A 56,746-nucleotide genomic window follows, 5' to 3' on the forward strand; every position below is an offset into this window, starting at 1 on the left:
ATACGAATGCGTTGAATTCGTAGCGTCGGAGAAAGCCGCCCATGTCATTTTAAGGCGCCAGGGACACACGGACACCTAACCCGGTCTTGTCCCGCATACTTCGATGAATCGCCCCCCGAAAGGATCGACATGGTTGCCAACCTTGTACGCTCCTGGTTGACCTGGAGCGCGCCTGCCGCCGCTGCGCAGGCCGCCGGCCGCCCGCTCGTGGCGCTGGAATCGACCATCATCGCCCACGGCATGCCCTACCCGGAGAACGTTCGCACCGCGCGCGAAGTGGAGGCCTTGATCCGTGACGCGGGCGCCGAACCGGCGACGATCGCGCTGATCGGCGGTCGAATCCGCATCGGTCTTTCAGACGACGAACTGGAAATGATCGGCCGTTCCGACCACGTGCATAAGGTCAGCCGCCGTGACCTTCCGGCCGTCCTCGCTGGCGGCGGCCTGGGCGCCACGACCGTGGCTGGCACGATGATCTGCGCGGCGTTGGCCGGCATCGAGGTCTTCGTCACCGGAGGCATCGGCGGCGTACACCGAGGTGCACAGGAGACCTTCGACATCTCGGCCGACCTGCAGGAACTCGCGAAGACCTCGGTCGCGGTGATCTGCGCCGGTGCGAAGTCCATCCTGGACATCGGGCTCACGCTGGAATATCTGGAAACCCACGGCGTGCCGGTGCTCAGTTGCGAACAGGACAATTTTGCGGCGTTCTACACGCGTGACAGCGGCTTTCGCGCGGACTTCAGGCTGGACGACGCGGCGGAGCAGGCACGTTTCATCCGCACCAAGTGGGACCTCGGCCTCGACGGCGGTGTGGTGTTGAGCACGCCAGTGCCGCAAGCGGCAGCGATGTCGTCCGAAGAGATCGACGCGCTGACCCAGCAGGCGCTCGACGAGGCCGCTGCGCAAGGAATCACCGGTAAGGCGGTGACCCCCTTCCTGCTGGCGCGCATCAAAGCGTTGACAGGCGGGCGCAGCCTGGCGACAAACATCGCGCTCGTAAAACACAATGCCGAGGTCGGCGCAAGGCTGGCGCTCGCGTTGGCACGCTCGAACCGCGGGCCGGGCGCGGTGTAACCGCGTGCTATCTTTGACGGATTCGAAACCTTCCTGTCAGGAGGGCTCGTGGACGTCGCCGTATGGCTGCACAGCCTCGGAATGGAGCGGTATGAACCGGTGTTTCGCGAGAACGCCATCGACGCCGACGTGCTCCGCAATCTCACCGCCGACGATCTGAAAGAACTGGGTATAGCGTCGGTAGGTCATCGCCGCAAACTGCTCGCCGCGTTGAGTGAATTGCGGGCGCAAACCGAACCCCGGCACAGCGCCGCGAGCCCAGCCGAGGCGAAGGGCGAACGACGGCAAGTCGCCGTCCTTTTCGCCGATCTCGCCGGCTTCACGCAGATGAGCCGTGAAGTCGACGCGGAGGAAGTACTCGCCGTGCTCGAACGCTACTTCGAGCAGGCTGACCGCACCATCGAGCAGCACGGCGGGCACGTCGACAAGCATGTCGGCGATTGCGTGATGGCCGTATTCGGCGCGCCGGTCTCGCATGGAAACGATGTCGAACGCGCCGTGCGGGCGGCACTCGCGATCAGGGACGGAATGCCCGGCCTATCGCGTTCTCTCGGCCGCTCCATCTCCGTGCATATCGGCATAGCCGGCGGCAAAGTCGTCGCAAGCGGCACCGGCAGCGTGACTCACCGCGAATACACCGTCACCGGCGACACGGTCAACCTCGCCTCGCGTCTCACGGATGCGGCCGAGGCCGGGCAGATCCTGATATCGGAATCCGTGCGGCGCCCGCTGGCCGACCGCCTCGACTGCGCCGAACGCGGCGCGTTGTCGGTCAAAGGCTTCGCGGAAGCGGTCACGGCGTGGTCTATTGCCGGCCTGCTGCGCTCACGCCCGGGCCGGCCGTTGGTCGGCCGGCATCATGAGATGCAACAGTTTCGAACCGTGCTCGATTCGTGCCGTGAGACCGGGGCCGGACGCACCGTTCTGCTGCGCGGTGAGGCCGGAATCGGCAAAACCCGGCTGGTCGAGGAATTCGAACGCGCGGCACGGGAGTCAGGATTCGTTTCTCATACGGGCCTCGTGCTCGACTTCGGTGCGTCGACCGGACGTGGCGCAATTCAGTCTCTCGTGCGCGGCCTGTTGGCACCCGACGGCTCAACTGATCGAGATGCGACTGCCACCGGCGTCGAACACGCGCTCGATGCCGGTTTGATCGACGCTGGCGACGCGCTGTTTCTCGAAGATCTGGTCGATGTGCCGATGGGGTTCGAGGACCGGGCGGTCTACGAAGCCATGGACAACGAAATGCGCGTTCGCGGCCGGCGCAACGCCCTTACCCGGCTCGTCCAGCGCACGAGCCGCGAGCGGCCTCGGGTACTGGTCGTCGAGGATATTCACTGGTCGGACGAATCGACGCTCCGCGACCTCGCCGGGCTGTCGGCAACGATGGCGCAATGTCCGGCCGTACTCGTGCTGACCGCGCGAACGCACGGCGATTCGAGCGAGGAGCCATGGCGCGCGGCGATCGGCGAGCCGTATTCGCTGATCGATCTGGGTCCGCTGAGCAGCGGCGACGCGCAAGCGATGGCCAGATCGTTCCCCGGGGCGCAGGCGGATCTGGCGGGACGCTGCATCGCACGGGCGGCCGGCAATCCGCTGTTTCTCGAGCAGTTGCTGAACGATGCGCAAGACGGTCAAGGGACAGGCGTGCCGGGGTCGGTGCGAAGCCTCGTACAGGCGCGACTGGATCGACTCGATCCGGCCAATAAGACCGTGCTGCAGGCTGCCTCGGTGCTCGGCCAGTTGTTTGAGAAGGATGCAGTCGATTTTCTCGTCGATGGCGACGGCGCTAGCGCCGATGCCGGTGTTGCGCTGGAACCGCTCGTGATCGGTCTGCTGTTACGACGTCAAGGCAGCGGATTCATCTTCCATCACGCACTCATTCGCGACGCCATTTATGACGGGCTGCTGAAAAGCCGCCGCCGCGATTTGCATCGACGCGCCGCACAGTGGTACGGCGAGCGCGACCTCGTGCTGCGGGCCGAACATCTCGATCGCGCGGGAGACCCCGGGGCAGCGCTCGCCTATTGCGACGCAGCGCGCGCGCAGGCGTCGGGCTATCACCATGAAACCGCGCTGCGGCTTGTCGAACGCGGGCTCGTTCTCGCGGATCAACGTAGCGAGCGCGCCGCACTCGAGTGTCTGCGTGGCAACGTCCTGCATGACCTGGGTGACATGAAGTCGGCGCTCCATGCGTTCGAAACCGCCCTCGAATTCGCGACGTCCGACGCGGAGCGTTGCCGCGCATGGATCGGGCGGGCGACTGTGAAGCGGATCATCGACGATCTCGACGGTGCATGGGCCGACCTCGATCATGCCGCCGAAGCCGCCCAAGGCCTTGCGCACGAACAGGCGCGCATTCACTTCCTGCGCGGCAATCTGTGTTTTCCGCGCGGCGATATCGACGGTTGCGTGCGTGAACACGGACGCAGCCTTGCCCTCGCGCGCGACGCGTGTGATCCGGAACAGGAGGCGGCCGCACTTGGCGGCCTTGGCGATGCAGAGTACATGCGCGGGCGGATGATCAGCGCCCACGAGGCCTTCAGCCGTTGCATCGAACTCTGTCAATGCCATGGCTTCGGACGCATCGAGGTTGCCAATTTGCCGATGCGGGCCATCACCACGTGGTTTACCGGCGAAGCCGCGAGCGCCCTCGACGCCGCCCTCGCCAGCGTCGCCGCGGCGCAGAAGGTGGGTCATCCCCGCGCGCTTGCCGTCGCACATCATGCGGCATGGCACTGCCTGCACGATCGCGCGGAGTGGGATCGCGCGTGGGAGCACGTGGCTCCTGCGCTACAGTGCGCGCGCGAGCTGAAATCGAGGCGCTTCGAAGGTGAAGCGCTCGCATTTAGCGCGGAAATGCATCGTGTCGCCGGCCGTCAGCGCGAAGCGCGCGCCAATATCGAAGCGGCGCTGTCGATCAGTCGCGAGACCGGCATGAACTACCTGGGCGCGGCTTATCTCGGCGTGCTCGCGCGCACGACGGACGACCCCGTAGTCTTCGCACAGGCGCTCGCGGAAGGCGAAGCTTTGCTCGCTGCCGGAGCGGTGAGCCACAACCACTTCCTCTTTCGACGCGATGCGATCGATGCATGCATCGACCGCGAACGCTGGGATGCGGCCGCGCATCATGCCGCGGCCCTTGAAGACTACGCGCGCCGCGAACCATCGCCCTTTTCTGCATTTTTCGTGGCGCGCGCACGGGCGCTCGTCTCGTATGGCACTGGCAATCGCGATCCCGCGTTGCTGAAGGAACTGCGGCGGCTACGGCAGGAGGGCGGCAGCCTGGGTTTCCTTTATGCGCTCCAGACGATCGACGCTGCGCTCGCGGACGAGGCGGATCGAGGACGATGAGTTCACCACTGGTGTGAAAGGCGTCCTTGTTCGTCCTGTGTCTCCTGCTGGCGCTATTCTTGTTCGCTCAACATTGAATCCGACAGGTGCCGTGATGGATAAGAACGACGCAGCCGGTTTGCTCCCTATCCACGGCGTTCAGCCGCGTGCCGAGGAAACCCTCGATCCCGACGATTGGACGGCGCTGCGCGCACTCTCGCACCGCATCGTCGACGATGCGATCGACTACCTGCGCGACGTCCGCAGCCGGCCAGTGTGGCAAAGCATGCCCGAAGACGCCACGGCCTTGTTCGAGCAGCCGCTACCACGCTCGGGAGCATCGGCGGAAAGCATCTATCACCAGCTTTGCGACAATTTGATGCCCTATCCACTGGGCAACGTGCATCCTCGCTTCTGGTCCTGGTACATGGGCGCAAGCAACTTCACCGGGGCACTAGGAGACTTCCTGGCGGCCATTCAGGGTTCTAACCTGGGCGGCGGCAATCATGCGGCGGCGTTGATGGATCAGCAGGTCGTCGACTGGTGCAAGGAGATGGTCGGCTTTCCCGCTTCGGCCAGCGGCACATTGGTCAGCGGCGGCTCAATGGCCAATATCATTGCGTTGACAGTGGCGCGCAACGCGAAGGCTGGAATCGACGTGCGGGAGCATGGTGTCGCCGCCATCGAGCGGCCGTTGCGGTTTTATGGCTCCGATCAGATGCATAGCTGCCATCGTAAGGCGATGGAGTCGCTCGGCCTGGGAAATACGGCGTTGCGGCGGATTCCGACCGATGGGGCGTTGCGAATCGACGTCGCCGCTCTGCGGAATGCGATCGCAGAGGACCGGGCCGCGGGGTTTCAGCCTGCGTGCGTGATCGCAACGGCAGGGACCGTCAATACCGGCGCGATCGACGATCTGATCGCGCTGGCCGATTTGGCCGCTGAAGAGGACGTCTGGCTACACGTCGACGGATGCATCGGCGCGCTGATAGCGATCGCGCCCGACAATGCAAATCGCGTTGCGGGCATCGCACGCGCTGATTCGATCGCGCTCGATCCTCACAAATGGCTGCACGCCCCGTTTGAGGTCGGCTGCGCGCTCGTTCGCGATGCCGCTGCGCATCGAGGCGCATTCGCGCTGACTCCGGAATATCTGCAACCGACACCGCGTGGCATTGCTTCGGCTCCGTGGCTATACGAGTATGGATTGCAGACGTCCAGAGGTTTCCGTGCGCTCAAAGTGTGGATGGCTCTGAAAGAGCATGGCGTCGAGAAGTTCGGCCGTCTGATCGATCAAAACATCGCGCAGGGTCGCTACCTCAGTGAGCTCATCGTCTCTGAGCAACGCCTCGAGTTGGTCGTGCCGACCAACATCAACATCGTATGCTTCAGATATCGGCCAGAGAAGGAAATGGAAGAGGAAGCGTTAAAGGCTCTCAACATCGAGATCATGTTGCAGCTTCAGGAGGCTGGTATTGCGGCCTTGTCCGATACGACGGTGCAAGGAGTACATTGCCTCAGGGTCGCGATATGCAATCACCGGACACGTCGGGACGACCTGGATCTGCTGGTCAAGGAAATCGTTCGACTCGGAGACCGGATTTTGCGTGGAAGTCGTAGCGATTGACTCCCGGTTCCTCGGGATCGTTCGGCCGTGAACCGCAGATGGCGGGCATTCTCTATTCGCGAAAGATATCCGTGCCACCACGCAGCAGGAGCGAGACCAACTGTGACTGGCGATGCGTTTGTGTTTTCCCCTCAATGTCCTTCAGATATTCTCGTGCGGTCTTAGATTTGATTCCCATGATCAACGCGGCTTCGTCAACATCATGCCCGCGCGCCAATAGTGCTGCGAACTCAGCCTCGCGCCGGGTGAGCCCGAATGTTTTCGCTACGTCCGACTGATTGACTGCAACGGGTCGCTCCGGATCGAAAATTAATAAAGCCGTGCAAACAAGTGGACTGATCCCACCCAAGGATTCAGGCCGCATCACCGGTATGGCGCGAACAATCAACGGTAATCGCGGAGATCGTCGAGAAACATAGCAGCGAGGCGCTGCACGCATCGTCAGGCGACTGATGGTCAGATGCGACCGGTCACCATTGATATCGATCGCGCAAGCAATCGTATCCCGCAAGCTTTTCGCATCCGACAGAACGAGGGCCGATACTTCCTGATGGTTAATTATCAAACCATCGTGAGGTTCGCAAAGCGCTTCTGCATAGCGATTGACAAAGACGGGTTGGGCTTTCGAGTCCAGAAGCACGACGCCTATATTGAGGCGCATCAAAAGGTCGAATGCACCATTGGCGCGCAGATCAGCCGACACCATATGACTGCGCGCGTTCAACGCCGCGGCTAGGTGCGGCGCAATCATTGCGGCAGCCGAAAGATCGGCCTCGCCAAAGTCTATGGCACCGAGCTGTCTACCAGCCGAGAAATAAACCTGCTGCATATCGGTGCGGGAAACCGGCAGAACGAGCCCATAGAACATATTCGCGGGCTTGACTACCTCGTTATAGATGTGAGTGCGTTTGAACTCGGAGTCTGAGATTTCTGATGACTGTCGTCGCGGTGTTCCGACTGGAATATTTTTGATCCACTGCGGAAGGCGGTTTTGAAATTCGCGCTGAAGCCCTCGGGCAAAAACCGGCTCGAGCCCCGCCGACACTGAAAGCGCCGTCGCGCCTCTCTGGGTCGCGATTAAAAATCCCCAGTCCGCACCGATGGCCGTGACAATACTTGCCGCAGCCTCTTCCCACGCTTGCGGCGCTAGAACCGCTTCGTAGATACGCTGAATCGCCAAATGAATATTGTCTGTGCCCACAATCGCCTGATCCTTGCCACGAGAGGGATCACCTAACCTCGACGATTTCCAGTTTAAGCACGTCTCGACGCTTTAAAACGCCTTTGGGCGGCATTACGCCGCCAGAATCGATGGAAAATGTGGTCGAATATTCATCGTGTAACTACAACAAAATATCGTCCATCTCGTTGACACAAATCATGATTCACTTTGGCGTCAATCATTCGTTACTCCCAAATGGGGGTATGCATGGGATACAAGCTGGTCAAAAATAGTTGGCGACATGGTTCGGAAAGCACGCGTTTCCCTGTTACGTTGAGTTGAAAGACGCCGACGCTCAAGATCAACCGGCGTGACAAACGTTTCTCCTGGTAGCCGCAAGGCCCGCTTTTGCCGCCTGACCGTGGCGCCGAGATCACCCTATTTGATCGCTCGGCCGGAGTATCGCGATGCCCGTCGTTAGGGTTGCCGATTCGAAGTGACTTTTTATCTTTCCTGAATCGTACAGCCCAATATTGATTGGAGTCGAACCATGTTGCCATTTCTCTCGCTGCATGCACTTGCAGCGCAAAGCGGTGATGGACTGCGTCCCGAACTTCTTGCTCTGTTCCTGCGCCACGCACAATCGGAAATCGGCCTCTGTGCCGACATTGAGCCGGACGAAACCGCGATTCCGTGCAAGCCGCCAGAGGCCCTGCAACGTGCCTCGGCAAATGAAGATATTCGTGAAGAGTGCCACGCGAAAAGCCCGGAAACCCCTCACTCTAGCGAGTGCGATGCGCGGGTAAATTAACCGTTGAGAACTGGCGGCGTCGCGATTCCATGGGATGCTTCAAGTCGCTTGAAACCGGGCGGCGCTTTAGGGTGCCTCCCGCTGTGTGCGGATGGCGACTGCGACGTTCGACAGTGTCACGATTCGCCCAAATGCCTGGCTGATTGCGACTCCCCGGTGGCAAAAAAAACCCAAATACACTGCTGCTGCCAGGCTCCTAAGAACACGTGCTCCTCCTGCTCAACCGCACGGCCGCCGGCGCCTTTACCACATGAGGCCCAGCTTCGCGCAAACCGGATATTCACGCCCCGCCTATCAACCTGGCGCGTTGCTATCTGTTCCCTGTTCTGATTTCCGCGTAAGGCGTACTCTCTTGAACGTATGCGTCGGAATTGACGGCAGTGGACTACGTGGGTTTGCGTCACCGCCCTATTCCTTTTGTTGCCGGGCAGGACGCGTTCACGGAAATGCCACAAAATCGCTCAACCGCGCTACGAACGGCGGAGCCGCGCCCCATCTTTCTGTCTTGAACCGCAAGGTCGACAGAACTCAACGGAGGCAGCATGAATAAAAGCAATGCGAGCAGAATAATCGGCGCAACCTTAGTCGCGGTCATCGCGAGTGCCTCGGCCTATGCGAACGCGCAACCAGGTCTGAGCACGACGACCGACGTGGTCGCACAAAAGGTGGCGGCCTCGAGCTCACCGCCTCGACCCAAGCCGGATACTTCGATAGTTCGCGACGTTCGCCGTGCCCTCAGGCGCGTACCGGATATGGATGATTCAAAGATTCACATCAGGGCGAGCCACGGCGTCGTTACGCTCACCGGGACGGTGCCGGAAAGCTGGCAGATCTCGCGCGCCGCCAATGCGGCGAGATCAGTGCTCGGTGTAAAGTCGGTGAGGAACAGATTGACAGTGCGAGAAAGCGACGCAGCAACCATTGAGCAGCGTCCCGCGGTATCGGCCGGATAGGTAGGCGATGCTCGACAGATCGACCGGATTGCGCTTTCCGTGCGGGCCGGTCGCCTACGTCTACTGTCTCCCCCTTACGGCGATCCCGTTTCCTGCGCCCGAGAAAAATAGAGCTCGGTTGGTTCGAAGAGATTCGCCGGCAGAGCGTCTTCCGCGAACCATGACCATGCTTCGCATTTGTCCGGCTCCATACATATTGGCGTTCCTGTTGAATCGCCCTCGACGAACAAAGTGATATGCCGAAGCTTGCCGGACTCGATCCATCCCGTCCTCCAGGTTGTTGCCACCGGTTCCGTTAGCACCAGACCCGTCTCCTCGAGCAACTCGCGCGAAGCAGCGGCAAGCGGATCTTCACCCATGTCGACTTTGCCGCCGGGGAAGCCCCATGTGCCGTAGCCATATTCGCTACGGCGCAGACCCAGAAGATAACGGCCTTCGCGCTGAATCACCACGCCGACACCGAGCAAGGTTTCAGCCGCGTATGACGCGTCACCGTGACGAAAAGAATTCATTCGGCAAGTCTCCCATGCTACGCATCCGTTCCGACGCGGCGATCGATCGGTTGTCATCAAATCCATGAATCGTTTCGTGGGCGCCGACACGCAGGCTCTATCGCGGGACCGTTCAAGGTTTGGATCGAAGGACGTTGCATCTAGCTCTTCACGCGTTCGGATCGCGGATCGTACGGCGCCTTCAGATGCACGGTTGCCCTCACCTGTTCGCCCGCCACGTCGATCGTATAGCGGCCTTGCGTGAGCCACGCGGCATCCGCGGGACCATCGGCACGGTTCACGAAACCCATTGCGACCGGACATCGCATGGTATGCCCGAACGCGGCTGAGGTGACCGCCCCTACCGGCTCGCCGTCGCGCAGGATAGCTTCGCCACCCCACAGCATCAGATGGTCGGCGCCGTCGGCCGTCAGGGTCACGAGACGCCGGCGCAGCGGCGCGTCGCGCAGACGCAGAAGCGCGTCGCGGCCGCGAAAATCGATGTCCTTGTCGAGCTTGCAGGCAAATGCGAGGCCCGCCTCGAACGGATTGCAATCCGGCGTCAGCTCGCGGCCCCAAGCCCGATAGCCTTTTTCGATCCGCAGCGATTCGATCGCGTAGTAACCGGCGTTGACGAGGCCGAACGGCTCGCCAGCCGCGTGCAAGGTCTCATAGACCCCGACCGCGAATTCGACCGGCACATACAACTCCCAGCCCAACTCGCCGACGTAGGTGAGGCGCGTCGCCCGCACCGTCGCGTAGCCGATGTCGACTTCGCGGCTCTGGCCAACCGGGAACGCCTCGTTGCTCCAGTCCGCCTTCGACACGCTTTGCAACAGCGCGCGAGCGTGCGGCCCCATCACCGCGAGCACCGCGTACTGACTCGTGACATCGACCACCACGCAGTGGCGCTCGGGCGCAATCGCCTTCTCCAGATAATCGAGGTCGCGCGTTGCCTGCGCCGAGCCCGTCACGATCAGGTATTGGTCGTCGGCGACGCGGGTCAGCGTCACGTCCGATTCGTAGTTGCCGCGCTCGTTCAGCACGCCGGAATAGACGGTGGTGCCGGGCGGCACGGCGACGTCGTTCGCTACGATGCCTTGCAGCACCGCTTCGGCGTCGCGCCCCTTGACGAGCAGTTTCGCGAACGAACTCATGTCGAACAGGGCGACCCGTTCGCGGCACGCACGGTGCTCGGCGCCGCTCCACGGTAGCCAGTTCTGCTGGCCGAACGCGTAGTCGATGCGCACTTCTTCGGGGCTCGGTGCGAAAAAATTGGCGCGCTCCCAGCCCATCTTGCTGCCGAAGCACGCGCCGTCGTCGCGCAGCAGCGCATACAGGGGCGAACGCCGGAACGGCCGCGCCGAATCGAGCTCGCGGTTGGGCCACGGCATCGCGTAATGCAGGCCGAGCGTTTCCTTCACGCGATCGTGCAGCCACGTGTCGTTGCCATTGAAGCGCGCAAAGCGGCGGATGTCGACCGGCCACAAGTCCATGGTCGGCTCACCAGCGACGATCCATTCGGCGAGCGCCATGCCCGCGCCGCCCGCCGACGCGATGCCCATCGAATTGAAGCCGGCCGCCACGAAAAAGCGGCGCAGCTCCGGCGCCTCGCCAAGGATGAAGTTGTTGTCCGGCGTGAACGATTCGGGGCCGTTATAGAACTGCCTGACTTGCGCGGTTTCGAGCGCCGGCACGCGCACGAGCGCGTTTTGCATCAGGATCTCGAACTGATCCCAATCATCCGGCAGAAGCTGGAACTCGAAGTTCTCGGGGATGCCCGCCATGCCCCACGGCTTCGCGTTCGGCTCGAAGCCGCCCATCACAAGGCCGCCCACTTCCTCCTTGAAGTAGATGTAGCCGTCCGGATCGCGCATCACGGGCAGATCGCGGTGCACGCCGGCGATCGGCTCGGTGACGATGTAGTAGTGCTCGGCCGAATGCAGCGGCACCGTGACGCCGCACATCCGCCCGACCGCCTTGGCCCACTGGCCTGCGCAATTGACCACGATATCGGCGTGCAGCGTCCCTTCGGCGCCGTCCTTGCGGCGCCAGGTGATGCCGCAGGCCTCGCGGCCCTGGCGCGCCGGTCGAGTCTGCACTGCGGTGATGCGAACGTTTTCGACGATACGTGCGCCGCGCATGCGTGCGCCGCGCGCGAGCGACTGCGTCAGATCGGTGGGATTCGCCTTGCCGTCGCCCGGCAGCCAGACCGCGCCGAGCAGATCGTCGGTGCGCATCACCGGCCACAGTTCGCCGGCTTCGCGCGGCCCGATGACTTCGCAGGCCACGCCATAGGCGCGGGCGACTGCCGCCGTGCGTTTCAGCTGGGTCATGCGCTCTGCGGTGCGCGCGACCGACAGCGAACCGCACTGCTTCCAGCCCGTGGCGAGACCCGTCTCGGCCTCGAGCTGCGCGTAAAGCTTCGTCGAGTAGCGGATCAGCTTCGTCATGCTTTCCTGCGCCCGCAGCTGCCCGACGAGACCGGCCGCATGCCAGGTGGTGCCGCACGATAGCTGCCCCTGTTCGAGCAGCACGATGTCGGTCCAGCCGAGCTTGGTCAGGTGCCACGCAACCGAGCAACCGACGATGCCGCCGCCGATGATGACGACACGAGCGTGGCTTGGGATTTCCGTGGACATCGGGCGACCTCGCTTTTTGGAAGTGTGTGGCAATGTGTGGAAAACGCTGTGGCCATAGACTGCAACAAAAAACTGCAAAAAACAACAAAAAGTGGAAATCGCCGAGAGCAGCGGAGAGCGCAAACACGGTGAAAATTCGCCGAAAAGCCTTGATTTACGGGCATTGTATGCAGGCCCGGAATCCGCGAGACACCTTCCCACCTCGCCTTTTTCGAGCTGGGGCCACGGGTATCCAACCGCAATAAAAATCCCGATCGACGAGGAAAGTTGTGTTATTTTGTGGCATCGTGACGGTCGAAACCCGTCACGCCGTTACGCGTCGCGCCCCTTTCTGTTTTTGTCACGCTGGCCGCTTATGTATCCGTTGCTACGTCGTGCCGAGATTTTGCGGATCGCCCAGTCACGGGGCACCACCTCGATCACCCAGCTCGCCGAGGCGCTCGCCGTATCGGACGAAACGATCCGCCGCACCGTCAAGCCGCTAATCGAGGAGGGCCTGCTCATCAAGGTGCACGGTGGTGTGATGCTGCCCAGCCATCTAGAGGAGTCGCCGTTCCGGCGGCGTATGCACGAGCACCGGGCGGAAAAGGAAATCGTCGCGCAGCAGATTTGCGAATTCGTGCAAGACGGCGACTCGCTGATCCTCGACAGCGGTACTACTTGCACGCACATCGCCCAGGCACTGCGCAGCCGCTCCCGGCTCACGGTGATCACCAACTCCGCCGCCATCGCCAGCCTGCTCGCGCAGCACAACGGCAATCGCGTGTTCATGGCGGGCGGCGAACTCTGCGCAGACGACGCCGCCGCGCTCGGCGAGCCCGTGCTCGCCTACATCCGGCAATTTCACGTCAAGTATGCAATCGTCTCGGTGACGGCCGTCGATCGCGCGGGACGCTTCATGGACGCACAGCCGTGGGATGTCGAGTTCGCGCGTGCCGCGTTCGGGCAGGCGCGGCAGCGGGTGGTCGTCGCCGTGCACGCCAAGTTCGAGCACAGCGCGCTGGTGCGCGCGATGAACGCCGACGAGATCGACGTGCTGGTCACCGATGCGCCGCTCGACGCGCACTATGCGCAGCTCTTCGCCGCGGCACGCGTCGAAGTGCGCTATCCGGGCAGCGCGGCCGCGCCGGTGATCGCCGCCCTCGCACGGGAGACGGAAGGCCCGGGCGAGGCAGCGCATCGATCGCATCCGCGCGGTCTGCCCGACGCAACTTGCCATTCATCCAGCGACGTCCTCGCCGACGATGCGCACGGAGAGCCACACCATGCTCGATAACCGCTCAGCCGGGCCCGTGCCCGCTTCATTGAACCCGAACCGCCGCCTCGCGATCGAGCGCATCGACTACATCGTGCAAAGCCTCGAGGCGAGCGGCTCGGTCAGCGTCGCCAACCTGTCGGCGACGCTCGGCGTGTCGCGCGAAACGATCCGCCGCGACCTGAAGATCCTCGCGGAGCAGGGCCGCGCGAATCTCGTGCACGGCGGCGCGGCGAAGCGCCCGGTCGCCGAACCGTCGTTGGCGAGCCGCGAAGCGGTCAACGCGCTGGGCAAGGCGGCGATTGGCGCCGCGGCCGCACGACTCGTCGCGGACGGCATGGTCGTGCTGATCGATTCGGGCTCGACCACGCTCGGTCTGGCCGAGGCGCTGCAGCATCATCGCGACCTGACCGTCATCACCAACAGCCTGCCGATCGCACTGATGCTGTGCCGCGCGCCTGGCGTGAAGGTCGTCGTGCTCGGCGGCGACATCGACCCGAACGACGAAGCCGCTATCGGCGTCGAGACGATGACCGCGCTCAGCCATTTCCGCGTCGATCTCGTGTTTGTCGGCGTGGGCGGCATCTCGCCCGAAGGCGAATTCACCGATTACTCGCGGCTCGCCGCCGAGCAACGCCATTTGATGATGAAGTCGGGCAAGAAGGTTTACGTGCTCGCGGACCACAGCAAGTTCGAACAGCAGACGCCCGTGCTGATCGCGCCCGTGCCGCACATCGCCGGACTGATCGTCGACGCCGAGCCGCCCGCGGGCATCGTGCGCGCCTGCGCCGAACAGCGCTGGGAAGTCATCATCGCCAATCGCCACAGCTAGCATGACGATGACGCTTCCCGTGTTCTTCGCCGTGCTGTCGGCCGCGCTTTTGCATGCGGGCTGGAACGCGGTGATCAAGGTGCGGCTCGATCCTTTTCTGGCGATGACCCTGCTGTGCATCGCCTGCGGTTTGATCGCGCTGCCGTCGCTCGCGTTCACCGGATTCGCCCGGCCTGCTGCGTGGCCCTGGGTGGCGGGATCGGTGGCGCTTCATTTCGGTTACTACGTGTGCCTGAGCGAGGCATACCGTCGTGCCGACATGAGCCAGATCTACCCGATCGCGCGCGGCTCCGCGCCGCTGATCACCGCGCTCGTCTCCGTCACGATCTTGCACGAGACGATGAGCGCGGGCGGCGTCGCGGGCATCGTGCTGCTCGGCAGCGGCGTGTTGCTGCTGTCGCTGCGCGGCCGCCATCACTCCGCGTCGGAAAACCGTGTCGCGCTCGGCTTCGCGCTGCTCACTGCGGTGACGATCGCGGGCTACACGGTCGTCGACGGCGTGGGCGCGCGCGTCGCCGGCAATCCGAACTCCTACGCGGCGACGCTGTTCGTGTTCGATGCGTTGCCGATGCTGACGCTTTGCCTGTATCGCTACGGGCCGGCCGGCATGGCGCCGATGCGGCGTTTTCTGCTGCCGGGCTTCGCGGGCGGCGCGATGTCGCTCGCGGCATACTGGATCGTGATCTGGGCGATGACCGTCGCTCCCATCGCCCTCGTTGCGGCAGTGCGCGAGACGAGCGTGGTGTTCGCCGGCTTCATCGCCGTCTATGTGCTCAAGGAGCCGTTCAGCCGCGTGCGCACCGCGGCCGCTACGTTGACGTTGGCCGGCCTTGCGCTGATGCGGCTGTTCTGATTCTCAGCGTGGGTTTCGGCGATGACGGCAGGCCACTGGCCTTCTGACAGGTGACGCATCCGGCCGCGCCCTGCACTCCACCAACCCCGGTTATCCCCTCCTGTCTCCCCATGCGGGTTTGTCCCGAGCGGCGGCCGCTTTCCCATATCCATCGCGGACTTCGCGAACTTTCAGGCGGCGTTTCGCGCGTCCGACTGGAATGTGGCATTTTTTGGCATCTTGACTGTTTTTGTTGCGCCTCCTAGAGTGGGTCTCACGCACCTGCGCAGTACCCAAATCGACCCACAAGGAGACATCGATGACCGGTTCCACGTATGCATCGCCGGCTAGTTCCGAAACTGGCGATCCGCTGTTGCTGACCCCCGGACCACTGACCACGTCACGCACCGTCAAGGCCGCGATGGTTCACGACTGGGGCTCGCGCGACGCCAACTTCATCGAGATCAATCGCTCGGTTCTCGCGCGCCTTGCCGCGATCGCCAATGGCGCGCGCGACTGGGTGACGGTACCGATGCAGGGCTCGGGCACCTTCGCCGTGGAGGCGATGCTCACCACCTTCGTGCCGCCAGGCGGCGAGGTGCTGGTGCTGATCAACGGCGCGTATGGCAAGCGCGCAAAGCGCATCCTTGAAATCGCCGGCCGCAAGACCGTCGTACACGAAACGGCCGAGGACACGCCGCCCGATCTCGCCGAGATCGACAAGCTGCTGGCCGCCTCGCCGTCGATCACGCATGTGTTCGCGGTCCACTGCGAGACCACTGCGGGCATCCTGAATCCGATCGCGCAGATCGGCGCGCTCGCGGCCCGCTACCGCAAGGGCTATCTGGTCGATTCGATGAGCGCGTTCGGCGCGTTGCCGCTCGACGTGCAGACGATGCATATCGATGCGGTCGCCGCATCGTCGAACAAGTGCATCGAAGGCGTGCCCGGTCTCGGCTTCGTGATCTGCCGCCGTGAGGCGCTGGCCCGCACGCAAGGCAACGCGACCACCCTCGTGCTCGATCTGCACGAGCAGTGGACCAACCTCGAAAAGACCAGCCAGTACCGCTTCACGCCGCCCACGCACGTGATCGTCGCGTTCCATCAGGCGCTGGAGGAATTCGATGCCGAAGGCGGCGTCGCTGGGCGCGGCGCGCGCTATCGCAACAACTGCCGGATTCTCGTCGAAGGCATGCGCGCGCTCGGCTTCAAGCCGCTGCTGGCTGAAGCGCTGCAGGCTCCGATCATCGTCACCTTCCATATGCCCGAGGACCCGCGCTTCGAATTCCAGCGCTTCTACGACAGCCTGAAGGCGCGCGGCTATGTGATCTATCCGGGCAAGCTGACGGTTGCGGACTCGTTCCGGATCGGCTGCATCGGCCGGCTCGGTGAGCGCGAAATGCGCGCCGCGCTCGGTGCGATCAGCGAGGTGCTCGATGAAATGGGCATGAACGCGCCGGTCGCGAAAACGGCTTGAAGGGGGACATCATGAGTACGCTGCAAGACACCGTGCTGAGCATCAACGGCCGCGACTACCGCTTCCCATCGGAGCCGGTCGTCGTAATCTGCCTCGACGGTTCGGAGCCCGCCTATATCGAGGAAGCCGCGAAGGCCAGGCACGCGCCGCATCTCGCGAAGCTGCTGCGCACGGGCACGAGCCGCATCGCCCAATGCGTGATTCCGAGCTTCACGAACCCGAACAATCTGTCGATCGTGACGGGCCGTCCGCCGAAGGTGCACGGCATCGCGGGCAACTACTTCTACGACCGCGCGAGCGGCGAAGAAGTGATGATGAACGACGCCCGCTTTCTGCGCGCACCGACGATCTTCGCCGCGTTCCACGACGCCGGCGCGAAGGTCGCCGTCGTCACCGCGAAGGACAAGCTCCGGACGCTGCTCGGCAACGGGCTCGACTTCACGAGCGGCCGCGCGATCGCCTTTTCGGCTGAAAAGGCCAACGAGGCTACCCGCGCACAGAACGGCCTTGGCGACGTGCTCGCCTACGTCGGCAAGCCGCTGCCGGATGTGTATTCGGCGGACCTGTCCGAGTTCGTGTTCGCGGCGGGCGTGAAACTGCTCGACACTTTCCGCCCCGACCTGATGTACCTGTCGACGACCGACTACGTGCAGCACAAGGCGGCGCCCGGGTCGCCCAAAGCCAACGAGTTCTACGCGATGTTCGACCGCTACGTCGGCGCGCTCGATGCGGCAGGCTGCGTGCTGGCGATCACCGCCGACCACGGCATGAACGGCAAACATCGCGCGGATGGCGCGCCCGACGTGCTGTACCTGCAAGACCTGTTCGACGAATGGACCGGCAAAGGCCGCTCGCGCGTGATCCTGCCCATCACCGATCCGTACGTCGCGCATCACGGGGCGCTGGGCTCTTTCGCCACCATCTACCTGCCCGAGGGGATCGCAGCGGCTGAAGCAGCGGCGCTGCTCGAACGGCTGCGCCGGACCGAAGGCATCCAGCTCGCGCTAACGAGTGCCGAGGCCTGCGAGCGCTTCGAGCTGCCGCCCGACCGTATCGGCGACGTCGTCGTGGTCGGCACACGCGCCAAGGTGTTCGGCACGAGCGCCGCGCGTCACGACCTGTCGGGCCTGACCGAGCCGTTGCGTTCGCATGGCGGGCTATCGGAAGAGAACGTGCCGCTGATCGTCAACCGCAAGACCGATTGGCCGGCAGACCGCGCATTGCGCAACTTCGACATCTTCGATGTCGCGATGAACCACGTATTGCAGGGCGCCGCGGCGTAACGCGTCGATCACAACAACCCGCGCGCCCCGCTTCTCGCGACGGCCTGCGGGCTCCACCGGATCATTGAACGAGGTATTCGATGAACGTCATGACCAAACCCGCCTTCAGGCAGGAATCGATGCGCATCGCCGGCCAGCATACGAGCACCGACGAGCTGATCGAAGTCTTCAACCCGTACACGAACGAGGTCGTCGGCACCGTGCCCGCGGGTCGTCCCGAACACGTGCAACAGGCGTTCGCAAAAGCGCACGCATTCAAGCCGCGGCTCACGCGCTACGAGCGTCAGCGCATCCTGCAGCGCACGGCCGAGATCCTGAGCGAGCGCAAGGAAGACTTCGCCCGCCTGATCACCGCGGAGACGGGGCTGTGCTGGAAGGATGGGCTTTACGAGGCGAGCCGCGCCTACGACGTATGGTCGTTTGCCGCCCAGCTCACGATCAAGGACGACGGCGAGGTCTATTCCTGCGATATCAGCCCGAACGGTAAGAACCGCAAGATTTTCACGACGCGGCTGCCGCTGCTCGGCGTGATCTCGGCGATCACGCCGTTCAATCATCCGCTGAACATGGTGAGCCACAAGCTGGCGCCCGCGATCGCGACCAACAACCGCGTGGTGCTGAAGCCCACCGAGCTCACGCCGCTGACGGCGCTCGCGCTTGCCGACGTGCTCTATGAAGCGGGCCTGCCGCCGGAAATGCTGAGTGTCGTCACCGGCAATCCGCGCACGATGGGCGACGCGATGATCACCGACCCGCACTGTGATCTCGTCACGTTCACAGGCTCCGTGCGAGTCGGCAAGTACATCGCGCAGCACGCGGGCTATCGCCGCACGGTGCTGGAACTCGGCGGCAACGATCCGCTGATCGTGATGGAGGACGCCGATCTCGACAAGGCCGCGCAGCTCGCGGTAACCGGTGCGACGAAAAATTCGGGGCAGCGCTGCACGGCGGTCAAGCGGATTCTCGTCGTGCAAAGCGTGGCCGATGCGTTCGTCGAGCGAGTGCTCGTGCATGCGAAAAAGCTCAAGTGCGGCGATCCGATGGACCCGTCGGTCGACGTGGGCACCGTCATCAACGAGGCGTCGGCGCAACTGTTCGAGCGACGCGTGGCCGATGCGCAGGCCCACGGCGCCAGGGTGCTTTACGGCGCGCCGCGCGAGGGCGCGCTGTTCCATCCGACCGTCGTCGATCACGTGCCGTACGACTGCGAGCTCGTGCGCGAAGAGACCTTTGGCCCGGTGATTCCGATCATCCGCGTGCCCGATGCGCTCGATGAAGTGATCCGGGTTTCGAACTCGACCGCGTATGGCCTGTCGTCGGGCGTCTGCACGAACCGGCTCGACTACATCACGCGCTTCGTCAGGGAGCTGGAAGTCGGCACCGTGAACGTGTGGGAAGTGCCCGGCTATCGCACGGAGATGTCGCCGTTCGGGGGCATCAAGGATTCAGGCAATGGTTACAAGGAGGGCATGGTCGAGGCAATGAAGAGCTACTCGAATGTGCGGACCTGGTCGATGCCCTGGGAGTGACCGGCCGCGCGACCAAGTGAAATGCTGACCTCATCCGAACTCAACGCAAGGAAGGATGGATATGAAAACTCGTCTGATCGCCCTGGCCGCCTGCGCGCTCGCCATGGCAACGCCCCCCCTCTACGCACAGTCCGACGTCGTGACCATCTATGCAGCGGATGGTTTGCACGACGGTTCGCCGAGCTGGTTCGGCAATCAGTTCGAAGCCTTCACGAAGGCGACCGGCATCAAGGTGCAGTACATCGAGGCCGGCTCGAGCGGCGTGGTGGACCGGCTGAGCAAGGAGAAGTCGAACACTCAGGCGGACGTGCTGGTGACACTGCCGCCCTTCATGCAGAAAGCCGCGGCTGACGGCCTGTTGCAGTCCTACTCGCCGGCGGGCGCCGACAAGATCGAGACGCGCGACAAGGACCCGAAAGGCCTGTACTACGCGATGGTCGGAAACTATCCCAGCTTCATCTACAACTCGGCGGTGCTGAAGAGCCCGCCCAAGACCTACGCGGACCTGCTCGCGCCGCAGTTCAAGCAGAAGATCCAGTACTCGACGCCGGGTCAGGCCGGCGACGGCACTGCGCTGATGCTGCAGACCTTCCACGCGTTCGGCGGCAAGCCGGCCGGCTTCGACTATTTGCGCAAGCTGCAGACCAACAACCTCGGGCCGTCCGCATCGACCGGCAAGCTCACGGCGCTCGTCAACAAAGGCGAACTCTTCGTGGCCAACGGCGATATGCAGATGAACCTCGCGCAGATGCACGACAACCCGAACGTCGCGATGTTCTTCCCGGCCGGTCCAGACGGCCGCCGCACGACCTTTGCGTTGCCCTACTACGTCGGCCTCGTGGCGAACGCGCCGCATGCCGGCAACGGCAAAAAGCTGATCGATTTCCTGTTGAGCGCGCCGGCGCAGCAGGAGGTCAGCAAGGTCGCGTACGGCTTCCCGGTGCGCACCGATGTGCATCCGTCGGACAGCAACTTCCAGGCGTTGAACACGTTGCTGAAGGGCGTCGACATCTGGCAACCCGATTGGAACCAGGTGCTCCAGGAGCTGCGTCCCGACGTGGCCGCCTACAACCAGGCAATTTCCATCGACTAACCCAGCTACCGACGAGCGACTAATGGCAAACACCATGACCATGGAACGGGGGCCGCAGCGGCGCGCCTCCGCTGCGCCGACCGTCATCGCGCACGGAGCGAGCGGCATCGGTTTCGAAGGCGTGTCGGTGGCTTACGGCAGCCAGACCATTCTGGAGTCTCTGACGCTGACCGTGAAGCCCGGCGAGATCGTCGCGCTGATCGGCCCGTCCGGCTCCGGCAAGACGACCGCGTTGCGCGCCGTCGCCGGCTTCGTGCAGCCGAGCGCCGGGCGCATCACCATCGGCGATCGCGACGTGACGCGGCTGCCGCCGTACGCTCGCAACATCGGCATGGTGGTGCAGAACTACGCGCTGTTTCCGCATATGCGCGTCGAGGACAACGTCGCCTTCGGGCTGCGTGCCCGTGGCGCGGACGCCGAGGTGATACGCGAACGGGTGCCCGAGTGCCTCGGGCTCGTCGGCATGGCGAAGTACGCGAAGCGCTATCCGCGCGAGCTGTCGGGCGGCCAGCAGCAGCGCGTGGCGATCGCCCGCGCGCTCGCGATCCGTCCACAGGTGCTGCTGCTCGACGAGCCGCTCTCGGCGCTCGACGCGCAGATCCGCCGCTCGATGCTCGACGAACTCGCGAAGCTGCACCGCACGCTGCCTTCGCTCACGGTGCTGTACGTGACGCACGACCAGACCGAAGCGCTGACCCTCGCGAACCACATCGGCATCATGCGCGACGGCCACCTGGTCGCTTACGGCGACGCGCAAGGGCTCTATCGTCATCCGCCGAACCGCTTCGCCGCCGAGTTCCTCGGCCGTGCCAACGTGCTGCCGGCGCAGCAGCTCGAACCGCTGGCCGACGGGCGCGCGCGCGTGCGCTTTCACGGCCAGCTGCTCGAAGGCTGCAACCATCACGGACTCGCGGCCGGCGCCGCCTGCTTCGTATGCGTGCGGCCACACCATCTGCAATCCGTTGCGGGCGGTGTTGCGCGAGGCGCCGATGGGCAACGCATGAACCAGATGACGGGGTCCGTCGTCAGCGTGCAGTGGCTCGGCGAAATGCACAGCATCGTGCTCGATGTCGAAGGCGAGCTGCTGCGGCTCACCTGCGCGCCGCTCGCGGAGCCGCCAGAGCCGGGCACTGCACTCAGCGTACGTTTCGATCGCGCGGATGTCACTCTCGTACCGGAGGCTGAACGTCATGGCTGATATCGTCATCGCGCCGCCGGCCCGCGCGCGAGCGCCGGCCGCGGGGCCAGGCGGCCTGTGGATCGCGCCGCCGCTCGCGGTGCTCGCCGCGCTGTTCTTCTATCCGTTCGGGCTGATCGTCGTGCAGGCGTTGGGCGGCGACCAGCATGTGCTGTCGTTCGCGAACTTCGAGCACGTGCTGCGCTCGCGCCAGTTCCTGAGCGGGCTTTATCACACGATCGCGATCGCAGTATCGGCGTCGGCGGGATGCCTCGTGCTCGGCTTCGTGTTCTCGCTGGTGATCGCGTTCGTGCCGTTTCCGGGCGCGCGTTTCGTGGGCCGGCTCATCGATACGTTCATCGCGCTGCCCACCTTTCTCGTCGCGCTTGCGTTCACGTTCGTGTACGGTTCGGCCGGACTGCTGAACCAGTCGCTGATGCAGATGTTCCATCTGCCGCTGCCGCCGCTGAATTTCCTGTACACGCAATGGGGTGTCGTGCTGTCGGAGATCACGGTCTATACGCCGTTCATCATGCGTCCGCTGCTCGCGTGCTTCTCGCAGATCGACAGTGCGCAGATCGAGATGGCGGGCAGCCTCGGCGCGCGGCCGCTGCGCATCATCCGGCAGATCATCCTGCCCGCCGCGTTGCCGGCGCTGCTGGCGGGCGGCAGCCTGTGTCTGCTGTTGACCGTCAATGAGTTCGGCATCGTGCTCTTCATCGGCGCGAAAGACGTGATCACGTTGCCGCTGCTGATCTACGACAAAGCGATCCAGGAATTCGACTACACCACCGCATGCGTGATCGCCGTCGTCAATATCGCGCTGTCGCTCGGGCTTTATGCCTGCTACCGGGCCGTCGTTTCACTTTGCGGAGGTCGCCGTGCTGCTCTCGGCTAAATGGGGTAAATGGCTGACGTGGGGCGGCACGGCGTTGCTGTTCTGCGCGGTCTATGGGCTGCCGGTCGCGATGATCGCGCTCGCCAGCATCAGCGGACAATGGAACGGCATCCTGCCGAGCCACCTGACACTCGAGCACTACGCGCGGGTGCTGCATACCGATTCGGCGAGCCAGCTGCGCGTGAGCGTGCTGACCGGCGTGGTCGCGAGCGTCGCGGCGCTCGTCAGCGGCACGTGGGCCGCACTCGCGCTGCGTCGCATCAAAGGCCTGCCGCGCCGCGTGCTGGACGTGATCTTCTTCGTGCCGAGCGCGGTGCCGTCGGTGTCGATCGGGCTCGGCTTGCTGGTCGCGTTCAGCCGGCCGCCCGTGCTGCTCAACGGCACGGCGACGATCGTCTTCATCGCGCACTTCCTGCTGATCTCGGCGTTCACCTACGGCAACGTGGCGGCAGGGCTCGCGCGGGTCGCGCCCGAATACGGCGAGGTGGCCCAAAGTCTCGGCGCCCGGCCGCTCTACCAGCTCTCGCGCGTGACGCTGCCGCTCGTCGCGCCGTACCTGCTCGCATCGTTCAGCCTGAGCTTCGCGCTGTCGATGGGCGAGCTCGGTGCGACGCTGATGATCTATCCGCCGGGCTGGGTCACGCTGCCGGTGGGCATCTTCGCGCTGTCCGACCGTGGAGCGATCTTCGACGCTGCGACGCTCACGATGATTCTCGGTATCGGCACGCTCGCGGTATTGATGGGGCTCTCGCGCATCTCGAACCGTGCGATGGTGCGTGGATGACGGTGTCCCTGCGGATACTCGACGAGGCAATCGCGGCGGGCGCAGAGCGGGCCTGAAAGATGCGCACAACAAAAACATAAGGGGAGGTGCCAGATGATCATGATCGTGCTTCATCTCGCGGGTGGCGTCGCGCTGCTGACGTGGGGCCTGCATATGGTCGAGTCCGGCCTGATGCGCGCGTTCGGCGCCTCGCTCAAGCGCTTCATGGCGAAGAGTCTCGGCAACCGGCTGAACGCGTTCTGCGCCGGGCTCGCAATCACCGGCGCGCTGCAAAGCAGCACGGCGACCGGCATGATCGCGTCGTCGTTCGCGGCCCGCGGTTTGATGCGGCCTGTTACCGGACTCGCGATCATGCTGGGCGCCAACGTCGGCTCGACGCTGATCGTGCAGGCGTTCTCGCTCGATCTGAGCTGGATTTCGCCGGTGTGTCTGCTGGTCGGCATGACGCTCTTCGAGAAGGGCAAAGGCTCGCGCAATCGTGACCTCGGCCGCGCGTCGATCGGGCTCGGCCTGATGTTGCTTGCGCTCACGCTGCTCGTCTCGACCGTGCAGCCCGCCGAGACCGCCCCTGCCCTGCGCACGGTGCTCGGCGCGCTGGCAGGCGAGCCGGTGCTGAATGCGGCGCTCGCGTGTTTGCTCACGTGGGCCGCGCATTCGAGCATTCCGGTCGTACTGTTCGTGATGTCGCTCGCCAACCTGCATACGGTGCCGATGGACACGGCGCTCGCGATGGTGCTCGGCGCGAACATCGGCAGCGCGCTCAACCCTTACTTCGAGGCCGCGAAGGGCGCCGATCGCAGCCGCCGGCGCCTGCCGGCCGGCAACCTCGTGCTGCGCGGCGGCGTGTGCCTGTTGATGCTCGCCGCGTGCTCGCCGCTCGCAACGTTGCTGCAGCAGGTCTACGGCAGCCCCGCCCGTGCAATCGCCGACATCCACACGGGCGTGAACGTGGCGATCGCGGTGGTCTTCATGGGGCTGCTCGCCCCTGTCGCGCGCCTTCTCGAACGGCTGCTGCCAGCGCCGGGCGCCGCCGAGAACGGCGACGCGCCGCGCTACCTCGACGAGGCCGCGCTGCGGGTGCCCTCCCAGGCGCTCGCATGCGCGACCCGCGAATTGATCCGGATGGGCGATATCGTCGAAGCGATGCTGTGTGCGAGCGTGCCGGTGCTGATTGCGAACGACCGGCGCGCGGTGCACGAGATCGCGGCCCGCGACGATGCGGTGGATATGCTGCACGATGCGATCAAAAGCTACGTGACCGAGGTGACGCGCGAGTCGCTCGACGACGAAGACCGGCGCTGGGCCAATGCGATCATGACTTCCGTGATCAACCTCGAACATATCGGCGATATCGTCGACAAGAATCTGATGGAGCTGGCGCAGAAAAAGATCAAGGCACAGGTGAGCTTTTCGGCCGAAGGCGCCGAGGACTTGCGCGCGCTGCACCAGTTGGTGATCGACAGTTTTCACCGGGCTCAGGCGCTGCTCGTGTCGGGAAGGACGCAGACCGCGGCGCAGCTGCTCGAAGACAAGCAGGCGCTGCGGCGTCTTGAACGCGCCGCGCGGGATGCTCATCTGGACCGGTTGCGCGAGGGCAAGCCCGACAGCATCGCGTCGAGCTCATTGCATCTCGACGTGCTGCGCGATCTCGTGCGGATTCAGTCGCACATCTGCGCGCTCGCCTATCCGCTGCTCGAGTGCGAGGCAGCTAACGATGGCGATGCGCAGGTCGCGTGAGGCGAGATACGGTGCTTGCGCTGCGGAACTTCATCGAGCGGCGACGACATTCGCTGCGTCTCGCGCATACTGCGTCGGCGGCAGTCCGACATGACGCGTGAACGCGACGCTGAATGCGCTCGCCGAGCTGTAGCCGACACGTTCCGCGACCGCCGCGATGCTGACTTCGCTCTGGCGCAGCAGGTTCTTGGCGATAGCCATGCGCCACGACAACAGATACTCCATCGGTGCGACGCCGACTGCGCGGCTGAATCGATCGAAGAAAGAGGACCGTGAAAGCGCGGCGGCCTTTGCGAGTTGTGCGATCGTCCAGGGCTGGTGCGGGCTTTCGTGCATATGACGGATCGCGAGCGCGAGGCGGGGATCGGCGAGGCCGCGGACGAGTCCGGGCGATGCCCCGGTTCCAGTGGCTCGCAACGCTTCGATGAACAGCACCTCGAGCAGTCGCGCCAGCACGACCTCGCGCGCGGGCCGCTGCGCGCGCGATTCTTCCCTCACGAGCTTCACGAGTGTCGCGAGCCTGCGTTCACCGCGCACGTGCACGAGCTTGGGCAACAGCGAGACGAGCAAGGCCGCGTCCGGCGAACCGAACGCGCAGAGGCCCGCAAGCCATTGGGCTTCTGGCGCGCCCGATGCATCGCCGAAACGAAAACTGCCGTCGGGCAGCGCCGCGGGCGCGCTACTGGACACGTCGTCATCGTCGGGCGGATCGCTGCTCGTCATCGTGAAACTGAAAACTTCGGGCACGAGCACGAAGTCATCGGCCTGAAGAATCAGCGGCTCGCAACCATTGACGGATAGCCGCAGCGATCCTTCGAGCACCACGCAGTAGAACGGCTGGCCGACTTCCGTTCGGCTCGCGCGCCAGCGCCCGGCGCCGCTGAGCACTTTCGAGAACGTGGGGGTCGGCTTGAGCAGTGTGACGATTTCGGCGAGCGGGTCGATCATGATCGGACGATTTCGAATGAAACCTGGACGCTCGATTGTAGCGAGTCCTCGCGGTCAGGACTTATTGTGTCGGGACTGTCACCAACCACAGGATTCGACATGAAGACCGTCTTGATTACCGGCTGCTCGTCCGGCTTTGGCCTCGAAATCGCGCGTTATTTTCTGGATCGCGACTGGCGCGTGATCGCCACGATGCGCACGCCGCGTGAAGACGTGTTGCCGCGCTCCGATCGTCTTTCGATTCTCGCCCTCGATGTGACGGACCCGCAAAGCATTCGCGCGGTCATCGATGCAGCAGGTCGGATCGACGTGCTCGTCAACAATGCGGGTATCGGCTTTCTGAATGCGCTCGAAGGCACGCCGATGGACACCGTGCGCGATATCTTCGAGACCAATACGCTCGGCACCATCGCGATGGCGCAGGCCGTGTTGCCGCAGTTGCGCGAGCGCCGCGAAGGGGTGATCGTCAATGTGACGTCGACCGTCACGTGCAGACCGCTGCATCTGCTGTCGGTCTACACCGCGAGCAAGTCCGCGGTCAACGCGTTCAGCGAATCGCTCGCGCTCGAACTGGAGCAGTTCAATGTGCGCGTGCGGGTCGTGCTGCCGGGACGCGCGCCCTCCACCCGCTTCGGCGACAACGCGCGGGCACGCATGAAAGACGGATTTCCCGAGCCGTACGACGCGCTCGCGCAGCAGGTTTTCGCGAGGTGGGAGAAAGAAACGGCCGTCACGCATGCATCGGATGTCGCCGAAGCGGTTTGGCTCGCCGCGACCGATTCATCGAGCCCGTTCAACATCCCCGCCGGCGAGGACGCTATCGAGTGGTACCAGGCTAGCACCAAGTAGCACGCCGGGCAAAACGTCTTCGCGGTCTTCACCTCGCGGCATTAAGCAGACCCATCAGCTCATCCGGCGAGATGCTGTCGTTGTCGATCGCATCGACAACGACCTTGTCCCGCCTGGACAGCTGATCGCCAGTGACGGTGTGGGCACGAAACGGCACGGCGAGGATCATGACCTCCGTGCTGGGCGCAGCTTGCAAAGTCATGGCCGTAACCTGCGCACCGAGTTGCTTTGCCATTGACTCGATCGACTCAGCGCATTGCGCGTTGACGACTCCAATAGCCATGCCACTGCCGGCGAGCTCGCGGCCAAGCGCCGCTGCGAGTTTGCCTGGATCGATAGTTGAATACGTCATGGTGCATTCCTTCCGATGTCGGACTCGAGTCTGCGCGCAACCCTCAAACCTGGCCGATGCCGCCGTCATTCATCAAATCGGCACCCGTCATATAGGAGCTCTGTTCTGAGGCGAGAAAGAGCGCCGCGCTCGCCATCTCCTCGGCGCGGGCGAGTCGGCCGATCGGGACCATGCTCTTGTACATGCTCACCAGATCCTCGCGTGTCGCCGACTGGGAATCGAGTATCGGTGTGTCGGTGACACCAGGGCTCAGCATGTTGACGCGAATGCCGCGATCCTTGAATTCGGCGGCCCAGGTGCGAGCATAGGAACGCAACGCGGCCTTCGTCGCCGCGTAGGCGGTGTGCCCTGGGATGCCCATCACGTGCATGGCCGACGAAACCAGGATGATCGATCCGCCACCCGTCATCATCGGCAGCAGCTTTTTTACCAGAAATACGGGGCCGCGCGCCATCAGGTTGAATGCCTTGTCGAAATGCTCAGGCGTGATGGTGTCGATCGAAGCCTGCTCGGTAAAGCCCGCGTTCGACACGATGATATCGACGACACCTTTTTCGTCCCTGACTGCCGCAGCGACATCATCGAGGTCATCGAGATTCGCGGCGTCGGCCCGAATAGCGGTAACGTTGCGTCCGATCAGTTTGGCGGCCTCGTCGAGCTGGGCTTGCCGACGGCCGAAGATAAAGACGTGAGCGCCTTCGGCGACGAACCGCTGGGCGATCGCCAGGCCGATACCCGTCGTTCCGCCGCTAATGACAGCGATCTTGCCTGCGAGAGTATTCATTGAAACTTCCGTCTGTTGGTAAAGGAAGTCCCATCGTAATTGCGGCCCCGACGAATGATAATCGGCGGATTTATCATAAGATCCATTCACCGAGAGAATAGGCCCACGAGAGAAATGCAATGGATCGGTTTCACGAATTGAACGCTTTCTTCGCCGTTGTCGAAGCGGGCGGCTTTTCCGCCGCGGCGCGCAGAACCGGCGAGTCACAGTCCGCCATCAGCAAGTCGATCGGCGCGCTGGAAAAGCGCCTCGGCGTACTGCTATTCAACCGCAACACACGCAGCGTGACCTTGACCGATCAGGGGCAGAAATACTACGAGCGGACCAAGCCGTTGCTCGACGAGATCGAGGTGGCCGACAGCGAACTATCCAGCAGTACGCTGGATGTCTCGGGCCTTGTGCGGATCGCCTGCGCTTCTACATTCGGCCGCCTGCACGTTCTTCCGCTGATTCCCGAACTGCTGTCGCGCCATCCCGGTCTTCGGGTCGATCTTGTGTTGTCGGATTTCGTGCGCGATATGGTGGAGGATCGAATCGATCTCGCGATTCGAGTGGGCTCCGTCAACGATCCGGATTCGGTCGTGAAGCGGATTGCCAGCACTCCGCTGGTCTGCGTCGGATCGCGTCGCTATTTCGAGCAATACGGTGTACCGAAGGAACCTACGGAACTCGCCAATCACAATTGCCTGCTCTACGGTGGTCTACTGGAGTCGGCGAACTGGCCGTTTCATGGGCCACGTGGCCGGTTCAGCGTACCGGTGCGAGGCAACCTGTCGTCGAATAGCGTCGAGACGATCCGCTCGGCCGTGCTCGCGGGCGTGGGAATCGGCCTCTTCGCAAAGCTCTCGCTGGCCGACGAACTCAAGCATCCGGATATCGTGACCGTGCTAGACGATTTCATTCGGGACGCGCGTGATGTGAGCATCATCTGGCCGCGGCGACGTTTCGTGCCTGCGCGCGTGCGCCGGGTCACTGATTTTTTCGCGGCTGCGCTGCCGCAGCGCTTGTAGGAATGCTCCGGAGCGCACCTCAGACGCAATACGTCACGCAATGTTCGCTAGCGGCGCGCGTCGCGTGCCTGCGTCGCTCGACATCGACTCGCGTACATGGCGCGCGAATTCCTGCGCCGCTGGCTGAACCGTCGCGGGCAAGCGCAGACAGATCGCGAACGGAGGCAGTGCAGGCAAGCCGCTTACGCGAGGTGTGAGCGTCTCCAGATCGGCCGGCACCGTGGAGGCGAGCCAGCTCGTGACCGCGAGGCCCGCGCGCACCGTTGCGGCGGTCGCCTCGATGTTTCCGCTCTCGAACACCGTGCGCCACGCGATGCCCTCGTCCGCGAGCGCGCCGAGCACCACCGAACGGAAAGCGCAACGCTCGTCTACCATCGACAGCGGCAACGGCCGCTTCTGCCACGCCTCACTGCCGCGCCCGTTGACCCAGACCAAAGGCTCGATGCAGACCACTTCACCTTCGGCTTCGCTCGCGACATATTCGACCAAGGACACGTCCACGCGACCGCTATTCACCGCCTCGCTCAGTTCCGGCGACGCCGCGCACATCAACGTTATTTCGACGTGCGGATGGGCGTCGGCGAATGCCTTCATCGCGGGCGCGAGCCGCGTCACGAGATCGTGGGGCACGCCCACACGCAAGGCGCCGCGCAACGGCTGCGCGGTCATGTCGGCCCAGATTTCATCGTTCAGCTGAAGCAGCTTGCGCGCCTTCACGAGAAACTGCTCGCCCTCGCGCGACAGTTCCAGCCGGCGCGTCTTGCGAACGAACAGAAGGCAATCCAGCACATCTTCGAGGCGCTTCACCTGCTGGCTGACGGCGCCTTGCGTCATGTGCAGCAGATTCGCAGCGACCGTCATGCTGCCGCTATCGGCGACGGCAACGAAGGTGCGGATCAGATCGAGGTCGAGGTTTCGGTTCATCTATGCATTATGTCGCGTAATGTACCGCATCAATATTATTAGCTTTCACGATGCTTTGACGATCCGTACAGTGCAAGTTCTTTGATTTCCAATCTGCACCGATGACCTCGATACTGCCGCTTCTGCTCTTCGTCGCCGTCGCCACCGCGACGCCCGGTGGCGCGACCACGCTCGCCACCGCCTCGGGCGCACGCTTCGGTTTCGTACGCTCGATACCGCTGATGCTCGGCATCGCTCTGGGCCTCGCGCTGCTCGCTGCGCTCGCCGCGCTCGGGCTGGGCGGTCTGCTTCTGGCGCTGCCGTCGCTGCAAACGGCGGTGAAGGCACTCGGCTCGGCCTATCTGCTATGGCTCGCGTGGCGCATCGCGCGCAGCGGGCCGCCAAACGCGGGCGACGGCCCCGCGCGTCCGGTTACGCTCGTCAACGGTTTCCTGCTGCTCTGGCTCAACCCGAAAGGCTGGGCGATGACGGTTGGCGCGGCGGCGTCGTTCGCGCTGCTCGCAAACAACCCGAACCGCCTCGCGATGCTGCTCGGTGCAGCATTCGGAGTGGCTGCGTGCGCTTCGCTCGCACTGTGGTGCGCGCTCGGCGTGCTACTCTCGCGGCTCTTTCGGACCCCACACCACTGGCGCGTTCTCAATCTCGCGATGGGCGTGCTGCTCGCCGCATCCGTCATCCCGACCTGGCGATAAGCCTGAAGCGGCGTTCGTCGATATGTCGAATCATTGGTCGCCGCCCCATTGCCGGCGAAACCGACTCAAACGAACACCTTTCGCAGCCGACTGGGCTGAGAGCGGAGATACTGCTTCGGCGCCCTGACTTGAGTCCCAAAGTGAGCGGCAGCATGCCAGGGCCAGCGAGGGTCAAAGAGCACGGCCCGAGCAAGCGCGATCAGATCGGCGTCTCCGGTGCTGAGAATTGATTCGGCCTGTTCGAATTCGGTGATCATGCCGACGGCGATGACTGGGAGCGTGGTCGCCTGCTTCACGGCCCGCGCGAAAGGAACCTGATAGCCAGGCCCGAGCGGAATTTGCGCAGCTGGGTTCGAACCGCCACTTGAGACATTGATTGCGGCACAGCCTCTCGCCTCCAGCGCGTGGACAAGAGCGATCGCGTCCTGCACGGACCACCCGCCCTCCACCCAGTCGGTAGCGGATACCCGCATCGTCACAGGGCGATCATGCGAAAACGCTTCTCGCACGGCTTCGAAAACTTCGAGTGGAAAACGCATCCGGTTTTCCAATGAACCGCCGTATTCGTCGTCCCTGTGATTTGACAGAGGCGAGAGGAATTGGTGGAGTAGATAGCCGTGCCCACCAAGGATCTGAATGAAATTCAACCCGAGCCGGGAGGCACGCTGCGCTGCGGCAGAGAACGCGTCGCGAATGGCGGCCAGGCCATCGCGGCCCAAGGCGGTGGGTGGTGTCTCACCGGCGGCAAAAGCGACCGGGGATGGGCCGTAGGTGTGCCAACCATTCGCGTGATCATAGGGAATCTGTGCGCCGCCGTCCCATAGTTTCTGCCGAGACCCTTTTCGGCCAGCATGGTTGAGCTGGATTCCCATCGGCGTGTCAGACCACCGCCGAATGCCGCGCAGCACTCGTGCCATGGAGGCTTCGCAGTCGTCCGAATAGAGCCCGACGTCACCATAGCTGGTGCGTCCGTCGGGGGTGACCGCGGTGCCCTCGATCGTGAGTGCCGCCGCACCTGAAAGCGCCAGTTGGCCGAGGTGAATCAGGTGCCAATCGTTCATCTGGCCGTCTTCGGCGGAGTACTGGGCCATCGGGGCGATCACGATCCGGTTGGCTAATTCGAGGTTGCCGACTCGTATCGGCGTGAATAGCGTTGGCTGGCTCATATCGACCCCTTGACTCAACGCCACCGCAAACCTGGCTGACTCCGCGAATTCTGATGACCTCGGCTAATGACGGCGCTATTGCCTGCGAGAGTGAACATGGAGATCTGCTGTCTGGTGATGGATGACAGCCAGATCGTAGTGGCAAGCTAAAGGAGTGATAATTCGCAGATTCTTCATAAGGCCAATTCCCGACGAGAATAGCCGTGGGGTCCGGCGCGATCGGTGAATTGGCCGTTTTATGAACCGAAGCGCGTCAGTTGTAGCCGAGCACAGCGGCAGACGACACGTCCGGCCTCTCAGGTACATTCGAGGCGATCGTCGATGCCGTCGATGCAAGAAACGATCGGTACACGGAGCGCGCCCGATTTTCAGAGCCATCCTTGCCGTTGCGAGCGCGCGTGGCGCCACTGTTCGAGTCGACGCTGAAAGGCGATTGGTCGAAGCTGTTCATGGTGTTCTCTCCGTCTTGCTGTTGTTTGGAATCGGTCGATTTATTTGTCACGGCCAGACCCTTCTGGCCATTTACAACGAACTGTTGCTCAGTGCAGTTTGACGTGCGGCGCCGTGCTTCGACGGAGCCGATGCGCGAGGGTATTGACGATCATGCGTGCGTAGCCATGCAGCGCGGCAACGTGCATCCGATACAGCGACAGGTACATGAAGCGAGCAAGCAGTCCGTCCACGAGCATGCTGCCGCCGATAAGCCCTCCCATCAGACTCCCCACCGCATTCGCATGCCCGAGCGACACGAGCGAGCCGAGATCGCGATAGGCAAACTCCGGAAGCTTTTGCCCCTCGATGCGTCGCCCGAGTGCCTTGACCAGAAACGATGCCTGCTGATGAGCCGCCTGGGCGCGCGGGGGCACATTGCGCTCGAAGCCCAACCAGGGACACGCCGCGCAATCGCCGAATGCAAAGATATGGTCGTCCAGCTCGGTTTGAAGCGTGCGACGCACACTGAGTTGTCCCAGATGATTGACTGTCAGACCATCGAGCGTTGAAAGCACCGCGGGCGCCTTGATGCCCGCGGCCCACACAGTGAGATCCGCCCGTATCGTCTTGCCGTTTTTCGTGCGGATAAGTCCGGGCGTGACTTCCGCGACCCGCTCGTCGACCATCAACTTGACATTGAGTTTGCCCAGCAATCTTGCAGCCGCGGTGGACACGCGCTCTTTCAACGCGGGCAGAATCCGCGGCCCTGCTTCAATGAGCACGATGCCGACGTCGTGTGTGGGGTCGAGCCGATGCAAGCCATACGATGACAGTACCTTCGCGGTATTGCGCAATTCAGCGGACAATTCCACGCCGGTAGCGCCACCACCAACGATCGCGACCTGAACACGAGGCGCGCGTTCGCCAGGCACTCCACCCGCTTCCCGCTCACTCGCGTCTTGTGTTTGTTCGGCGCGAATGCAGGCTGCAATCAGACGCTTTCTGAAGCGTTCCGCTTGAGCGACGTTGTCAAGCGCGAGCGAGTTCTCCGCCGCGCCCGGCACGCCGAAGTAGTGCGTTGTGCTACCGATGGCCAGAATCAACGAGTCGTACTCGATTCGGCGCGGCGGTATCAGTTCGGTTCCGTCGTCGTCGAGCAGTGGCGAAAGAAGAACGTGTCTCGAGCCGCGATCCAGTCCGACGAGTTCGCCCTGGATGAACTGGAAGCCGTGCCACTGTGCTTGCGCGGCATACGCCAGTTCCTGTGCGAAGGGATCGAGACTTCCCGCTGCGACCTCGTGCAACAGAGGCTTCCAGATATGCGTCGGGTTGCGGTCGATCAACGTAATGGACGCACGTTGCGCCCCGCCTCTTCGTCGACCGCCATAACGATCGCCTAGCCTCGTTGCGAGTTCGATGCCACCCGCCCCTCCTCCCACGATCACAAAACGATGCATGCAGATTCTCCCTGGTCGACGACGCGCGGTACGGAAATCCAACACAACGGTTGAGAACCACTATCGCAGATGCCCGACGGCGGGAAAATCTCATAGTTCTGATGGCTGCCTTCAGGTTTTCTGATCGACTGATCGCACCGTCTGAAAACCGCTTGAGATCGTCTGCTGGGAGATACGGATCGTTGTCAACGCGGACCTATCGGAGAACTTCGGTCAGCGCCAATGGGACGCGGTGGCCGCCGCCATAGAGTTATCCATTGCTCAAATGCGACGAGCGCATCATCGCTGGCGCGATCGGGATTGATCGCTAGCGCACAGTCAGGAGCGCGGGGTTAATGCTTTCGTCAAACGTGCGGCGCTCGTGCAGGTGATTCCGTCTTTATTCTGCAATGCGCTTAAAGCTGGCGTAGTAATCGTCGGTGTAATAGCACTCGCCGAGCTGCTTGCGCGGCCCGCCACAGACGATCCGGCGCTGCCCGCGATCCGTCGCACCAGGTGTGCGTACCGTATAGGTGTGGTAGTAACCGCGCGGATGTTTCGGCAGCAAACCCGCGGTGTTACGAAACAGGACGCCATCATCGCTAAACGGGAAGGGACCGCCTGCTTTGATCAGCCGCAGCGTTTCGGCAGCCTCGGCCGGCAGCTGCGCCTTGGTGACGGTGACCAGCGCCACCGTGCCTTGCGCGCCTGAGGCGGCGGCCGCTTCGCTCGCGCCTGGTGCAGGTTGAACCGGCGCCGAGCTCGCGGATGCGCCCGATGCCTCAGTGGCGTTTTGCGGTCCCTGCTTGCCGCATCCGCCGAAGATCACGCTCAATGCGACGATGCAGGAGAAAGCTGACGCTCTCTTCACGGAACGGTTCTCCCTTCGTTGACCAGCGCCCGACGACCAGGATAGATGTAAAGGTATCGCTAATGACGGGGCGAATCAACGTTCGGTCGGAAATTGGCACTTTTCCATGACAACCAGGCCGATGTGTTCCACCGCGCGTAATGGTGCCGTTGGTAAGGCTCCGTCTGCGGGACGCCATGGGGAGGGCAGACGGCTACGCTGGCGCGAACATTCGTCGCATGTGGCGAAAAGGTCCTGCGTGTATAAGATGAATCACCGCCTAGTCGCCGTTTGGAGCAGTCATGAAGCGGACCATCAGGATCGCATCAGGTCAAGTCGACACACCGCCCCGCATCGCTCTGTGGGCGCTCGGATTCAGGCCTTTCTATCTGGTCGGCGCTCTGTTCGGCTGTCTTGCGATGCTGCTCTGGCTCGGCGCGCTGGCAGGCTGGCCGTTGCTGGACTCCACGTCCTACATGTCGGGAACGCTGTGGCACGTTCACGAAATGATCTTTGGATTTGGCGCCGCAATCGTCACCGGATTTCTGCTGACAGCGGTTCGCGCGTGGACCAGCACGAATCCCGCGCATGGCGCGAACCTCGCGGCGCTGCTGCTTCTTTGGCTTGCAGGCCGGATCATGATGTGGAGCGCTTCGGGTCCGGTTGGCGTCGTCGTGGACGTGGCGTTTCTGCCGGTGGTTGCGCTCGTTCTGTTGCGCGTGCTGCTGAGGGCGAAGAATCGGCACAACGTCTTTCTGCCGGTCGCGCTCGGACTGCTCGCGCTTCTCAACGTCCTCTTCCATGTGTGGGCGAGCCATGGTCACGGTGACTGGGCGCTGCGCAGTGCGTGGCTCGCGGTCGGCATGCTCGTTCTGTTCGTGACGGTGATCGGCGGGCGCATCATTCCGTCGTTTACTGCCAATGCCGTTCCGGGCTTTAGCGCGAAACGCTGGCGATTCGTCGAAGCGACCGTCATTCCGGCGACGCTGCTCGCGTTTCTGCTGGACTCGCTGGGTGCGCCGTGGGCGGCAATCGTTGCTGCGTCCGCCGCAGCGGCGGCGCTCCACGGGCTCCGGCTCAGCGGATGGCGTTCGTGGCGCGTAGGCTATCGCGCTATCCTCCTGATCCTCCATATCGCCTACGCGGGAATCCCATTGGGCTTCGTGATGCTGGCACTCGGCGCGCTCGGCGTCGCTCCGCATTCGCTCGCGATTCATACCTTCACGGTGGGAGTCATTGGAACCGCGATCATCGCGATGATCACGCGCACCGCGCGCGGACACACCGGACGCGAACTCGTGGCCGGTAAGGTCGAGATCGCCTGCTACGGTCTATTCGTTCTGGCAACTTTGGTTCGGGTACTCGGCCCCTGGCTCGCGCCGCAGTTCACGATGGCCTGGATATACGCATCCGGTCTGTGCTGGGTGACCGCGCTGGTTCTCTATTGCGTCCGCTACGCCGCGTGGCTTGTCCTCGCCCGTGCCGATGGCAAGCAGGGTTGAAGACCGGGTCCTCCTCGAAGCGGCTAGCAAGTGAGATCCGTCGTAGCCGCTTCGAACGCCTTCACTTCGCCCCGACGCCGACAGTCATGATACGCGTCATGTCCAGACAGCAAGTCGCGATTCATCCGGCATAGCTGAGTGCGTCAGGCGTTACTGATTATTCGTCGTGCGCTCGCGCTCGCGGCGTTGCCATCGAACCCGTCGAAACAGAGTCTCCTTCCCACGCGGTAAGCATCGACGCCGACGGTCTCGATGACCGAGTGCGGGGCCGCGTCGTCGATATGAACCATCCGGTTTTGTGGTCGAACGCCCGTGCGCACGAACGATCGTTCGCACTAGCTGGAAGGACACTGGGGGCAATAGTCAGTAGGCCAACAGTGTACAAAAACTACATTTCCTTCATTGCAAATATGTAGTTTTTCTACTACTATCGCCTCGTCGGTCGAATCTTCGGCCGTTGCGATACCTAGCCGACACGGTGCGCCTATCGCAATCGAACGACAGCGAATGGCTTATCTGTATCCTTGATTGTTACCGGTAACATAAAGACACGGTAAGCGCACGCGAGGCGCGTCTTCTTGTTGAATCAGGTCTACGTCGAACCTGCTTTCGCAGTTTCATCTGATTAATTAGTCATGCAAATAACATTTATCAGAAGCGGAGTTCTCGTCCCGCCTGATCAGCAGACGAATGGTGCCCAACCGGCAAGGCAGACCGTGCTATTTGTCCGCAACAGAGACACAGAACCGACTCATTTCCGCCGGACGACCCGACGCGATCCAGGTCGCGGCAATACGTTGTGCCAAAGCAATGGCGCGTTGTGCGAGACGGCCATTGGGTTATTCACGTTCCTCGCAGATATGACGATCACGGATGGAAAGAATGACGAAACGAATTGCCGTAGTGACTGGCGGTATGGGTGGTCTGGGAGAAGCGATCAGTACGAAACTGCACGATGCAGGTTATGCGGTGGTAGTCACGTACTCGCCGAACAACACAGGCGCGGCTGCATGGCTCGCGAACATGGAAGCTCAAGGCAGGAATTTTCGCGCGTATCCGGTCGATGTGGCCGACTACGATTCATGCCAGCACTGCGCAGCCAAAATTCAGTATGAAGTCGGCCCGGTCGACATTCTGGTGAATAACGCCGGAATCACCGAGGACATGACGCTCCGGAAGATGAACAAGGTCAACTGGGACGCAGTCATCCGCACCAACCTGGATTCGGTGTTCAACATGACGAAGCCGTTGTGCGAGGAGATGGTCGCGCGGGGTTGGGGACGCATCGTCAACGTTTCGTCCGTCAATGGCTCGAAAGGGTCGATCGGCCAAACCAACTACGCGGCAGCCAAGGCCGGCATGCACGGCTTCACGAAATCGCTGGCGCTGGAAGTAGCGCGTAAGGGCGTTACCGTCAACACGGTCTCGCCGGGTTACCTGGCCACGAAGATGGTCACGGCGATTCCTCAGGAGATCCTCGATGCGAAGATCCTCCCGCACGTTCCCATGGGGCGTCTGGGCAAGCCCGAGGAAGTCGCGGCGCTCGTGCTTTACCTCTGCTCGGACGACGCCGGCTTTGTGACCGGCGCCAATGTTGCGATCAACGGCGGCCAGCACATGCAGTAACAGTCGCGCGCCCCCGCGCCAGCCGGTTCATGCAGAGACACCGCACGAGCCGGCCCGAACAGCATATGCAACACACCTATGCCTCGCTGAGAGGAACGCGTCATGAGTGAAACCTCGATAGGCCTGGTTATCGGAGGCACGGCGCTCGGTGTCGCAATGTTCATGGTCGCTAGCCACTATCGCCGCGAGCGAATGCGGGCACGAATGCTGCGGGAACTGAATTGTCACGATCCGTGGCATCAAACGCGCGCGCGAAAGTGATTGCACCGCCGAACATCGATATCCACAAGCGCAAACGATTGCTGAAAGAAGCAGGCTCAACTGACGCCTGACGTACAGACCGGATTCAGTCGGTCACCACATTGAGAGAAGTGGATGAAAACTACAAGCAGAAAACTTTCTGGAGACAGAGCGAGCCCCTATTCGCCGCAGACTGCCGAGGATGCGATTTCCCATCTCGAACGGGTCCTGTCGGCGGGTGCCGCGCAATCTCTGTTCACCGGCGTCTACTGGCGCGCGCGGGTTCAGCAACTGAGCGCTACACGAGGGCTGACTCCATTGCAGCGAGCAAGGCTCGTGAGACTACTCAAGTCGCTTGCATTGCCGGGACGGGGCGAAGATCGATCGTAGACCTGTACCGTCATGCGCGCGAGAATCATGATTCAACGATAGGTTTTCACGTTTGCAGCGGAGTACGAAATGGACGATCCCTACGACCTTCAACGCTTCCTCGATGCACAGGACCCGGTCTACGCCCAGGCATGCGATGAACTAAAGCATGGACGTAAGCGAAGCCACTGGATGTGGTTCGTGTTTCCTCAAATCGAGGGGCTCGGCATGAGCGCAATGGCTCAGCGATTCGCACTTTCGTCGCTGGCCGAAGCGCAAGCATACCTGCGCCACCCGATACTCGGCCCACGGCTGCGCGAAGCGACACAACTGGTCAACCTCGTCAAAGACCGCTCCATCGAGGAGATTTTCGGGTATCCGGATCACCTCAAGTTTCGCTCGTCGGTGACGCTGTTCTCGCGTGCCTCGAACGACAACGATGTATTTGTCGAAGCTTTGCGCAAATATTTCGGCGGCGAAGCCGATCCGCGAACCCTCGAGCTGCTCTAGGCCATTTTTAGTAACGGGCCCGCGCACGTGGGCCGCGACGGACTGCGCATTCCGGTCTCGGTGCAGTGTGGCGTCACTGCCGGCCGACATCGGCTGCACGGGACCGGTAAAGCAGCAGATGATCATTCGCGGATTCCGACAGCCAGACCTCGCCTGGACGGCCCATCATCTGGCGCACGTTCGCGTGGTCACGCGGCAGTGGCAAGACGTCGAACCGCTCGGTACGCGGATCGAAGCGCACCAGCGCATTAGCGCTCCATTCACTGAGCCAGACGATGTCCTGGTCGTCGACGAATATTGCGTACGGGTGCGGACCGTTGCCGGGCAGTCGCCATTCTCGCCATTGATGCGTCGCGGGATCGAATACACCGACTTTTCCGGCGTTCCACTCGCTGACCCAGACGCGCCCGCTGGAATCGGCCCAGACGCGGCGCGCGCCCTGATTCGCGGTTGGCGGCTCGATGACCTGTGCCGCGCCCGTCGTCCGGTCGATCCGACCGAGGTAACTTCCCGCCAGCGAAGCGAAATACAGATCCCCAGTGCGCGTCACGCAGATACCGTAGGGCCCGGCGCCGCGTGGAGCATCGAAGACGCGCATGCGCGCGCTTTGCGGATCGAGCTCGCCGTAGATACCACTTTGCCCGGTAAACCACAGATGCCCCTGCTTGTCGAACACGGCGGTATTCAGATTGGCGTCGGACCGGTCCTTGGGCAGCGGAAAACGCGTGACGGCGAGCGTCTTCGGAGCGACGCGCACGATTGCGTTCTGCCCGCCGTCAGTGACCCACGCTGCACCATCGGGGCCGACGACCACGCCATGTGGCGCCGATCCGGTGCCGAGCGCAATCGTGTCGATTTTGCCGCTGCGCGGGTCCAGGCGCCCGGCCGCTCCCCGTGCCTGCGCGGTGTACCACACGGTGCCGTCATGCGCCGGTGCGACGTCATGCGGTGCGCTGCCGGCCGGCAAGGCGAAACTTTCGAACGATGACGGCCGCTGTGCTTGCGCATACGCGAGGCCAAGGTTGCCCGTACTCATCGCGCAAGCAATGGCGTAGATCGCCAAGGCAATCACAAACCGGGCGGTCGATCGCAGGGCAAACTTCGTTGCACGAAGTCGTTCGAGCGCCGCATGCCGCAGAAGGAATGCGAACATCCACCAAAGGAGCCCCGCGAGTAACAGCAGAAGAATCAGCATCGGCGGTCTCCGTCGCTGTCTGTGTCAGCTAACGTATCACGAATGCCACTTGCCGAGCTCAACCCCACGCTTCAGTGCTTGGCAGCGCTCTACGCGTCTGCTTTCAGCCGATCTCGATCACCGCCTTCCTTGCCTGCCGACGCTCCTCCAGCGCCACATGCGCTTCGTCGACGTTGTCTAGCGTATAGCGACCATTGATCTCGACATTGAGCGCACCTTGCCGGATGGCAGCGAACACATCGTCCGCGCGACGCTGCACCGTGGCCGCATCGGCGAGATGATCGGCGAGCCGCGGACGCGTGCGAAACAGCGAGCCCGCCTCGCCCAGTTCGTAGGGATCGAGGTCGCGCATCGGCCCCATAACCGAACCATAGTTGATGATCAGGCCGCGCACGCGGACGGCGCGAAAGCTATCGCGCAAGGTGGTCTTGCCGACCGCATCGAATACCACATCGACGCCCCTTCCAAGGGTCAACCCGCGAATCCGATCAGCGAAGGCTCCGTTTTCATAGAGCATCACGTGATCCGCGCCGCGCGCTCGCGCGATAGCAGCCTTTTGCGGCGTACTCGTCGTCGCGAACATTTCCGCGCCTGACGCCTCGCAAGCTGCACGAGCAACTGTCCGATGCCTCCCGACGCCGCATGCACGAGACACGTCATGCCCGCTTCGAGCTTCGCCACGTCTTCGATCAGGTAGTGCGCCGTCGAACCCTGAAAGATCGATGCAGCCGCAATGTCGTAGCGGATATCGGCGGGCAGGCGCGCGAGCCGGGCGGCGGGCACGATCGCAAAGTCGGCGTATGCGCCCCACGATATGCACCATGCCACGCGATCGCCCGCGCAAAGCGACGTCACACCTGCTCCCGTCCAGATTCATGAATATGGCGGTCCCGAGGTGCTGCGCCGCGTCGAGCTCGACATACCGAAGCCGGGTTCCGGCGAGGTGCTGGTGCGGGTCGCCGCGGCGGGGGGCAACTTCATGGACATCCACACGCGGCACGGCCAGTATCGCGATTCACGCTCTCGCGTAAACCCGTCTCCATTGGTTTCGTTGAATGATCGTCTGCACAACTGCGTAAATCAACACGCGGAGGTCCGCCGGAAGGGCAATCAGCGGTGACACCGCCAGGTCAGGCACCAAATCCGGCTCTGCCAATAGAGGGTTTACCCTGGCAAATTCCGCTGAAAGCTATTTGAAATGAAGGTGGCCTTCGTTAGAATGAGTCCTGTGCTGAGACAAATCCGAAAGAGTCCATCAGCGCCTCGCTGTACCGGAGGCAACCGCAGTCGGCTGACAACCTCACATCACTTCAGAAGGCAGTCGTCATTATTCAGTAGACCTCAATTGAACGGAGAGTAAATCATGAGCCGCCTTACCAACCGAATCGCCACAACGCTCGTCGTGCTCGGCCTGATGACTTCGGGCGCAGCTATCGCGCAGCAGCCAACCGCGACCGCGCCCCCGGTCGCAGAGGTTGCTACCGTACCGGCGACTACCCACAATGACCCTATCGTTCAGAAGCGAAACGAGATTCGCGAGGCCAACCGCGAACAACGCGCCCGGACCGCGGAAGCCAGAAAGGCATTCAGGGCTGAAGCTCGCGACGCCCGGCAAGAACGCAACCAGGCGGCGAGCGAGTCCCGCGACCGCGCACGCGCGGCCTTGGCTGAATCGGCACAACCTGGCACGACTCAGGCCGGCGCGGCGCATACCACCCAATGAGTCATAAACGCTACGGGGTTTGTTCAGGAAGAGCGGGCGACGGTCCTCAGCGGAGAACAATCCAATCAAAGATGATCAGTCGATACCCGGCCCTTCCTACCAGCGGAGCCCTCGCATGTGCGAGTGGCTCCGCATTTTTTATATGGCCGTTTTAGCAACTTCACCGAAGCATGCCGGCCGGCCACCTCACTCAAAACCCGAACTGTGCGACGCAGTCAACGAGGTTTGCAGCCTGTTTCCTCAAGCTCCCCACCGCCGCGGCGTTTTACTCGACGAGCGCTGCGTTGCGCTCCGTAGTTTTGTCCATCTGATTGACCGCCTGCGCACGCGGAATGCAAACCGCACCAGGGTAAATACAGATTCGAGCGCTCCCAAAGCTTTATAGAATGAGCAACATTAGCAAGGAGCAATAATGCTTGCTATAGATTAATCGAAGATATCCCGCAGAACCGGAGACGCCATGCAGATCGACTACCAAACGATGCGGTTCGACTACGAGCGAGCCGCCGACCACGATGCCGGTGCCCCGCTCACCTATCCGGTCGTCGTGATCGGCGCTGGCCCGGTCGGCTTGTCCGCGGCCATCGATCTGGCCCAGCAGGGCGTTCGCACCGTGCTGCTCGACAACGACGACACGCTGTCGAGCGGGTCGCGCGCAATCTGTTTTGCGAAGCGCACGCTGGAAATTTTCGACCGGCTCGGCTGCGGCAAACAGATGGTCGACAAAGGCGTGAGCTGGAACGTCGGCAAGGTGTTCCTGCAGGACGAGTTGATCTATACGTTCAATCTGCTGCCAGAAACAGGCCACGCGCGACCTGCGTTCATCAACCTGCAGCAGTACTACGTCGAAGGCTATCTGGCAGATCAGGCGAAGCAGACCGCGAATCTGCAGATGCGCTGGAAAAGCAATGTGATCGGTGTGACCCAGCAAGACGACTATGTCGAGTTGCAGGTCGAAACGCCGGACGGCATTTATCCGATGCGCGCGCAATACGTGGTCGCCGCCGACGGCGCGCGCAGCGCGGTGCGCAAGACGCTCGGTCTCGACAGCCACGGTCGCACCTTCAAGGACCGCTTCCTGATCGCGGATGTGAAAATGAAGGCGCCGTTTCCGACCGAACGCTGGTTCTGGTTCGATCCGCCCTTCCATCGCAATCAATCGGTACTGCTGCACAGGCAACCCGACAACGTCTGGCGCATCGATTTCCAGCTCGGCTGGGACGCCGATCCGGTCGCGGAGAAACAGCCTGAAAAAGTGATTCCGCGCGTGAAAGCGCTGCTCGGCGACGATGCCGAGTTCGAGCTCGAATGGGTCAGCGTCTACACGTTTTCGTGTTTGCGGATGGACAGCTTCCGGCATGGCCGCGTGCTGTTCGCGGGCGATTCGGCGCATGGCGTATCACCGTTCGGCGCGCGCGGCGCGAATAGCGGCGTGCAGGACGCCGACAATCTCGCCTGGAAGCTGCGCCTCGTCGTCAACGGCGACGCGCCGCCAACGCTGCTCGATACCTATGCATCGGAGCGCGAATATGCGGCGGACGAAAACATCCTGAACTCATCGCGCGCCACCGACTTCATCACGCCGAAAAGCGCGGTCTCGCGGATGTTCCGCGACGCCACGCTCAAGCTCGCGAAGGAGTGCCCGTTCGCGCGGCGCATGGTCAACAGCGGCCGTCTGTCGGTGCCGGCGATTCTGCGTGACTCGCCGCTGAACACACCCGACGCCGACGCGTTCACCGGCGCGATGGTGCCCGGCGCAGCTAGCACCGACGCGCCCGTCAAGCTCGCTGGCGAAGACGCCTGGTTTCTGAATCAGACCGGACATGGCGGCTTCACGGGTGTGCACTTCTGCGGCCAGGGAGACGACCCGGCGAAATGCGCCGAACAGCTTCGCGCGCTCGCATCTCTGGCGGTGCCGGTCCGCTCGTTGATCGTCGTGCCGCGTGGAGCGGCCGTGACCGCTCTGCCGGACATGCCTCACGTCACGGTGATCGAGGACGTAGAAGGCATCGTCACGCATCGCTTCGATGCGCGGCCTGGCACGTTTTATCTGCTGCGTCCGGACCAGCACGTCTGCGCGCGCTGGCGCGCTCTCGACACCGCATCGGTCACCAAGGCCGTGGATCGCGCAACCTGCAACGGATAACCATCATGACCAAGCTGAACATCGAAACGAACATGGCCGATCCCGATGCGTTCTATGAAAAACTCATCGACGCGCACAACGGACTGACCGACGAGCAAAGCCACTTCATGAACGCGAAGCTCGTGCTGCTGCTCGCGAACCACATCGGCGATGCCGACGTGCTGCTCGAAGCGCTCGCGCTGGCGCGCGCGGACTGAATGAGGTTCAGCGCCCGATCCAGCCGAACCGCCACGACAGCCGTCGTGTCGTGGCGAGCAGCGTCTGCGCGGTCGCGCCGCCCACGCTGAAGTCGGAGCCGCCCGACGGACCGATCACCGCGACCACCAGACTGACGCTGCCCGTGTGATCGAACACGGGCGCGGCCAACGCGCCGATGCCCGGCACCGGCGCATCGAGTGCGTCATCGATACCATCCTCCCGCACCTTCGCGCGGCGTGCCAGATAGGCCGGGACCAATGACGGCGCGCCCTTTTTCGACGACACGAACACCTCCGCGGCCGGCGCGCCAGCAAGTCTGATCGATTCCTGCGACAACAGCCCGGCCAACACGTCGTCCGCGAGATGCGCGGCGAACACGCGCCCTATCGCCGTGTTGACGAGCGACATCACCGTGCCTACGCGCAGGCTCACGTGCTGCGGTCGCGCCGATTCTTCGAAGCGGATAACGGTAGGTCCCAAAGGTCCAAGAATCGCGACCGCGACGCTCATGCCGGACTCCGCCGCGAGCGTCACGATCTCCGGTTCGGCATCGCGAATCGGCGACATGCGCTGCAACGCGATCAGGCCGAGTTCCATGCCGAGCGGTCCCGCGCTGAAAAGACCCGCGTCGTCGCGGCTCAGCAAGCCCACCTTGAGCAGACTCACCAGATGCGGAAACGCCTTGGCAGCGGGCATATCGGCGGCGGCGGCCAGATCGCGCAGCGACAGCGGACGGCCGGCGGCAACGAGCGCCAGCAGGAGATCACCGGTGTTGTCGAGCGCGCTGATGCCGCGCTGAGCTTTCGTATCGCTGAGTGGGGGCGTGTTCGCGTCGGACGCGTCCGGGGTTTCGATCTGCATGATTCTCAGGTGGGTGTGACCAGCGCTTCGGTGATGCGTCGGGAAGTGTCGAGCAACTGACGTGCGACCGCGCCATCCCACGCGACGTCGATCGAGCCCGACGATCCGATCGCCGTCAACGCGAGTTGCATCCGTTGGTCGCCATCGAACACCGGCACACTCAGACTGCTGATGCCCGGGCTCGGCGCATCGATGCCGCGCTCGATGCCGCGCGCGCGGATCTCATCGAAGCGCTCGCGCCATTCGGCGCTGGCCGGCCCTTTGGCGCCGCGGCTGCGCGCCGGTGCAGGCTCCGCCGCTTGCGCCTGGCTTCGCGCCATTTCCGCGACCTGCTCGGGCGCGCAGAACGCGCAGAAGACGCGGCCCGTCGAGGTCGCTTCGAGCGACATCACCGTGCCGATGTGCAGATTGACATGCAGTGGCGCACCGCTGCGCTCGTATCGCACGATGGTCGGTCCCTGCACGCCCGCCACGCAGATCGCCACGCAAAGACCGATCCGCTCGGCGAGCGCAGCCGCGTGGGGCGCCGCGATGCGATAGACGGGCTGCTGTTCGATATGCATCAGGCCAAGCCGCAACGATAGCGGGCCCGGCTCGTAGTTTCCGGTCAGCGCGTCGCGTTTGACGAGGCCGAGGCGCGTCAGGCTCACCAGATACGTATGCGCCTGCGCCGACGAAAGTTGCGCCTCGCCGGCCAGTTCGGTCAGCCCGAGCGGTTCGCGCTGTCGCGCCAGCGCCTGCAGCAGCCGTCCGCCGACCTCGACGCTTTGAATGCCCCGCTGTTTCTTTTCGCTTGTCGTATCAGCCATCGTGTTGTCCGACCTTGCCCTACAAGAGTTTCGGCCCGTTCGGTGTCGCCCGTGGAAGGCCTAGATGGTATCCGATCGGACCGTGCCGACCAACCAACGGAGTTTACCCTAGCTTAGTCAATGACAAGGTATTTTGTCATTGACAAATATCCACGCGACGACGACTATTAGTCATCCCCCAACGAGTCGTGACGGAGACAGACATGGCGAAGGCTTTCGCATCCCAGGCCGACCTGGAAGAAAAGAAGATCACGTGGACCCAATTGTCGGAAAACGCGTATGCGTACACGGCCGAGGGCGACCCTAACTCGGGCGTGATCATCGGCGACGACGGCGTGCTGATCGTCGACACCACCGCCACGCCGGCCATGGCGCAAGACCTGATCGCGAAGATCCGCAGCGTCACCGACAAGCCGATCAAATACGTCGTGCTGTCGCACTATCACGCGGTGCGCGTGCTGGGTGCGTCGGCGTACTTCAAGGAAGGCGCGCAGCAGGTGATCGCCAGCCGCGGCACCTACGAAATGATCGTCGAGCGCGGCGAAGCGGATATGAAGTCGGAGATCGAACGCTTCCCGCGCCTTTTTGCAGGCGTCGAAACGGTGCCCGGCCTGACGTGGCCGACGCTGGTGTTCGAAAAGGAAATGACGCTCTTTCTCGGCAAGCTCGAAGTGCGCATCGCGCATCTCGGCTCGGGCCACACGAAGGGCGACACGATCGTCTGGCTGCCGTCGCAGAAGGTGTTGTTCTCCGGCGACCTAGTCGAGTACGACGCGGCCTGTTATTGCGGCGACGCGCAACTCGAACAATGGCCGGCAACGCTCGAAGCATTGCGCGCGCTGAATGCGCAGAAGCTGGTGCCGGGTCGCGGCCCCGCACTGCTGTCGCCGGCGGAGGTAAACAAGGGCCTCGACTACACCAAAGACTTCGTGACCACGCTGTTGCAGGCGGGCCGCGATGCATTCAGGGACAAGCTCGATCTGAAGGGCGCGATGGCGCTCACGCGCAAGGCGATGGACCCGAAGTTCGGCAACGTCTTCATCTACGAGCATTGCCTGCCGTTCGACGTGTCGCGAGCCTACGACGAAGCAAGCGGTATCAGCCATCCGCGCATCTGGACCGCGCAGCGCGACAAGGAAATGTGGGACGCGCTGCAGAGCTGATCGCCCCACGCACTCCGGGAAAGACCCTCCGGTCTTTCCTTATCCCGTTCAAACCATGAAGGCGCGCTAGACGCCTCGGGCGCGCTCGTCTTCGCACAGGCGCGCTTGGCACCTGGAGCGAGACATGCAGCATTCCCTCGATGGCAACGTCATTGGCCACGCCGCGTCGGTCGCGAGCGACGATTCGATGTTCAGAAAGGTCGCGTGGCGCATCGTGCCGTTTCTGTTTCTTTGCTACGTCGTGTCGTTTCTGGACCGGATCAACATCGGCTTCGCGCAATTGCAGATGAAGCATGATCTCGGCTTCAGCGACGCGATGTACGGACTCGGCGCAGCCGTGTTCTATGTCGGGTACGTTCTGTGCGAGGTGCCGAGCAATATTCTGTTGGCCAAATACGGCGCGCGTAAAACCTTCATGCGGATCATGCTGCTGTGGGGCATCGCGTCGATGTGCATGATGTTCGTGTCGAAGCCCGCGCACTTCTACGTACTGCGCTTCATGCTGGGCGTGTTCGAGGCGGGCTTTTTCCCCGGCATCGTGCTGTACTTGACGTACTGGTTTCCGGCCAGCCGGCGCGCCGCCGTGATTTCGGTGTTTTTCGCAGGCGTGGCGGTCGCGGGCGTGCTCGGCGGACTTTTCTCCGGCTGGATCATGCGCGACATGAGCGGCGTGCTGAACCTGTTCGGATGGCAATGGATGTTTGCGATCGAAGGCGCACCGGCTGTAATTCTCGGACTCCTGTCGTGGCGCTTTCTGCTCGACAAGCCGCACGACGCGAGCTGGCTCACGCAGGCTGAAAAGGATCGGCTCGTCGCTCTGTGCGCGCAAGGCCAGGGGAAAAACAGTGGGCGTGACGGTCGCAGCTTCGCTGCGGCGTTGCTCAATCCGCGCGTCTATCTGTTCGCGTTCATCTATTTTTCGCTGACCTGTGCATCGCTGACGCTCAACTTCTGGATGCCGTTGATGATCCGTGATTTCGGCGTTCAGGATGTGGTCGCGGTGAGTCTCTATACGGTGGTGCCGAATGCGATCGGCGCGGTGGGTCTGATTCTAGTTGCGCGCCGCTCGGATCGAACAGGGGAACGGCGGAAACATTTCGCTTTCTGCACCGTGGTCGGTGGTCTCGCGCTCGCGGCGCTTACACTGCACCTGAACAGCTTTGCCGCGATGCTGGCAATTTTGTCGCTGGCCTCTGTGTTGATCTTCGCGGCGCTGCCAATCTTCTGGGCCGTTCCTACCAGCTATCTGTCTGGCAAAGCGGCTGCGTCTGGCATTGCGTTCATTAGCAGCATTGGCATCACGAGCGGCATCGTCAGCCCGTGGGTGATCGGGCAGATACGCACGGCGACGGGCAGTATGGATCTCGCCGTCTATATTCTTGCTGGGCTGCTTGTGCTTAGCGGGGGCGCGTTGATGGCGGGCGTCAAAGGCGATGTGATGCGACGGTGATGCGTGATTGACTGGTTGTCGCTGGCGTCGCAGAGTCAGGTTGCGCGCCGCGAAACGAGTGTTCGCGCCGCAATCGGGATAGACGATCCTTCAGGCACGGCTAATGCAGATCACGATGGCACCGGCTCCAGCATCGAAAGGAAAAGCCATGTCCACCATGCCATCCGCCATCAGACATCCAGCCGGACATCCGTCGTATCGGGATGTCGTGACGGGCGCGAGCGGCTGATGCGCGCCGCGCGATCGTCTGCCGTGTGGATGCACCGGTGCGGATACCGGGACGCAGTTTTGACTGGTCCAACGATCCGCTCCTCCAACAGATGGCGCTTGATGGTCGCGCTCGTGCTGAGCGGATCGGCGATGTGGAGTGCCGATCCCGCTTGCGCGGTCTACGCGATCGCGCAATACGGCGAGCCCAAATATCCCGCTGATTTCAAGCACTTCGACTACGTCAATCCCGACGCCCCACGCGACGGTGCGCTCGTTCTCGCGAATCCGAACCGGCTGACCAGCTTCGACAAATTCAACCCATTTACGCTGCGAGGCAATCCCGCACCGGGACTGGGACTGATGTTCGAAAGCCTGACGACCGGCAGCGCCGACGAAGTGGCGAGCGCGTACTGCCTGCTCGCCGACGACATCGACGTCGCCAGGGACGGCCTGTCGACAACCTTCCACATCAATCCGAAAGCGCGCTTCTCGAACGGCGACCCCGTCACCGCAGCGGACGTCAAGTTCTCGTTCGACACCCTGAAAAGTCCGCAGGCGCTGCCGCAGTTCGCGGTGTACTTCGCGCAGATCGCGCGGGCGGTGGTAATCGACCGGCTCACGATTCGCTTCGATTTCAAGGTCGCGACACGCGAGATGCCGCTGCTCGCGGGCGGAATTCCGGTGTTTTCGCACAAGTGGGGCATGCGGCCGGACGGCACGCGCATTCCTTTCGATCAGCTCGCGTTCGAGAAGCCGATCGCAAGCGGCGACTATCTGATCGACCGATACGACAACGGCCGAACCATCAGCTACGAGCGCAACCCGAACTACTGGGGCGCGTCGCTGCCCGTCCGCGTCGGCACGCACAACTTCGCGCGCATCGACTACAAGCTGTATGCGGACGCGGTCGCTCAACTCGAAGCGTTTAAGGCGGGCGAGTATGACGTGCTCGTCGAACACACCGCACAGAGCTGGGTGCGGCGCGATATCGGCAAGCGCTTCGACAGTGGCGAGCTGATCAAGCGCGAGTTTCCTCATCACAACGGCGTGGGCATGCAGGGATTTTTCATCAACCTGCGGCGGCCGCTCTTTCAGGACGTGCGCGTGCGCGAGGCGCTCGATCTCGCGTTCGACTTCGAGTGGCTCAACCGGCAGCTTTTCTACGATCAGTACAAGCGCACCGACAGCTTCTTCGTCAACACGGCCCTGCAGGCCAAGGGCAAACCCAGCGAAGGCGAACTCGCGATTCTGGAGCCGTTGCGCAATCAACTCGATCCCGCCGTGTTCGGCGAGATGCCGCAACAGCCCGACACCGATCCGCCCGGATCGCTGCGCGCCAACCTGATCAAGGCGCGCGAGCTGCTCGCGCAGGCGGGCTGGACGTATCGCGACGGCGCGCTGCGTAACGCGAACGGTCAGCCGTTCGTCTTCGAGCTGCTCGGCGACACGGGTGGCGGCGTGTCGATGGAGCCGGTCGCCGCGGCGTTCGGCCGCAATCTGCAGAAGCTCGGCATCACGATGAACTTTCGCACCGCCGATTTCGCACTGATTCAAAAGCGCATCGACGCGTTCGACTTCGACATGACGACCGTACGTCTGCCTGACGTGCAGGTGCCGGGCACCGAGCAGCTATCGCGCTTCGGCAGCCAGTACGCGGACGAGCCCGGCTCCGACAATCTCGCCGGTGTGAAGTCGCCGGCCATCGACGCGATCCTGCGCAAGGTGCTGGGCGCGCAAACGGACGAGCAGCTCGTCGATGCGACCCACGCGCTCGACCGGGTGTTGATGAACGGCTATTACGTGATCCCGCACTGGTATTCCGCGGTCCATCGCATCGCGTACCGGAATAGCCTCGCCTATCCGGCGAAGCTGCCGCTTTACTTCTCCGCCGACGAATGGGTTCTGTCGACGTGGTGGCGCAAAGCGGCTGGACCGAAACTTGCACGCCCTCCATGATTGGAGGACAACGATCATGAGCAGACTACTCTTTGCAACCATCGTATCGGTCGGCCTCGCGGGGTGCGTCGTCGCCCCGCCGCCGCCCAGCTATGGCTATGGATATGAGCCAGCACCCGCCTACGGCTATGCCCCCGGGTACTACGTCGCGCCGCCGGCCGTGAGCCTGGGCATCGGCATTGGCGGTTACTGGGGTGGCCATGGAGGCCATTGGCACGGCCATTGAATCAGACGATCCAGGTGGGCTCTTCCAAACCAGGGTAAACATCCATCCTCGCACGAAGTACTTCAAAATGGTTGGGGTACGGAGTATATTCGCGTTCAGCAGATATTTACTGAACGGAGGAGGACGGTATGCAATTTCATCTCAACGGTTTCCGGGTCGGCGATCCGACGATCGAGCCAGCCATCAGCAACGCGCATGCTGCGCAGATGCCGGAGAAGGTCGACGTGCTGATCGTCGGCAGCGGCCCTGCCGGAGTCGTGCTGGCGGCGCAGTTGTCGCAATTCCCGTCGATCAACACGCGCATCGTCGAACGTCGTGACGGACCGTTGCAGATGGGACAGGCCGATGGCGTAGCGTGCCGTACCGTCGAGATGTTCAATGCGTTCGGCCTCGCAGATCGCCTGCTGCAAGAAGCCTATTGGGTCAATGAAACGGTATTCTGGCGACCCGATGCAACTGACCGCGGCGCGATCAGTCGTACCGGCCGAGTTCAGGATACCGAAACGGGACTGTCGGAATTTCCGCACGTCATCGTCAATCAGGCGCGTATCCAGGAGTATCTGCTCGACGTGATGCGTCGCTCCGCGCGCCGGATCGAGCCGGACTACGGCCTCGAACTGGTCGACGTCCAGCGCGACGATACGAACGAATACCCGGTGCTGGTCACGCTGCGGCGCACCGATCCCGCGCGTCTCGACGAGACCGTGACCGTGCGCGCGCGCTATGTCGTCGGTTGCGACGGCGCGCGCAGCCGGGTACGCACCGCCATCGGACAAACGCTACGCGGTGACGCGGCCAACCATGCGTGGGGCGTGATGGATGCGCTGGCCGTTACCGACTTCCCGGACATCCGGCTGAAAGCGGCGATTCAATCCGCGAGCAAGGGCAACCTGCTGATCATTCCGCGTGAAGGCGGATATCTGGTTCGCTTCTATGTCGACCTCGGCGACGTCACGCCGGAGAATCGCGACAACCTCAAGCAGATCACGGTCGATCGCATCATCGAGACGGCGCAGAGCATCCTCCATCCCTATACGCTCGACGTTAAAGAAGTAGCGTGGTTCTCGGTCTACGAGGTCGGTCAGCGTCTCACCGACCGCTTCGACGACGCTATCGCCGCCGACGGCACTTCACGCGAACCGCGCGTGTTCATCGCGGGCGACGCCTGCCATACGCATAGCGCCAAAGCGGGCCAAGGCATGAACGTGTCGATGCAGGACGGCTTCAATCTGGGCTGGAAGCTCGGCGCGGTGCTGGAAGGCCGCAGCGACGCCGATCTGCTGCGCACGTATTCGGACGAGCGCCAACCCATCGCGCAGGAGCTGATCGATTTCGACAAGGAATGGTCGGCAATGATGGCCGCTCCGCCGAAGGACCCCAACCGGCCCGAAGCAGGCGGTGTCGATCCCGCTGAGCTCCAGGCGTACTTCGTTCGCGCTGGCCGCTACACGGCTGGTGTCGCGACGCGTTACCGGCCGGCCACCCTGACCGGTGAAGCGACGCATCAGGCGCTCGCCAAAGGCTTTACGATCGGCACGCGCTTTCACTCGTCGCCTGTGGTTCGCCTCGCTGACGCGAAGCCGTTCCATCTCGGGCATGCCGCGCAAGCGGACGGCCGTTGGCGTCTGTACGCTTTTGCGGACGCATCGGGTCGTGCGCTGAATGCGTTGTGCGAGTATCTCGACAAGTCGCCGGAATCCGTTTTGCGGCTCTTTACGCCGAAGGATGCAGACGTGGACAGCGTTCTCGATCTGCGCGCGGTATTGCAACAGCCGCATCGCGAAGTCCGTCTCCAGGACATCCCTGCTCTGCTGCTGCCGCGCAAGGGTCGCCACGGCCTGATCGACTACGAAAAGGCATTTACGAGCGACGCGACGACTGATATCTTCGACGAGCGCGGCATCGATCGCGAACAAGGTGCACTCGTGGTGGTACGTCCCGACCAATACGTGGCCCATGTTCTTCCATTGAATGCATACGCGGAGTTGAACGCCTTCTTCCGGCCCATCTTTCGCGCGCGTTAAACCATAACTAAATCCGACACTCCGAAATTGCCGATCAAACCTGAAGACGCCGGCGCGCTCCCGAAATTTACTGGCAGCCTGGTGCGCCGTGCCCAACAGCGCCATGCAGCGGTCTGGCTGAGTGAGGTCTCCGCTGAGATCACGAGCGTGCAGTACGCGGCGCTAGAGGTCTTGCACGAGACACCTGGCGTCAGTCAGCGGCAACTCGGAGACAAACTCGATGTGGATCGTTCGACGATCGCCGATCTCGTTGCACGTATGGTGCGCAATGGCCAGATCGAGCGCGCCGACGATCCTGTCGACAAGCGCAGTTATGTGTTGTATCTCACCGCTGCCGGCAAGAAGCAACTTGCGGCCTTGCGTCCGCGCGTCGAGCAGGTCGAGCGCATTCTCACTGAACGACTGACGGCAAGCGAATTGGCGCAGTTGCGCCGCTTGCTTGCGGCGCTGTTGCCGCCGCAGGCTTGATGGGCTTACCGCTTCAATAAGCCCGTCGGTCGAATTCTTGTCAAAGCTTGCCCGGTCGAGGGTCGGGCACGAAGCCATCCCGGTTGGGCATACGGATAGCGGCGAGCGAATGCGCGTCGAGACGCGCATCGTCCGGAACGATACCGTTGCGGTTCAAGATCCACGCGCTGAGCGCATACACCTCATCCGCGCTCAGCGACTGCGGCGCGTTATACGGCATCGCCCGGTTTATATAGTCGAACAGCGTCGTCGCATACGGCCAGTAGCTGCCAACGGTGCGCTTCGGATTCGCGGTCGCGAGCGTGCCCGCTCCACCGATCAGTTGATCGCCGATCAGCCCCTCGCCTTTCGCGCCATGACAGGCCGCGCATTTCGCCGCGAAAATGCGGCCACCCGTTGCGACGTCGCCGCTGCCGGTGGGCAAGCCTTGGCCGTTCGGCGCGACATCGATATTCCATGCGCTCAGAGCGGATTCGCTGACAGGCTTGCCGATCGCGTCGACGGATGAACGCCAGCGCGCTTGCGCGGCGGCAGGGTACTGCACGTCGCGGGTTGCATCGAATGAAGACGAACAGCCAGCGAGCAGACTGCTAGCCGTGACCCATGCCAGCAGAGCGCGCATCGTTTTCGATTTCGAAGCACCGAACTGCACAGGCTCACGCATTTTTAACGCTCCCATCGGCTTCGATGCGCCACTGCTGAATGCCGTTGTAGTGATAGTTCGAGTTCAGTCCACGGGCCGCGACGAGCGCCTCGCGCGTCGGTTGAACGTAGCCGGTCGAATCCGTTGCGCGCGACAGGATGGCGCTCGGCGCACCGTTCCACACGAAGCCGGCCTGGAAGCGGGTCAACGCGCGATCGCGCGCCGGCTCGTCGAGCACCGCGGCCTGCCATGTCGCTCCACCGTCGGTCGATACCTCGACCTTGCGAATCGCTCCGCGCCCCGACCACGCGAGCCCGACGATCGGATAGAAGCCCTGCGCGGTCAGCCGCTGTCCGGCGGAAGGCCGCGTGATCACCGACTTCGCATCCATCTCGAACACGAATTGACGCGCGCGGCCGTCGGGCAGAATGCTCGTGTATTTGGACGTTTCTTCGCGCGTCTGCAACGGCGCATCGACGACTTTCAGCCGCCGCAGCCATTTCACGTTGGTATTGCCCTCGAAGCCCGGCACCAACAGACGCAGCGGATAGCCGTTCTCCGGCCGCAGGCGTTCGCCGTTTTGCGCATAGACGACGAGCGCGCGCTCGAGAATCCGCTCGAGCGGCAAACTGCGCGTCATCGCGGCGGCGTCTGCGCCTTCCGCGAGCAGCCACTGCGGCTTTGCGCCGTCGCTGGTCGGCGTGCGTCCGCCGACGGCTTCGAGCAGCGTCGACAGCCTGACGCCGGTCCACTCGCAGCACGACAGCAGTCCATGCGTGATCTGCACGGGCAGCCCGCTCGGTCCTTTCCATTCGCTCGCCGTGTTGCCCGAACACTCGAGAAAATGAATGCGCGACTCCGAAGGCAGGCGCAGCAGATCGTCCATCGTGAAGAGCTTCGGCTCGCGCACGAGACCGTGAATCACGAGCCGGTGCGCGTCGGGATCGATATCGGGCACCCCGGCATGATGCCGCTCATAGACGAGCCCATTCGGGGTGATCGAGCCATGCAGATCCGCGAGCGGCGTCAGCGACGATGCGGCGCCCGGCATCGGCCACGCCCGCGCGGCACGGCGAATCACGTTCGACTCGCGCGGCGACGGCAGCCCGTACGGATGCTCGAGAATCGGCGCGCCGGGTGTTTGTGTCCAAGGATCGACGCCCAGCGGCTTGAGCAGCGTCGCCGCCTTCAGGTTCGGCGCGGCCAACGCGGACAACGCGAGACCGCCCAACAGGCGCCGACGCGGCGACGCGGGTTTCGACGCATCATGCGCGTCGCTAGTGATACGTGGATGTCGCGACATGCTCGTGCCGGCGAGGCGGCCTGGGTTGATCGACAAGCGCACGAGTATAGGTAGTGCGCGCGTCCCGATCAAAGCCGATTGCGACTATGGTTATGACGGCGAGCGATATGCCGCGCGCGGATTAGAAAAAATTGCCACGGCCATCCGATGACACCGTCAATCCGGTGCGATTTCCGCGATCACGCTAAACGATTCGAGCGTATAGCCCATATTGAAATACCCCGCGCGCGCGTAAGTCGCAATGCGCTCAAGGCGCTCGGGATCGTTGCGCGGCCGGTCGCGATGGACCCGCTGCCGCACGGCTTCGAAGGAGCCGGACACGGCCCGCCGATAGAACGATGCGAGATTCAATGACATCGTGCGCCCTCCTGCTGATGGCATGCGTCGAATCTAGTCAGCAGCGCGCGCTTGTGCAAACAAGCATTTGTGCAATGCTTTGCGCCGCCCATGCAATGTCGGTCCGGCGGTGCCGACACGACGGGTTGTCCGCTTACGCTCAACCGCGATAACGATAGCGCTCGATATTATTTGTGCGCTAACGAGCGCGTCTCTACGATCTGGTGACCTTCACTTCGATCGCATTCCAAGCATGACTACGACAAAAGCACTCAGGGCCGCACTTCTCTCCGTTCTCGTTACTTGCGGCATCGTCGGTGCTCAACCGGCGCTTGCGGCAGGACAAACGGTGCGAGTCGGCATCATGTCCGGCGAGGACGAAGACGTGTGGCGTGCGGTCGCCGCCAACGCGGCCAGGCAGGGCATCACCGTCAAGATCACGACCTTCTCCGACTATACGCAGCCGAACGAAGCGCTCGCTGAACACGACCTCGATGCAAACTCGTTCCAGCACAAGCCCTATCTCGATGCGCAGATCGCCGCGCGCCACTATCAGATCGTGCCCGTCGGCTATACCTATGTGCAGCCGATCGGTCTCTACTCGCGCAAGGTGAAATCGGTCGCGGCGCTGCCGCAGAATGCGACCATCGGCGTGCCGAACGATCCGAGCAACGAAGGCCGCGCGCTGCTTCTGCTGCAAGCGAACGGGCTGATCAAGCTGCGCCCCGACGTCGGCCTGCTGCCGACCGCGCGCGACATCGCGGACAATCCGAAGCACATCCAGATCAAGGAGCTCGACGCGGGCATCGTCGGCCGTGCGATCGGCGACCTCGACGCCGCCGTCGTCAATACCGACTGGGCGATCAAGGCGGGCATCAAGATTCCGCAGGAACGCATCGCGCAGGAGAAGGTGCCGGGCAACCCGTATCGCAACTTCATCGCGGTCAACGCGAAAGACGCGAACGCTGCGTGGGTGAAGACGATCGTCGACAGCTACCAGCAGGCCAACGTCGCCTCGGCGATCCTGACCGTCTATCACGGCGCCACGCTGCCGGCATGGGACGGCGCGCCGCAACACTGACCCGACACGCGGATCACGCACGACTCGAGCGGCGGCGCTTCGGCCGCCGCGCATTCAGTCCTCTTCATTGCCCTCCTGATCGTATCGCCCGTCATGTCCATTATCAGAACGCCCCACGACCGCCGCACCTTCCTGAAACTTTCGCTCGGCGCCGCGGCGGCCGCGGCAGCGCCGCTTTCGTTCGCGCAAGGCAACGCGCGCACGCTGCGCGTCGGCAACCAGAAGGGTTATCTGAATCTGCTGAAGGGCCGGGGTACGCTCGAGAAGCGGC

General features: G+C 63.0%; 52 protein-coding genes and 1 pseudogene (2 of these 53 cut by a window edge). 35 read left to right on the forward strand and 18 right to left on the reverse strand.

Translation table 11 applies throughout. The features are described 5' to 3' along the window. The 4 genes from ACLFKU_RS18620 to ACLFKU_RS18635 form a co-directional block, all read left to right on the forward strand. Positions 1 to 79 carry the 3' portion of a dihydrofolate reductase family protein gene (locus ACLFKU_RS18620; RefSeq protein WP_410850047.1) on the forward strand. 584 nt of this gene lie to the left of the window's left edge, so 79 of the gene's 663 nt are visible here — the last part of the coding sequence; its start codon lies off the left edge, out of view; the stop codon is at positions 77 to 79. Positions 80 to 129: 50 nt separating this feature from the next. Next, on the forward strand, positions 130 to 1,077 hold the full coding sequence (locus ACLFKU_RS18625) for a pseudouridine-5'-phosphate glycosidase (RefSeq protein WP_410850048.1): 948 nt from the start codon (positions 130 to 132) through the stop codon (positions 1,075 to 1,077). A 48-nt stretch (positions 1,078 to 1,125) separates the two neighbouring features. Then, on the forward strand, positions 1,126 to 4,431 hold the full coding sequence (locus ACLFKU_RS18630) for an adenylate/guanylate cyclase domain-containing protein (RefSeq protein WP_410850049.1): 3,306 nt from the start codon (positions 1,126 to 1,128) through the stop codon (positions 4,429 to 4,431). Between the two features lie 94 nt (positions 4,432 to 4,525). Further along, positions 4,526 to 6,037, forward strand: coding sequence for a pyridoxal phosphate-dependent decarboxylase family protein (locus ACLFKU_RS18635; RefSeq protein ID WP_410850050.1), 1,512 nt, complete (start codon positions 4,526 to 4,528; stop codon positions 6,035 to 6,037). A 52-nt stretch (positions 6,038 to 6,089) separates the two neighbouring features. On the opposite strand, the gene ACLFKU_RS18640 is transcribed toward ACLFKU_RS18635, so the two are convergent. After that, positions 6,090 to 7,238, reverse strand: a complete 1,149-nt coding sequence (locus tag ACLFKU_RS18640) for a helix-turn-helix transcriptional regulator (protein WP_410850051.1) — start codon at positions 7,236 to 7,238, stop codon at positions 6,090 to 6,092. A gap of 511 nt (positions 7,239 to 7,749) precedes the next feature. On the opposite strand from ACLFKU_RS18640, the gene ACLFKU_RS18645 reads away from it, so the two are divergent. Both ACLFKU_RS18645 and ACLFKU_RS18650 read left to right on the forward strand, forming a co-directional pair. Beyond that, the gene (locus ACLFKU_RS18645; protein WP_410850052.1) at positions 7,750 to 8,010 is read left to right on the forward strand and encodes a hypothetical protein; all 261 of its coding nucleotides are present in this window, start codon (positions 7,750 to 7,752) and stop codon (positions 8,008 to 8,010) included. A gap of 542 nt (positions 8,011 to 8,552) precedes the next feature. Beyond that, on the forward strand, positions 8,553 to 8,963 hold the full coding sequence (locus ACLFKU_RS18650; protein WP_410850053.1) for a BON domain-containing protein: 411 nt from the start codon (positions 8,553 to 8,555) through the stop codon (positions 8,961 to 8,963). A 74-nt stretch (positions 8,964 to 9,037) separates the two neighbouring features. On the opposite strand, the gene ACLFKU_RS18655 is transcribed toward ACLFKU_RS18650, so the two are convergent. Beyond that, entirely contained in the window at positions 9,038 to 9,475 is a 438-nt protein-coding gene (locus ACLFKU_RS18655; RefSeq protein WP_410850054.1) for a nucleotide triphosphate diphosphatase NUDT15, read from the reverse strand. A 140-nt stretch (positions 9,476 to 9,615) separates the two neighbouring features. Further along, complete coding sequence (locus ACLFKU_RS18660) at positions 9,616 to 12,096, reverse strand: GcvT family protein (protein WP_410850055.1); 2,481 nt, start codon at positions 12,094 to 12,096, stop codon at positions 9,616 to 9,618. A gap of 91 nt (positions 12,097 to 12,187) precedes the next feature. Here ACLFKU_RS18660 and ACLFKU_RS18665 point away from each other — a divergent pair, with 91 nt between their 5' ends. From ACLFKU_RS18665 to ACLFKU_RS18715, 11 genes are all read left to right on the forward strand, one after another. Continuing rightward, on the forward strand, positions 12,188 to 13,372 hold the full coding sequence (locus tag ACLFKU_RS18665) for a DeoR/GlpR family DNA-binding transcription regulator (protein ID WP_410850056.1): 1,185 nt from the start codon (positions 12,188 to 12,190) through the stop codon (positions 13,370 to 13,372). Next, positions 13,362 to 14,183 (forward strand): DeoR/GlpR family DNA-binding transcription regulator, encoded by an 822-nt coding sequence (locus ACLFKU_RS18670; RefSeq protein WP_410850057.1) that lies wholly within the window; start codon positions 13,362 to 13,364, stop codon positions 14,181 to 14,183. The genes ACLFKU_RS18665 and ACLFKU_RS18670 overlap by 11 nt, the downstream gene beginning before the upstream one ends. 1 nt (position 14,184) lies before the next feature. After that, a complete protein-coding gene (locus ACLFKU_RS18675) occupies positions 14,185 to 15,036 on the forward strand; it encodes an EamA family transporter (RefSeq protein ID WP_368583902.1) in 852 nt (283 codons plus the stop codon). A gap of 298 nt (positions 15,037 to 15,334) precedes the next feature. After that, entirely contained in the window at positions 15,335 to 16,492 is a 1,158-nt protein-coding gene (locus ACLFKU_RS18680; RefSeq protein WP_410850058.1) for a 2-aminoethylphosphonate--pyruvate transaminase, read from the forward strand. A gap of 11 nt (positions 16,493 to 16,503) precedes the next feature. Then, positions 16,504 to 17,775: a phosphonoacetate hydrolase gene (gene phnA, locus ACLFKU_RS18685; RefSeq protein WP_410850059.1), complete on the forward strand. Its 1,272-nt coding sequence runs from the start codon at positions 16,504 to 16,506 to the stop codon at positions 17,773 to 17,775. 80 nt (positions 17,776 to 17,855) lie between these two features. Then, complete coding sequence (gene phnY, locus ACLFKU_RS18690) at positions 17,856 to 19,304, forward strand: phosphonoacetaldehyde dehydrogenase (protein ID WP_410850060.1); 1,449 nt, start codon at positions 17,856 to 17,858, stop codon at positions 19,302 to 19,304. A 61-nt stretch (positions 19,305 to 19,365) separates the two neighbouring features. After that, on the forward strand, positions 19,366 to 20,397 hold the full coding sequence (locus tag ACLFKU_RS18695; RefSeq protein ID WP_410850061.1) for a 2-aminoethylphosphonate ABC transporter substrate-binding protein: 1,032 nt from the start codon (positions 19,366 to 19,368) through the stop codon (positions 20,395 to 20,397). Positions 20,398 to 20,419: 22 nt separating this feature from the next. Then, entirely contained in the window at positions 20,420 to 21,595 is a 1,176-nt protein-coding gene (locus ACLFKU_RS18700) for an ABC transporter ATP-binding protein (protein WP_410850062.1), read from the forward strand. After that, on the forward strand, positions 21,588 to 22,472 hold the full coding sequence (locus ACLFKU_RS18705) for a 2-aminoethylphosphonate ABC transporter permease subunit (protein ID WP_410850063.1): 885 nt from the start codon (positions 21,588 to 21,590) through the stop codon (positions 22,470 to 22,472). Before ACLFKU_RS18700 ends, ACLFKU_RS18705 begins: the two co-directional genes overlap by 8 nt. Next, complete coding sequence (locus tag ACLFKU_RS18710; protein WP_368583909.1) at positions 22,456 to 23,256, forward strand: ABC transporter permease subunit; 801 nt, start codon at positions 22,456 to 22,458, stop codon at positions 23,254 to 23,256. Before ACLFKU_RS18705 ends, ACLFKU_RS18710 begins: the two co-directional genes overlap by 17 nt. A 93-nt stretch (positions 23,257 to 23,349) precedes the next feature. Beyond that, entirely contained in the window at positions 23,350 to 24,993 is a 1,644-nt protein-coding gene (locus ACLFKU_RS18715) for a Na/Pi cotransporter family protein (RefSeq protein WP_410850064.1), read from the forward strand. Between the two features lie 30 nt (positions 24,994 to 25,023). Here the strand turns inward: ACLFKU_RS18715 and ACLFKU_RS18720 are convergent, their stop codons facing one another. Continuing rightward, complete coding sequence (locus tag ACLFKU_RS18720) at positions 25,024 to 25,941, reverse strand: cupin domain-containing protein (RefSeq protein WP_410850065.1); 918 nt, start codon at positions 25,939 to 25,941, stop codon at positions 25,024 to 25,026. A 99-nt stretch (positions 25,942 to 26,040) separates the two neighbouring features. Here ACLFKU_RS18720 and ACLFKU_RS18725 point away from each other — a divergent pair, with 99 nt between their 5' ends. Beyond that, positions 26,041 to 26,790: an SDR family oxidoreductase gene (locus ACLFKU_RS18725; protein ID WP_410850066.1), complete on the forward strand. Its 750-nt coding sequence runs from the start codon at positions 26,041 to 26,043 to the stop codon at positions 26,788 to 26,790. A gap of 28 nt (positions 26,791 to 26,818) precedes the next feature. Here ACLFKU_RS18725 and ACLFKU_RS18730 read toward each other — a convergent pair whose 3' ends face one another. Both ACLFKU_RS18730 and ACLFKU_RS18735 read right to left on the reverse strand, forming a co-directional pair. Further along, positions 26,819 to 27,142: an NAD(P)-binding domain-containing protein gene (locus ACLFKU_RS18730; RefSeq protein WP_410850067.1), complete on the reverse strand. Its 324-nt coding sequence runs from the start codon at positions 27,140 to 27,142 to the stop codon at positions 26,819 to 26,821. 43 nt (positions 27,143 to 27,185) lie between these two features. Then, the gene (locus ACLFKU_RS18735; protein WP_410850068.1) at positions 27,186 to 27,926 is read right to left on the reverse strand and encodes an SDR family NAD(P)-dependent oxidoreductase; all 741 of its coding nucleotides are present in this window, start codon (positions 27,924 to 27,926) and stop codon (positions 27,186 to 27,188) included. Between the two features lie 119 nt (positions 27,927 to 28,045). Here ACLFKU_RS18735 and ACLFKU_RS18740 point away from each other — a divergent pair, with 119 nt between their 5' ends. Next, a complete protein-coding gene (locus ACLFKU_RS18740; RefSeq protein WP_368583914.1) occupies positions 28,046 to 28,936 on the forward strand; it encodes a LysR family transcriptional regulator in 891 nt (296 codons plus the stop codon). 33 nt (positions 28,937 to 28,969) lie between these two features. Here ACLFKU_RS18740 and ACLFKU_RS18745 read toward each other — a convergent pair whose 3' ends face one another. Further along, positions 28,970 to 29,860: a LysR substrate-binding domain-containing protein gene (locus tag ACLFKU_RS18745; protein ID WP_368583915.1), complete on the reverse strand. Its 891-nt coding sequence runs from the start codon at positions 29,858 to 29,860 to the stop codon at positions 28,970 to 28,972. A 101-nt stretch (positions 29,861 to 29,961) separates the two neighbouring features. On the opposite strand from ACLFKU_RS18745, the gene ACLFKU_RS18750 reads away from it, so the two are divergent. Further along, positions 29,962 to 30,552, forward strand: coding sequence for a LysE family translocator (locus tag ACLFKU_RS18750; RefSeq protein WP_410850069.1), 591 nt, complete (start codon positions 29,962 to 29,964; stop codon positions 30,550 to 30,552). A gap of 65 nt (positions 30,553 to 30,617) precedes the next feature. Here ACLFKU_RS18750 and ACLFKU_RS18755 read toward each other — a convergent pair whose 3' ends face one another. The 4 genes from ACLFKU_RS18755 to ACLFKU_RS18770 all read right to left on the reverse strand — a co-directional run bounded on the left by ACLFKU_RS18755 (position 30,618) and on the right by ACLFKU_RS18770 (position 34,457). Next, complete coding sequence (locus tag ACLFKU_RS18755) at positions 30,618 to 31,718, reverse strand: NADH:flavin oxidoreductase/NADH oxidase (RefSeq protein ID WP_410850070.1); 1,101 nt, start codon at positions 31,716 to 31,718, stop codon at positions 30,618 to 30,620. Positions 31,719 to 31,971: 253 nt separating this feature from the next. Next, a complete protein-coding gene (locus tag ACLFKU_RS18760; protein ID WP_368583919.1) occupies positions 31,972 to 32,169 on the reverse strand; it encodes a hypothetical protein in 198 nt (65 codons plus the stop codon). A gap of 88 nt (positions 32,170 to 32,257) precedes the next feature. After that, a complete protein-coding gene (locus tag ACLFKU_RS18765) occupies positions 32,258 to 33,607 on the reverse strand; it encodes an NAD(P)/FAD-dependent oxidoreductase (protein ID WP_410850071.1) in 1,350 nt (449 codons plus the stop codon). A 379-nt stretch (positions 33,608 to 33,986) separates the two neighbouring features. Beyond that, positions 33,987 to 34,457: a ribonuclease gene (locus ACLFKU_RS18770; RefSeq protein WP_410850072.1), complete on the reverse strand. Its 471-nt coding sequence runs from the start codon at positions 34,455 to 34,457 to the stop codon at positions 33,987 to 33,989. Between the two features lie 281 nt (positions 34,458 to 34,738). Between ACLFKU_RS18770 and ACLFKU_RS18775 the strand changes: the two genes are divergently transcribed. From ACLFKU_RS18775 to ACLFKU_RS18785, 3 genes are all read left to right on the forward strand, one after another. After that, the gene (locus ACLFKU_RS18775; protein ID WP_410850073.1) at positions 34,739 to 35,938 is read left to right on the forward strand and encodes an NnrS family protein; all 1,200 of its coding nucleotides are present in this window, start codon (positions 34,739 to 34,741) and stop codon (positions 35,936 to 35,938) included. Between the two features lie 882 nt (positions 35,939 to 36,820). Continuing rightward, positions 36,821 to 37,564 (forward strand): acetoacetyl-CoA reductase, encoded by a 744-nt coding sequence (gene phbB, locus ACLFKU_RS18780; protein WP_410850098.1) that lies wholly within the window; start codon positions 36,821 to 36,823, stop codon positions 37,562 to 37,564. Between the two features lie 699 nt (positions 37,565 to 38,263). Next, positions 38,264 to 38,683: a DUF1810 domain-containing protein gene (locus ACLFKU_RS18785; protein ID WP_368583924.1), complete on the forward strand. Its 420-nt coding sequence runs from the start codon at positions 38,264 to 38,266 to the stop codon at positions 38,681 to 38,683. Positions 38,684 to 38,756: 73 nt separating this feature from the next. Here ACLFKU_RS18785 and ACLFKU_RS18790 read toward each other — a convergent pair whose 3' ends face one another. Both ACLFKU_RS18790 and ACLFKU_RS18795 read right to left on the reverse strand, forming a co-directional pair. After that, on the reverse strand, positions 38,757 to 39,878 hold the full coding sequence (locus ACLFKU_RS18790; RefSeq protein ID WP_410850074.1) for a lyase: 1,122 nt from the start codon (positions 39,876 to 39,878) through the stop codon (positions 38,757 to 38,759). A 103-nt stretch (positions 39,879 to 39,981) separates the two neighbouring features. After that, positions 39,982 to 40,751, reverse strand: a pseudogene (locus ACLFKU_RS18795) (zinc-binding dehydrogenase). 22 nt (positions 40,752 to 40,773) lie between these two features. On the opposite strand from ACLFKU_RS18795, the gene ACLFKU_RS18800 reads away from it, so the two are divergent. The 4 genes from ACLFKU_RS18800 to ACLFKU_RS18815 all read left to right on the forward strand — a co-directional run bounded on the left by ACLFKU_RS18800 (position 40,774) and on the right by ACLFKU_RS18815 (position 43,944). Beyond that, a complete protein-coding gene (locus ACLFKU_RS18800) occupies positions 40,774 to 40,998 on the forward strand; it encodes a hypothetical protein (RefSeq protein WP_410850075.1) in 225 nt (74 codons plus the stop codon). Between the two features lie 243 nt (positions 40,999 to 41,241). Beyond that, complete coding sequence (locus tag ACLFKU_RS18805; RefSeq protein ID WP_410850076.1) at positions 41,242 to 41,601, forward strand: hypothetical protein; 360 nt, start codon at positions 41,242 to 41,244, stop codon at positions 41,599 to 41,601. 460 nt (positions 41,602 to 42,061) lie between these two features. Further along, positions 42,062 to 43,747 (forward strand): FAD-dependent oxidoreductase, encoded by a 1,686-nt coding sequence (locus ACLFKU_RS18810; RefSeq protein WP_410850077.1) that lies wholly within the window; start codon positions 42,062 to 42,064, stop codon positions 43,745 to 43,747. A 5-nt stretch (positions 43,748 to 43,752) separates the two neighbouring features. Then, on the forward strand, positions 43,753 to 43,944 hold the full coding sequence (locus tag ACLFKU_RS18815; RefSeq protein ID WP_013094246.1) for a DUF2783 domain-containing protein: 192 nt from the start codon (positions 43,753 to 43,755) through the stop codon (positions 43,942 to 43,944). Between the two features lie 7 nt (positions 43,945 to 43,951). On the opposite strand, the gene ACLFKU_RS18820 is transcribed toward ACLFKU_RS18815, so the two are convergent. After that, entirely contained in the window at positions 43,952 to 44,806 is an 855-nt protein-coding gene (locus ACLFKU_RS18820; protein WP_410850078.1) for an IclR family transcriptional regulator, read from the reverse strand. A 5-nt stretch (positions 44,807 to 44,811) separates the two neighbouring features. Further along, on the reverse strand, positions 44,812 to 45,615 hold the full coding sequence (locus ACLFKU_RS18825; RefSeq protein ID WP_410850079.1) for an IclR family transcriptional regulator: 804 nt from the start codon (positions 45,613 to 45,615) through the stop codon (positions 44,812 to 44,814). Between the two features lie 203 nt (positions 45,616 to 45,818). Here ACLFKU_RS18825 and ACLFKU_RS18830 point away from each other — a divergent pair, with 203 nt between their 5' ends. The 6 genes from ACLFKU_RS18830 to ACLFKU_RS18855 all read left to right on the forward strand — a co-directional run bounded on the left by ACLFKU_RS18830 (position 45,819) and on the right by ACLFKU_RS18855 (position 53,112). Beyond that, positions 45,819 to 46,778, forward strand: coding sequence for an MBL fold metallo-hydrolase (locus tag ACLFKU_RS18830; protein ID WP_368583930.1), 960 nt, complete (start codon positions 45,819 to 45,821; stop codon positions 46,776 to 46,778). Between the two features lie 124 nt (positions 46,779 to 46,902). Beyond that, on the forward strand, positions 46,903 to 48,228 hold the full coding sequence (locus tag ACLFKU_RS18835; protein WP_410850080.1) for an MFS transporter: 1,326 nt from the start codon (positions 46,903 to 46,905) through the stop codon (positions 48,226 to 48,228). A 330-nt stretch (positions 48,229 to 48,558) separates the two neighbouring features. Next, positions 48,559 to 50,394 carry an extracellular solute-binding protein gene (locus tag ACLFKU_RS18840; protein WP_410850081.1) on the forward strand — a complete coding sequence of 612 codons (1,836 nt, stop codon included), beginning with the start codon at positions 48,559 to 48,561 and terminating at the stop codon, positions 50,392 to 50,394. Between the two features lie 16 nt (positions 50,395 to 50,410). Continuing rightward, positions 50,411 to 50,620, forward strand: coding sequence for a hypothetical protein (locus tag ACLFKU_RS18845; protein ID WP_368583932.1), 210 nt, complete (start codon positions 50,411 to 50,413; stop codon positions 50,618 to 50,620). A 128-nt stretch (positions 50,621 to 50,748) separates the two neighbouring features. Beyond that, positions 50,749 to 52,644, forward strand: a complete 1,896-nt coding sequence (locus tag ACLFKU_RS18850; RefSeq protein WP_410850082.1) for an FAD-binding monooxygenase — start codon at positions 50,749 to 50,751, stop codon at positions 52,642 to 52,644. 27 nt (positions 52,645 to 52,671) lie between these two features. After that, positions 52,672 to 53,112: a MarR family winged helix-turn-helix transcriptional regulator gene (locus ACLFKU_RS18855; RefSeq protein ID WP_013094239.1), complete on the forward strand. Its 441-nt coding sequence runs from the start codon at positions 52,672 to 52,674 to the stop codon at positions 53,110 to 53,112. A 40-nt stretch (positions 53,113 to 53,152) separates the two neighbouring features. On the opposite strand, the gene ACLFKU_RS18860 is transcribed toward ACLFKU_RS18855, so the two are convergent. The 3 genes from ACLFKU_RS18860 to ACLFKU_RS18870 form a co-directional block, all read right to left on the reverse strand. Beyond that, positions 53,153 to 53,776, reverse strand: coding sequence for a c-type cytochrome (locus tag ACLFKU_RS18860; RefSeq protein ID WP_410850083.1), 624 nt, complete (start codon positions 53,774 to 53,776; stop codon positions 53,153 to 53,155). Continuing rightward, positions 53,769 to 55,058 (reverse strand): sulfite dehydrogenase, encoded by a 1,290-nt coding sequence (soxC, locus tag ACLFKU_RS18865; protein WP_410850084.1) that lies wholly within the window; start codon positions 55,056 to 55,058, stop codon positions 53,769 to 53,771. Before soxC ends, ACLFKU_RS18860 begins: the two co-directional genes overlap by 8 nt. 156 nt (positions 55,059 to 55,214) lie before the next feature. Then, positions 55,215 to 55,415: a hypothetical protein gene (locus tag ACLFKU_RS18870; RefSeq protein WP_368583935.1), complete on the reverse strand. Its 201-nt coding sequence runs from the start codon at positions 55,413 to 55,415 to the stop codon at positions 55,215 to 55,217. 232 nt (positions 55,416 to 55,647) lie between these two features. Between ACLFKU_RS18870 and ACLFKU_RS18875 the strand changes: the two genes are divergently transcribed. After that, entirely contained in the window at positions 55,648 to 56,475 is an 828-nt protein-coding gene (locus tag ACLFKU_RS18875; RefSeq protein WP_368583936.1) for a MetQ/NlpA family ABC transporter substrate-binding protein, read from the forward strand. A gap of 93 nt (positions 56,476 to 56,568) precedes the next feature. Then, positions 56,569 to 56,746, forward strand: partial view of a sulfonate ABC transporter substrate-binding protein gene (locus ACLFKU_RS18880; protein WP_410850085.1) — the 5' portion only. 788 nt of this gene lie beyond the right edge of the window; only the first 178 of its 966 coding nucleotides appear in the window; its start codon is at positions 56,569 to 56,571; its stop codon lies beyond the right edge, outside the window.

It is taken from the genome of Paraburkholderia sp. EG304, assembly GCF_046543485.1.
GTDB classification, from domain to species: Bacteria; Pseudomonadota; Gammaproteobacteria; order Burkholderiales; family Burkholderiaceae; genus Paraburkholderia; species Paraburkholderia youngii.

Excerpts from the sequence above, each read along its gene's own strand:
- ACLFKU_RS18625 (WP_410850048.1), top strand. The coding sequence starts at position 130 with ATGGTTGCCAACCTTGTACGCTCCTGGTTGACCTGGAGCGCGCCTGCC.
- ACLFKU_RS18635 (WP_410850050.1), top strand. The coding sequence starts at position 4,526 with ATGGATAAGAACGACGCAGCCGGTTTGCTCCCTATCCACGGCGTTCAG.
- ACLFKU_RS18645 (WP_410850052.1), top strand. The coding sequence starts at position 7,750 with ATGTTGCCATTTCTCTCGCTGCATGCACTTGCAGCGCAAAGCGGTGAT.
- ACLFKU_RS18650 (WP_410850053.1), top strand. The coding sequence starts at position 8,553 with ATGAATAAAAGCAATGCGAGCAGAATAATCGGCGCAACCTTAGTCGCG.
- ACLFKU_RS18655 (WP_410850054.1), bottom strand. The coding sequence starts at position 9,475 with ATGAATTCTTTTCGTCACGGTGACGCGTCATACGCGGCTGAAACCTTG.
- ACLFKU_RS18660 (WP_410850055.1), bottom strand. The coding sequence starts at position 12,096 with ATGTCCACGGAAATCCCAAGCCACGCTCGTGTCGTCATCATCGGCGGC.
- ACLFKU_RS18670 (WP_410850057.1), top strand. The coding sequence starts at position 13,362 with ATGCTCGATAACCGCTCAGCCGGGCCCGTGCCCGCTTCATTGAACCCG.
- ACLFKU_RS18675 (WP_368583902.1), top strand. The coding sequence starts at position 14,185 with ATGACGATGACGCTTCCCGTGTTCTTCGCCGTGCTGTCGGCCGCGCTT.
- ACLFKU_RS18680 (WP_410850058.1), top strand. The coding sequence starts at position 15,335 with ATGACCGGTTCCACGTATGCATCGCCGGCTAGTTCCGAAACTGGCGAT.
- phnA (WP_410850059.1), top strand. The coding sequence starts at position 16,504 with ATGAGTACGCTGCAAGACACCGTGCTGAGCATCAACGGCCGCGACTAC.
- phnY (WP_410850060.1), top strand. The coding sequence starts at position 17,856 with ATGAACGTCATGACCAAACCCGCCTTCAGGCAGGAATCGATGCGCATC.
- ACLFKU_RS18695 (WP_410850061.1), top strand. The coding sequence starts at position 19,366 with ATGAAAACTCGTCTGATCGCCCTGGCCGCCTGCGCGCTCGCCATGGCA.
- ACLFKU_RS18700 (WP_410850062.1), top strand. The coding sequence starts at position 20,420 with ATGGCAAACACCATGACCATGGAACGGGGGCCGCAGCGGCGCGCCTCC.
- ACLFKU_RS18705 (WP_410850063.1), top strand. The coding sequence starts at position 21,588 with ATGGCTGATATCGTCATCGCGCCGCCGGCCCGCGCGCGAGCGCCGGCC.
- ACLFKU_RS18715 (WP_410850064.1), top strand. The coding sequence starts at position 23,350 with ATGATCATGATCGTGCTTCATCTCGCGGGTGGCGTCGCGCTGCTGACG.
- ACLFKU_RS18720 (WP_410850065.1), bottom strand. The coding sequence starts at position 25,941 with ATGATCGACCCGCTCGCCGAAATCGTCACACTGCTCAAGCCGACCCCC.
- ACLFKU_RS18725 (WP_410850066.1), top strand. The coding sequence starts at position 26,041 with ATGAAGACCGTCTTGATTACCGGCTGCTCGTCCGGCTTTGGCCTCGAA.
- ACLFKU_RS18730 (WP_410850067.1), bottom strand. The coding sequence starts at position 27,142 with ATGACGTATTCAACTATCGATCCAGGCAAACTCGCAGCGGCGCTTGGC.
- ACLFKU_RS18735 (WP_410850068.1), bottom strand. The coding sequence starts at position 27,926 with ATGAATACTCTCGCAGGCAAGATCGCTGTCATTAGCGGCGGAACGACG.
- ACLFKU_RS18740 (WP_368583914.1), top strand. The coding sequence starts at position 28,046 with ATGGATCGGTTTCACGAATTGAACGCTTTCTTCGCCGTTGTCGAAGCG.
- ACLFKU_RS18745 (WP_368583915.1), bottom strand. The coding sequence starts at position 29,860 with ATGAACCGAAACCTCGACCTCGATCTGATCCGCACCTTCGTTGCCGTC.
- ACLFKU_RS18750 (WP_410850069.1), top strand. The coding sequence starts at position 29,962 with ATGACCTCGATACTGCCGCTTCTGCTCTTCGTCGCCGTCGCCACCGCG.
- ACLFKU_RS18755 (WP_410850070.1), bottom strand. The coding sequence starts at position 31,718 with ATGAGCCAGCCAACGCTATTCACGCCGATACGAGTCGGCAACCTCGAA.
- ACLFKU_RS18760 (WP_368583919.1), bottom strand. The coding sequence starts at position 32,169 with ATGAACAGCTTCGACCAATCGCCTTTCAGCGTCGACTCGAACAGTGGC.
- ACLFKU_RS18765 (WP_410850071.1), bottom strand. The coding sequence starts at position 33,607 with ATGCATCGTTTTGTGATCGTGGGAGGAGGGGCGGGTGGCATCGAACTC.
- ACLFKU_RS18775 (WP_410850073.1), top strand. The coding sequence starts at position 34,739 with ATGAAGCGGACCATCAGGATCGCATCAGGTCAAGTCGACACACCGCCC.
- phbB (WP_410850098.1), top strand. The coding sequence starts at position 36,821 with ATGACGAAACGAATTGCCGTAGTGACTGGCGGTATGGGTGGTCTGGGA.
- ACLFKU_RS18785 (WP_368583924.1), top strand. The coding sequence starts at position 38,264 with ATGGACGATCCCTACGACCTTCAACGCTTCCTCGATGCACAGGACCCG.
- ACLFKU_RS18790 (WP_410850074.1), bottom strand. The coding sequence starts at position 39,878 with ATGCTGATTCTTCTGCTGTTACTCGCGGGGCTCCTTTGGTGGATGTTC.
- ACLFKU_RS18805 (WP_410850076.1), top strand. The coding sequence starts at position 41,242 with ATGAGCCGCCTTACCAACCGAATCGCCACAACGCTCGTCGTGCTCGGC.
- ACLFKU_RS18810 (WP_410850077.1), top strand. The coding sequence starts at position 42,062 with ATGCAGATCGACTACCAAACGATGCGGTTCGACTACGAGCGAGCCGCC.
- ACLFKU_RS18815 (WP_013094246.1), top strand. The coding sequence starts at position 43,753 with ATGACCAAGCTGAACATCGAAACGAACATGGCCGATCCCGATGCGTTC.
- ACLFKU_RS18820 (WP_410850078.1), bottom strand. The coding sequence starts at position 44,806 with ATGCAGATCGAAACCCCGGACGCGTCCGACGCGAACACGCCCCCACTC.
- ACLFKU_RS18825 (WP_410850079.1), bottom strand. The coding sequence starts at position 45,615 with ATGGCTGATACGACAAGCGAAAAGAAACAGCGGGGCATTCAAAGCGTC.
- ACLFKU_RS18830 (WP_368583930.1), top strand. The coding sequence starts at position 45,819 with ATGGCGAAGGCTTTCGCATCCCAGGCCGACCTGGAAGAAAAGAAGATC.
- ACLFKU_RS18835 (WP_410850080.1), top strand. The coding sequence starts at position 46,903 with ATGCAGCATTCCCTCGATGGCAACGTCATTGGCCACGCCGCGTCGGTC.
- ACLFKU_RS18840 (WP_410850081.1), top strand. The coding sequence starts at position 48,559 with ATGGTCGCGCTCGTGCTGAGCGGATCGGCGATGTGGAGTGCCGATCCC.
- ACLFKU_RS18845 (WP_368583932.1), top strand. The coding sequence starts at position 50,411 with ATGAGCAGACTACTCTTTGCAACCATCGTATCGGTCGGCCTCGCGGGG.
- ACLFKU_RS18850 (WP_410850082.1), top strand. The coding sequence starts at position 50,749 with ATGCAATTTCATCTCAACGGTTTCCGGGTCGGCGATCCGACGATCGAG.
- ACLFKU_RS18860 (WP_410850083.1), bottom strand. The coding sequence starts at position 53,776 with ATGCGTGAGCCTGTGCAGTTCGGTGCTTCGAAATCGAAAACGATGCGC.
- soxC (WP_410850084.1), bottom strand. The coding sequence starts at position 55,058 with ATGTCGCGACATCCACGTATCACTAGCGACGCGCATGATGCGTCGAAA.
- ACLFKU_RS18870 (WP_368583935.1), bottom strand. The coding sequence starts at position 55,415 with ATGTCATTGAATCTCGCATCGTTCTATCGGCGGGCCGTGTCCGGCTCC.
- ACLFKU_RS18875 (WP_368583936.1), top strand. The coding sequence starts at position 55,648 with ATGACTACGACAAAAGCACTCAGGGCCGCACTTCTCTCCGTTCTCGTT.